The sequence below is a fragment of the Aquirufa originis genome, from assembly GCF_042714495.1.
Taxonomy (GTDB): Bacteria; Bacteroidota; Bacteroidia; order Cytophagales; family Spirosomataceae; genus Aquirufa; species Aquirufa originis.
This window is the reverse complement of the sequence record NZ_JBBKXY010000003.1, coordinates 1-57,671: the sequence shown is the minus strand read 5'-3', so window position 1 is coordinate 57,671 and position 57,671 is coordinate 1. Positions and strand designations below refer to the sequence as shown.

59 protein-coding genes and 5 tRNA genes (1 of these 64 running past the window's edge) are annotated in these 57,671 nt (G+C 42.6%); 41 read left to right on the top strand and 23 right to left on the bottom strand.

The annotated features are described in order from the left end of the window. Window positions 1-65: the 3' portion of a transcription-repair coupling factor gene (gene mfd, locus SKC35_RS08605; protein WP_377978994.1), read on the top strand. 3,280 nt of this gene lie to the left of the window's left edge; the window shows 65 of its 3,345 coding nt (coding positions 3,281-3,345); its start codon lies off the left edge, out of view; its stop codon occupies window positions 63-65. Window positions 66-106: 41 nt separating this feature from the next. Further along, window positions 107-1,306: a gliding motility lipoprotein GldJ gene (gene gldJ, locus SKC35_RS08600; RefSeq protein ID WP_377978993.1), complete on the top strand. Its 1,200-nt coding sequence runs from the start codon at window positions 107-109 to the stop codon at window positions 1,304-1,306. Between the two features lie 9 nt (window positions 1,307-1,315). On the opposite strand, the gene SKC35_RS08595 is transcribed toward gldJ, so the two are convergent. Further along, complete coding sequence (locus SKC35_RS08595) at window positions 1,316-1,984, bottom strand: ComF family protein (protein ID WP_377978992.1); 669 nt, start codon at window positions 1,982-1,984, stop codon at window positions 1,316-1,318. Window positions 1,985-2,131: 147 nt separating this feature from the next. Between SKC35_RS08595 and fusA the strand changes: the two genes are divergently transcribed. Continuing rightward, on the top strand, window positions 2,132-4,225 hold the full coding sequence (fusA, locus tag SKC35_RS08590) for an elongation factor G (RefSeq protein ID WP_377978991.1): 2,094 nt from the start codon (window positions 2,132-2,134) through the stop codon (window positions 4,223-4,225). Window positions 4,226-4,392: 167 nt separating this feature from the next. Then, window positions 4,393-5,103 (top strand): ABC transporter ATP-binding protein, encoded by a 711-nt coding sequence (locus SKC35_RS08585; RefSeq protein WP_377978990.1) that lies wholly within the window; start codon window positions 4,393-4,395, stop codon window positions 5,101-5,103. Here SKC35_RS08585 and SKC35_RS08580 read toward each other — a convergent pair. From SKC35_RS08580 to purB, 12 genes are all read right to left on the bottom strand, one after another. Next, window positions 5,100-6,476, bottom strand: a complete 1,377-nt coding sequence (locus SKC35_RS08580) for a Gfo/Idh/MocA family protein (RefSeq protein WP_377978989.1) — start codon at window positions 6,474-6,476, stop codon at window positions 5,100-5,102. The genes SKC35_RS08585 and SKC35_RS08580 overlap by 4 nt on opposite strands. Further along, complete coding sequence (locus SKC35_RS08575; RefSeq protein ID WP_223131017.1) at window positions 6,473-7,624, bottom strand: Gfo/Idh/MocA family protein; 1,152 nt, start codon at window positions 7,622-7,624, stop codon at window positions 6,473-6,475. Before SKC35_RS08575 ends, SKC35_RS08580 begins: the two co-directional genes overlap by 4 nt. 115 nt (window positions 7,625-7,739) lie before the next feature. After that, window positions 7,740-8,093 (bottom strand): 50S ribosomal protein L19, encoded by a 354-nt coding sequence (gene rplS / locus SKC35_RS08570; protein WP_130894795.1) that lies wholly within the window; start codon window positions 8,091-8,093, stop codon window positions 7,740-7,742. A gap of 112 nt (window positions 8,094-8,205) precedes the next feature. Next, window positions 8,206-8,985, bottom strand: a complete 780-nt coding sequence (trpA, locus tag SKC35_RS08565; protein WP_377978988.1) for a tryptophan synthase subunit alpha — start codon at window positions 8,983-8,985, stop codon at window positions 8,206-8,208. A 1-nt stretch (window position 8,986) separates the two neighbouring features. Continuing rightward, the gene (gene trpB, locus SKC35_RS08560) at window positions 8,987-10,174 is read right to left on the bottom strand and encodes a tryptophan synthase subunit beta (protein ID WP_130922719.1); all 1,188 of its coding nucleotides are present in this window, start codon (window positions 10,172-10,174) and stop codon (window positions 8,987-8,989) included. A gap of 2 nt (window positions 10,175-10,176) precedes the next feature. After that, window positions 10,177-10,770 (bottom strand): phosphoribosylanthranilate isomerase, encoded by a 594-nt coding sequence (locus SKC35_RS08555; protein WP_377978987.1) that lies wholly within the window; start codon window positions 10,768-10,770, stop codon window positions 10,177-10,179. 2 nt (window positions 10,771-10,772) lie between these two features. Further along, entirely contained in the window at window positions 10,773-11,555 is a 783-nt protein-coding gene (gene trpC, locus SKC35_RS08550) for an indole-3-glycerol phosphate synthase TrpC (RefSeq protein ID WP_377978986.1), read from the bottom strand. Window position 11,556: 1 nt separating this feature from the next. Further along, window positions 11,557-12,546, bottom strand: coding sequence for an anthranilate phosphoribosyltransferase (gene trpD, locus SKC35_RS08545; RefSeq protein ID WP_377978985.1), 990 nt, complete (start codon window positions 12,544-12,546; stop codon window positions 11,557-11,559). Window positions 12,547-12,548: 2 nt separating this feature from the next. Continuing rightward, a complete protein-coding gene (locus SKC35_RS08540) occupies window positions 12,549-13,112 on the bottom strand; it encodes an anthranilate synthase component II (protein ID WP_377978984.1) in 564 nt (187 codons plus the stop codon). 4 nt (window positions 13,113-13,116) lie between these two features. Next, the gene (locus SKC35_RS08535; RefSeq protein WP_377978983.1) at window positions 13,117-14,526 is read right to left on the bottom strand and encodes an anthranilate synthase component I family protein; all 1,410 of its coding nucleotides are present in this window, start codon (window positions 14,524-14,526) and stop codon (window positions 13,117-13,119) included. Between the two features lie 189 nt (window positions 14,527-14,715). Beyond that, window positions 14,716-15,099, bottom strand: a complete 384-nt coding sequence (locus SKC35_RS08530) for a VOC family protein (RefSeq protein WP_377978982.1) — start codon at window positions 15,097-15,099, stop codon at window positions 14,716-14,718. Window positions 15,100-15,319: 220 nt separating this feature from the next. After that, the gene (gene purB, locus SKC35_RS08525) at window positions 15,320-16,675 is read right to left on the bottom strand and encodes an adenylosuccinate lyase (RefSeq protein ID WP_377978981.1); all 1,356 of its coding nucleotides are present in this window, start codon (window positions 16,673-16,675) and stop codon (window positions 15,320-15,322) included. Between the two features lie 57 nt (window positions 16,676-16,732). Here purB and SKC35_RS08520 point away from each other — a divergent pair, with 57 nt between their 5' ends. Next, entirely contained in the window at window positions 16,733-17,764 is a 1,032-nt protein-coding gene (locus SKC35_RS08520) for a sensor histidine kinase (protein WP_377978980.1), read from the top strand. A 358-nt stretch (window positions 17,765-18,122) separates the two neighbouring features. On the opposite strand, the gene prfA is transcribed toward SKC35_RS08520, so the two are convergent. Continuing rightward, window positions 18,123-19,193 carry a peptide chain release factor 1 gene (gene prfA / locus SKC35_RS08515; RefSeq protein WP_130894784.1) on the bottom strand — a complete coding sequence of 357 codons (1,071 nt, stop codon included), beginning with the start codon at window positions 19,191-19,193 and terminating at the stop codon, window positions 18,123-18,125. 96 nt (window positions 19,194-19,289) lie between these two features. Here prfA and SKC35_RS08510 point away from each other — a divergent pair, with 96 nt between their 5' ends. After that, window positions 19,290-19,748: a hypothetical protein gene (locus tag SKC35_RS08510; protein ID WP_377978979.1), complete on the top strand. Its 459-nt coding sequence runs from the start codon at window positions 19,290-19,292 to the stop codon at window positions 19,746-19,748. Here the strand turns inward: SKC35_RS08510 and SKC35_RS08505 are convergent. Both SKC35_RS08505 and SKC35_RS08500 read right to left on the bottom strand, forming a co-directional pair. Beyond that, window positions 19,741-20,481: a DUF2520 domain-containing protein gene (locus SKC35_RS08505; protein ID WP_377978978.1), complete on the bottom strand. Its 741-nt coding sequence runs from the start codon at window positions 20,479-20,481 to the stop codon at window positions 19,741-19,743. The genes SKC35_RS08510 and SKC35_RS08505 overlap by 8 nt on opposite strands. Further along, window positions 20,478-20,993, bottom strand: coding sequence for an HNH endonuclease (locus tag SKC35_RS08500; protein WP_130894781.1), 516 nt, complete (start codon window positions 20,991-20,993; stop codon window positions 20,478-20,480). Before SKC35_RS08500 ends, SKC35_RS08505 begins: the two co-directional genes overlap by 4 nt. 135 nt (window positions 20,994-21,128) lie before the next feature. On the opposite strand from SKC35_RS08500, the gene SKC35_RS08495 reads away from it, so the two are divergent. Further along, complete coding sequence (locus tag SKC35_RS08495; RefSeq protein ID WP_377978977.1) at window positions 21,129-22,319, top strand: M20 metallopeptidase family protein; 1,191 nt, start codon at window positions 21,129-21,131, stop codon at window positions 22,317-22,319. 233 nt (window positions 22,320-22,552) lie between these two features. On the opposite strand, the gene SKC35_RS08490 is transcribed toward SKC35_RS08495, so the two are convergent. Beyond that, entirely contained in the window at window positions 22,553-23,347 is a 795-nt protein-coding gene (locus SKC35_RS08490) for a Rossmann-fold NAD(P)-binding domain-containing protein (protein WP_377978976.1), read from the bottom strand. 50 nt (window positions 23,348-23,397) lie between these two features. Between SKC35_RS08490 and SKC35_RS08485 the strand changes: the two genes are divergently transcribed. From SKC35_RS08485 to SKC35_RS08400, 18 genes are all read left to right on the top strand, one after another. Beyond that, complete coding sequence (locus SKC35_RS08485; RefSeq protein WP_377978975.1) at window positions 23,398-24,624, top strand: metallophosphoesterase; 1,227 nt, start codon at window positions 23,398-23,400, stop codon at window positions 24,622-24,624. Between the two features lie 501 nt (window positions 24,625-25,125). After that, window positions 25,126-25,199 (top strand) — tRNA-Cys (locus tag SKC35_RS08480). 215 nt (window positions 25,200-25,414) lie between these two features. Then, window positions 25,415-26,623: a cytochrome c3 family protein gene (locus tag SKC35_RS08475; protein WP_377978974.1), complete on the top strand. Its 1,209-nt coding sequence runs from the start codon at window positions 25,415-25,417 to the stop codon at window positions 26,621-26,623. 45 nt (window positions 26,624-26,668) lie between these two features. Beyond that, window positions 26,669-29,716, top strand: coding sequence for a TAT-variant-translocated molybdopterin oxidoreductase (locus SKC35_RS08470; RefSeq protein ID WP_377978973.1), 3,048 nt, complete (start codon window positions 26,669-26,671; stop codon window positions 29,714-29,716). Between the two features lie 30 nt (window positions 29,717-29,746). Next, window positions 29,747-31,147: an NrfD/PsrC family molybdoenzyme membrane anchor subunit gene (nrfD, locus tag SKC35_RS08465; protein ID WP_377978972.1), complete on the top strand. Its 1,401-nt coding sequence runs from the start codon at window positions 29,747-29,749 to the stop codon at window positions 31,145-31,147. Window positions 31,148-31,180: 33 nt separating this feature from the next. Continuing rightward, entirely contained in the window at window positions 31,181-31,699 is a 519-nt protein-coding gene (locus tag SKC35_RS08460) for a DUF3341 domain-containing protein (protein WP_269001431.1), read from the top strand. A 25-nt stretch (window positions 31,700-31,724) separates the two neighbouring features. After that, window positions 31,725-32,333 carry a c-type cytochrome gene (locus tag SKC35_RS08455; RefSeq protein WP_377978971.1) on the top strand — a complete coding sequence of 203 codons (609 nt, stop codon included), beginning with the start codon at window positions 31,725-31,727 and terminating at the stop codon, window positions 32,331-32,333. 34 nt (window positions 32,334-32,367) lie between these two features. Next, a complete protein-coding gene (locus SKC35_RS08450; RefSeq protein ID WP_377978970.1) occupies window positions 32,368-33,729 on the top strand; it encodes a quinol:cytochrome C oxidoreductase in 1,362 nt (453 codons plus the stop codon). Between the two features lie 28 nt (window positions 33,730-33,757). Beyond that, complete coding sequence (locus SKC35_RS08445) at window positions 33,758-34,852, top strand: cytochrome c oxidase subunit II (protein ID WP_377978969.1); 1,095 nt, start codon at window positions 33,758-33,760, stop codon at window positions 34,850-34,852. Window positions 34,853-34,883: 31 nt separating this feature from the next. Continuing rightward, on the top strand, window positions 34,884-36,776 hold the full coding sequence (locus tag SKC35_RS08440) for a cytochrome c oxidase subunit I (RefSeq protein WP_377978968.1): 1,893 nt from the start codon (window positions 34,884-34,886) through the stop codon (window positions 36,774-36,776). 68 nt (window positions 36,777-36,844) lie between these two features. Next, a complete protein-coding gene (locus SKC35_RS08435; RefSeq protein WP_377978967.1) occupies window positions 36,845-37,738 on the top strand; it encodes a COX15/CtaA family protein in 894 nt (297 codons plus the stop codon). Further along, entirely contained in the window at window positions 37,739-38,587 is an 849-nt protein-coding gene (cyoE, locus tag SKC35_RS08430; protein WP_377978966.1) for a heme o synthase, read from the top strand. It abuts the gene before it with no gap. Window positions 38,588-38,589: 2 nt separating this feature from the next. Next, the gene (locus SKC35_RS08425; RefSeq protein ID WP_377978965.1) at window positions 38,590-39,168 is read left to right on the top strand and encodes a cytochrome c oxidase subunit 3; all 579 of its coding nucleotides are present in this window, start codon (window positions 38,590-38,592) and stop codon (window positions 39,166-39,168) included. A gap of 10 nt (window positions 39,169-39,178) precedes the next feature. After that, on the top strand, window positions 39,179-39,946 hold the full coding sequence (locus SKC35_RS08420) for a cytochrome c oxidase subunit 3 (RefSeq protein ID WP_377978964.1): 768 nt from the start codon (window positions 39,179-39,181) through the stop codon (window positions 39,944-39,946). Between the two features lie 19 nt (window positions 39,947-39,965). After that, window positions 39,966-40,280, top strand: a complete 315-nt coding sequence (locus tag SKC35_RS08415) for a cytochrome C oxidase subunit IV family protein (protein WP_377978963.1) — start codon at window positions 39,966-39,968, stop codon at window positions 40,278-40,280. A gap of 21 nt (window positions 40,281-40,301) precedes the next feature. Then, window positions 40,302-41,018 (top strand): SCO family protein, encoded by a 717-nt coding sequence (locus tag SKC35_RS08410; RefSeq protein ID WP_377978962.1) that lies wholly within the window; start codon window positions 40,302-40,304, stop codon window positions 41,016-41,018. A 5-nt stretch (window positions 41,019-41,023) separates the two neighbouring features. Beyond that, window positions 41,024-41,548: a DUF420 domain-containing protein gene (locus SKC35_RS08405; protein ID WP_377978961.1), complete on the top strand. Its 525-nt coding sequence runs from the start codon at window positions 41,024-41,026 to the stop codon at window positions 41,546-41,548. Continuing rightward, window positions 41,541-41,831, top strand: a complete 291-nt coding sequence (locus SKC35_RS08400; RefSeq protein ID WP_377978960.1) for a hypothetical protein — start codon at window positions 41,541-41,543, stop codon at window positions 41,829-41,831. Before SKC35_RS08405 ends, SKC35_RS08400 begins: the two co-directional genes overlap by 8 nt. Here SKC35_RS08400 and murI read toward each other — a convergent pair whose 3' ends face one another. Then, window positions 41,832-42,638: a glutamate racemase gene (murI, locus tag SKC35_RS08395; protein ID WP_377978959.1), complete on the bottom strand. Its 807-nt coding sequence runs from the start codon at window positions 42,636-42,638 to the stop codon at window positions 41,832-41,834. Window positions 42,639-42,732: 94 nt separating this feature from the next. Between murI and SKC35_RS08390 the strand changes: the two genes are divergently transcribed. The 16 genes from SKC35_RS08390 to mutL all read left to right on the top strand — a co-directional run bounded on the left by SKC35_RS08390 (window position 42,733) and on the right by mutL (window position 53,014). Beyond that, entirely contained in the window at window positions 42,733-43,281 is a 549-nt protein-coding gene (locus SKC35_RS08390) for an RNA polymerase sigma factor (protein ID WP_377978958.1), read from the top strand. Continuing rightward, a complete protein-coding gene (locus SKC35_RS08385) occupies window positions 43,278-43,973 on the top strand; it encodes a hypothetical protein (RefSeq protein WP_377978957.1) in 696 nt (231 codons plus the stop codon). Before SKC35_RS08390 ends, SKC35_RS08385 begins: the two co-directional genes overlap by 4 nt. Before the next feature lies 1 nt (window position 43,974). Next, entirely contained in the window at window positions 43,975-45,150 is a 1,176-nt protein-coding gene (locus tag SKC35_RS08380) for an outer membrane beta-barrel protein (protein WP_377978956.1), read from the top strand. 102 nt (window positions 45,151-45,252) lie between these two features. Then, window positions 45,253-45,335 (top strand) — tRNA-Tyr (locus tag SKC35_RS08375). A 45-nt stretch (window positions 45,336-45,380) separates the two neighbouring features. Continuing rightward, window positions 45,381-45,453, top strand: a tRNA-Gly gene (locus SKC35_RS08370). Between the two features lie 94 nt (window positions 45,454-45,547). Beyond that, window positions 45,548-45,619: transfer RNA gene (locus SKC35_RS08365), tRNA-Thr, on the top strand. Window positions 45,620-45,691: 72 nt separating this feature from the next. After that, window positions 45,692-46,879: an elongation factor Tu gene (gene tuf, locus SKC35_RS08360; protein ID WP_377978955.1), complete on the top strand. Its 1,188-nt coding sequence runs from the start codon at window positions 45,692-45,694 to the stop codon at window positions 46,877-46,879. An 80-nt stretch (window positions 46,880-46,959) separates the two neighbouring features. Beyond that, complete coding sequence (locus SKC35_RS08355) at window positions 46,960-47,700, top strand: NIPSNAP family protein (RefSeq protein ID WP_377978954.1); 741 nt, start codon at window positions 46,960-46,962, stop codon at window positions 47,698-47,700. A 64-nt stretch (window positions 47,701-47,764) separates the two neighbouring features. Then, window positions 47,765-47,835: transfer RNA gene (locus tag SKC35_RS08350), tRNA-Trp, on the top strand. Between the two features lie 33 nt (window positions 47,836-47,868). Beyond that, a complete protein-coding gene (gene secE / locus SKC35_RS08345) occupies window positions 47,869-48,060 on the top strand; it encodes a preprotein translocase subunit SecE (RefSeq protein ID WP_130894756.1) in 192 nt (63 codons plus the stop codon). Between the two features lie 16 nt (window positions 48,061-48,076). Continuing rightward, window positions 48,077-48,673 (top strand): transcription termination/antitermination protein NusG, encoded by a 597-nt coding sequence (nusG, locus tag SKC35_RS08340; RefSeq protein ID WP_130894755.1) that lies wholly within the window; start codon window positions 48,077-48,079, stop codon window positions 48,671-48,673. Window positions 48,674-48,937: 264 nt separating this feature from the next. Further along, window positions 48,938-49,375, top strand: a complete 438-nt coding sequence (gene rplK, locus SKC35_RS08335) for a 50S ribosomal protein L11 (RefSeq protein ID WP_130894754.1) — start codon at window positions 48,938-48,940, stop codon at window positions 49,373-49,375. Window positions 49,376-49,412: 37 nt separating this feature from the next. Then, window positions 49,413-50,111 carry a 50S ribosomal protein L1 gene (gene rplA, locus SKC35_RS08330; RefSeq protein WP_130894753.1) on the top strand — a complete coding sequence of 233 codons (699 nt, stop codon included), beginning with the start codon at window positions 49,413-49,415 and terminating at the stop codon, window positions 50,109-50,111. A gap of 2 nt (window positions 50,112-50,113) precedes the next feature. Next, complete coding sequence (gene rplJ / locus SKC35_RS08325) at window positions 50,114-50,647, top strand: 50S ribosomal protein L10 (protein ID WP_130894752.1); 534 nt, start codon at window positions 50,114-50,116, stop codon at window positions 50,645-50,647. Between the two features lie 70 nt (window positions 50,648-50,717). Further along, entirely contained in the window at window positions 50,718-51,101 is a 384-nt protein-coding gene (gene rplL, locus SKC35_RS08320) for a 50S ribosomal protein L7/L12 (RefSeq protein ID WP_377978953.1), read from the top strand. Window positions 51,102-51,196: 95 nt separating this feature from the next. Next, on the top strand, window positions 51,197-53,014 hold the full coding sequence (gene mutL / locus SKC35_RS08315) for a DNA mismatch repair endonuclease MutL (protein WP_377978952.1): 1,818 nt from the start codon (window positions 51,197-51,199) through the stop codon (window positions 53,012-53,014). On the opposite strand, the gene proC is transcribed toward mutL, so the two are convergent. The 5 genes from proC to SKC35_RS08290 form a co-directional block, all read right to left on the bottom strand. Then, complete coding sequence (proC, locus tag SKC35_RS08310) at window positions 53,003-53,803, bottom strand: pyrroline-5-carboxylate reductase (protein ID WP_377978951.1); 801 nt, start codon at window positions 53,801-53,803, stop codon at window positions 53,003-53,005. The two genes, mutL and proC, sit on opposite strands and share 12 nt — an antisense overlap. Window position 53,804: 1 nt before the next feature. Next, the gene (locus SKC35_RS08305; protein WP_377978950.1) at window positions 53,805-54,911 is read right to left on the bottom strand and encodes a TlpA family protein disulfide reductase; all 1,107 of its coding nucleotides are present in this window, start codon (window positions 54,909-54,911) and stop codon (window positions 53,805-53,807) included. Next, the gene (gene gatB, locus SKC35_RS08300) at window positions 54,912-56,357 is read right to left on the bottom strand and encodes an Asp-tRNA(Asn)/Glu-tRNA(Gln) amidotransferase subunit GatB (protein WP_377978949.1); all 1,446 of its coding nucleotides are present in this window, start codon (window positions 56,355-56,357) and stop codon (window positions 54,912-54,914) included. 64 nt (window positions 56,358-56,421) lie between these two features. After that, window positions 56,422-56,817, bottom strand: a complete 396-nt coding sequence (locus tag SKC35_RS08295; protein WP_377978948.1) for a MerC domain-containing protein — start codon at window positions 56,815-56,817, stop codon at window positions 56,422-56,424. 8 nt (window positions 56,818-56,825) lie between these two features. Further along, a complete protein-coding gene (locus SKC35_RS08290) occupies window positions 56,826-57,377 on the bottom strand; it encodes a hypothetical protein (protein ID WP_377978947.1) in 552 nt (183 codons plus the stop codon). Window positions 57,378-57,671 lie beyond the last annotated feature (294 nt).

Sequence of the window (57,671 nt, the reverse complement as noted above, 5' to 3'; positions counted from 1 at the left end):
TCCAAATCGACAAGGTGAGTAGTATTCAAGAATTAAATACTATTTTAGTGGATATTTTAGGGTAATTAATACCTTTGTTAATTGATTCTATATTAAAGGAATATAAATGAGTACGAAATTAAGATTAATCCTAGGAGTGCTTAGCTGTGTGTTTTTACTCACTTCTTGCCCAAGTGGACTAAAGAACGGTAATCCAAACAGTCTTAAAGTGGGTAAGAAATCCACTGTAACGGGTTTGGCCTACAACAACAAAAAAGGCGGATTCCAAGTCAACAAATCCTATAAAGGACCTATCGTAGGGCCTAATTTGGTCTTCATTGAAGGAGGTCGCGTTACCCTAGGTGGTGGCGAGGAAGATGTGATGAAGCGCAACGACAACCGCCAGCGTACGGTCACGATTCAATCCTTTTACATGGATGAAACGGAGATCTCGAACTTGCATTATTTAGAGTATTTAGACGCTATCAAGCGTGATTCAACCCTTAATGCCTATACAGCAGCATTACCTGATACGACAGTTTGGTTAGACGAATTAGCTTTCAATGATCCGTATGTAACGCATTATTTCCGCCATCCGGGTTTCCGTATGTACCCAGTGGTTGGTGTAACCTGGAAACAAGCGAATGATTATTCTGCTTGGAGAACGGCAGTTGTCAATAAAAATGTGGCATTCCCGAAAGGAAAACCAAGAAATCGTAAGAATCCGATTGCTAACATGGAATCTGGTTTGATCTTACCGGAATACCGTCTGCCTACCGAAGCAGAATGGGAATATGCGGCGAAAGCGATGATCGGTACGCAGCAGGAGGATGAAAATCAAGAAAATCAACGTATTTACCCTTGGGATGGGCCATCGATGCGCCAGCCTTTTGGTAGAACGCGTGGCCAAATGTTAGCGAATTACAAGCGTGGACGGGGTGATTATTCAGGTCTAGCGGGTCGTTCAAATGACGGCGCTATGATTACTGCGGAGGTTTACTCGTATCCTGCGAATGATTTCGGTCTGTATAATATGGCTGGAAACGTGAACGAATGGACGATGGACACCTACCGTCCCTTGACTTTAGATGATGCGAATGATTTGAACCCTGCGCGTCGTAGTGAAGCACAAGATCCAGCGAAATTATATGACAAGGGTAATTCCTTAATTAATGATAATGCCAAAGTCTACAAAGGCGGCTCTTGGGCAGATGGACCTTATTGGTTGTCTCCAGGTACGCGTCGTTATTTAGATAAGGACGCCTCTTCGTCTACGATCGGTTTCCGTTGCGCGATGTTCGCTCCAGGAAAACCAACGAAGCGATAGGATAACAACTCACTTTAAAGCAGCCAGCGCCAGGAAAGACAATTTCCCCGTGCTGGCTGCTTTTATTTTAGCCCCTGCCGCTAAAAAGGTCGCGCCCGTCGTCAGCGTATCATCCACTAGCAAAATTCTCAGTCCGTCCAGTTCGCCCGGTCGCATCACTTCAAATACTTCCTCTAAGGTTTTATAGCGTTCCGCACGATTTAACCCGATCAACGAAGTAACCTGTTTCGTCCTCAGTAAATGTGTTTCAGAAATGGGAATACCCGATGCCCGCGCAATCCCCTTTGCCACACAAGCAGCTTGATTATAACCTCGTTCCTTTAGTCGAGATGGATGCAATGGCATCGGAATCAGTATATCGTAGTCGGTCACAGAAAATGATCGCCCTACACAAGATCCTAAATACTCGCCTAAGCCTTCCTGCCCTTTGTACTTAATCTGGTGTAATAAATGTTGCACCTTTCCTCCCTCCGAAAACACATAATAGGCGTGCACGCGATCATAGTCAATCAATCCGTCGAGCTTGTGCGAGATCCAATTAGGCTGTTCTAGGAATAATCCGGGGCTAGGTAGTTCGAATCGACAGCGGGTACAGATCCAATTTTCAGATCGAATAAGCACCTGATCGCAAGCAAAACAACATTTGGGATAAAGTAATTGTAAAAAGGCGTTAATCATTTTGAAAAAACTTTTGTATTTAACTAAGTTTCAGTAATTTTGCACCCCTAAACAAGTACTCGAACGAGAATGTTGTCCAAGTACTTGATAATTAGCAAACGATTCACAAACGGATTAAAAAAATCATTTCATAATTAACCTTTTAAAATGGCACGCGATTTAAAATTCACTAGAAACATCGGTATTGCTGCGCACATTGATGCGGGTAAAACCACCACTACGGAACGTATCCTGTATTATGCAGGGGTTTCCCACAAAATTGGTGAGGTACACGATGGTGCGGCAACAATGGACTGGATGGAGCAAGAGCAAGAGCGTGGTATCACGATCACTTCGGCTGCAACGACAGTAGGTTGGAAATACCGCGATCAAGATTACCACATCAACATTATCGATACTCCAGGTCACGTTGACTTTACAGTAGAGGTAAACCGTTCATTACGTGTATTAGATGGTCTAGTATTTTTATTCTCTGCAGTAGATGGTGTTGAGCCTCAATCAGAAACAAACTGGCGCTTAGCAGATAACTACAACGTAGCACGTATCGGTTTCGTAAACAAAATGGACCGTTCAGGCGCTGATTTCTTAAACGTGTGTAAGCAAGTGAAAGAAATGTTAGGTAGCTATGCAGTGCCATTGCAATTGCCTATCGGAGCTGAAGAAGGTTTCGAAGGGGTAGTTGACTTAGTTAACTTCCGTGGTATTAAATGGAACGAGGCAGATAAAGGAATGACATTCACTGAGGTACCTATCCCAGATGATATGTTAGAAGAGGCGACTGAATACCGTGAGAAATTATTAGAAGCAGTAGCTGAGTTTGACGAGACTTTGATGGAGAAATACTTCGAAGATCCTACATCAATCACAGAAGATGAAATCTTAGCCGCTTTACGTGCAGCGACGATCTCTATGAAAATTGTTCCAATGCTTTGTGGTTCATCTTTCAAAAACAAAGGTGTTCAAACGATGTTGGATTATGTAATGGCTATCTTACCATCTCCGATGGACAAAGAAGGCGTTAAAGGAACTCACCCAGATACGGGCGAAGAGATCATGCGCAAGCCAAGCGAGTCTGAGCCTTTCGCGGCTTTGGCCTTTAAAATTGCAACGGACCCTTACGTAGGTCGTTTATGTTTCATCCGTGCGTATTCAGGTGGATTAGATTCAGGTTCTTATGTATTGAACAACCGTTCAGGAAATAAGGAGCGTATCTCTCGTATCTTCCAAATGCACGCGAACAAGCAAAACGCCATCGAGCGTTTAGGTGCTGGTGATATCGGTGCGGTAGTAGGTTTCAAAGACATCAAGACAGGAGATACTCTTTCTGATGAGAAACACCCAATCATTTTAGAAGCAATGGACTTCCCAGAGCCAGTTATCGGATATGCTATCGAGCCTAAGAAAACGGCTGATGCAGATAACTTCTCTAAAGCGATCACGAAGTTGATCGAAGAAGATCCTACGTTACAAGTTGAATCAAACGAAGAGACTGGCCAAACGATCATCAAGGGTATGGGTGAGCTTCACTTAGAGATCATCATCGACCGTATGCGTCGTGAGTTCAAGGTAGAAGTAAACCAAGGTGCTCCTCAAGTAGCTTACAAAGAGTCTTTAACTAAGACAACAGAACACCGTGAGGTTTACAAGAAACAATCAGGTGGTCGTGGTAAGTTTGCTGATATCGTATTTGAAATCGGACCAAGAGAAGATGACAAACCAGGTTTAGAATTTGTTAACAATATCGTGGGTGGTGTAATTCCTCGTGAATTTATCCCTGCCGTTCAAAAAGGTTTCGAAGAAGCAATGAAAAATGGTGCTTTGGCTGGATACCCAATGGATTCAATGAAAGTGCGTTTATTCCACGGTTCATACCATGATGTCGATTCAGATTCATTATCATTTGAATTAGCAGCTCGTATGGGTTACAAAGAATCAGCAAAACAAGCGGGTGCTAAGTTAATGGAACCTATCATGGCTGTAGACGTAGTTACTCCAGACGAATATACTGGACCTATCACAGGTGACTTAAACCGTCGTCGTGGTATCATGAAAGGTATGGATTCTCGTCAAGGAGCTGTTATCTTGAAGGCTGATGTGCCTCTTTCTGAATTATTCGGTTACGTAACAGATTTACGTACGATGTCTTCAGGACGTGCAACAGCATCGTTAACGTTCTCTCACTACGAATTCGTTCCGCAAAACATCGCTGACGAAGTAGTTAAGAAAGCAAAAGGATTGTAAGATTCTTTGAAGATAGAGAAAAGCCCGAGCGATTTGTTCGGGCTTTTTTTATGCCAAAACCTCTCATCCTTCCCACGCTCAACTCATCCTCTCCCGTTATCTTTTGTCTAAAAAGAAGAATTGTTTCCTAGAATGGATGTATTTTTGAGTTCATTAATTTGATTGCTATGACTAAAATTATCGAGACCCAGTCCATTTCTAAACGATACGTGATGGGCGAAGAAGTGATTGACGCTTTAAAAGACGTTACCATCTCCGTTAACAAGGGAGAATATGTCGCTTTCATGGGTCCATCAGGCTCTGGTAAATCAACTTTAATGAACATCGTAGGCTGCTTAGATACGCCTACTACGGGCAAATATATCTTGAATGGACAAGATGTATCTGAGATGTCAGAAAATGAATTAGCGGCGGTAAGAAACAAGGAAATCGGTTTTGTTTTCCAAACGTTCAACCTCCTCCCCCGCCAATCAGCACTCGAAAACGTAGCCTTGCCTTTAATCTATGCAGGTTATACGAAGAAAGAACGCACAGAGATTGCCATGAAAACCTTGAAAGGGGTAGGCCTAGACAACCGCGCCTTGCATAAGCCGAACGAGCTTTCAGGAGGTCAAAGACAGCGTGTTGCCGTGGCTCGTGCTTTAGTCAATGATCCGTCCATCTTATTAGCCGATGAGCCTACCGGTAACTTAGATACCAAAACCTCGTATGAGATCATGGACCTATTCGATCAATTGCACAAAAAAGGCAATACCATCGTCATGGTTACCCACGAAGACGATATTGCCCAGTATGCCCACCGCATCATCCGTTTACGTGATGGCGTCGTAGAATCTGACACCATCAACAAAAACGTCAGAAAGGTCGAAAAAATCTAAAACTTAATCCGATCCGTTCCGTAAGGTGCCCGTTGTGCTCTACGCAACCACGTATTGGCTTCCGCATCATTCACAAAGTGTTCCTGCGTAGGATCCCATTGCAATTTGCGTGGAATTTTCATCGCTACGTGCGTGATCAAACAAACCGTACAAGCGCGGTGACCTATCTCAATCGGAGAAATCGGCTCCTTACGTGACTCGATACAATCTAACCAGTTCCCGTGTTGATCATCAGAATTGTACAGATGAATCTCATTTGGCCCAATTACGGACTCTAATATCTTCGGATTAGACGCATCTAAGGCTTTCGAACGCACTTTCGCCGTTGGATCACTAGGTGTTGCTGCATAATCGCCGCGCGAAACAAAAATCCAACCTTCAGATCCTTCGTAGCGAATACCGTTTTGATATCCTCCTGAAGTGTACATCGTGATGCCATTTGCATATTCTGCTTTCGACATAAAGTCCCCGTGTACATTCCATAATCCTGACTTCGGGAACTCCGCCACTGCTTCTACTGAGATAGGACCTGTTAATTCAGTATCCATTCCCCAGGCAGCGGAATCGTAGTGGTGCTGACCCCAACCCGTAATCATACCCGCTCCAAATTGCTCCATACGCAACCAACCCGGGCGATCATATCCCTTTTGAGGATGAACGGCGATCTCTGTGTAAGCCATTTCAGGCGTAGAGCCTAACCACATATCAAAATTGAAACCTTTCGGCACTGGCATCGCTGGCGCTGGAGGTCCAGATGGATCCCCTGGCAAACCGATTTTAACGGTATGTAATTTACCGATGCGACCATTGCGCACTAATTCGGCGGCAATTCTAAACTGAGACGTGGAGCGCTGTTGCGTTCCCACTTGCAGAATTCGACCTGTTTTCTTAATCACGTTAGCTAATTGACGACCTTCGTGAATCGTCAAAGAAGTGGGCTTTTGCAAGTAAATATCTTTCCCCGCTAGGGCCGCTTCCATGGCTGGTTGTGCATGCCAAAAATCCGGCGTACTAATCATTACCGCATCAATGTCCTTGTTCAATAGCATCTCGCGGTAGTCATCGTACATCTTCACATCGATGTAATTCGACTGACCCGTTTTCTTCGTGTAGAATTCCTCAACTAATTGCTTCGTCTCCTCGGTACGGTGGCGATCTAAATCGCAAACGGCCATGATACGCGCCTTGTCGTGTTTCCAAGTACCAGGCAAATCATGGGTGCGCGCGATGCGTCCGCAGCCGATTTGGGCGATGTTTATTTTATTACTAGGGGCGTCTTTTCCTCCTAACACGTTCGCTGGAACGATGGTAGGAAAACCGAATGTTCCTACGGCACCTAGGGCTAAATTATTGATGAATTTTCTCCGTTTCATGCTTTGATCGATATGTTAGTTGCATTTTTTTGAGCAATTAAGGCTAATTCCGTAGACAAGAAACAATGCGCTTGGGTCATCGCCGTTTCGGTCCTATTTAATACATCATTCACGAGTAATTCCCCATGTGGCAAGTTAACATCCTTGCAATCGATATATACCGTTTCTTTATTCGTCACCACATACAAATGGCTTCCTGTTCCATGTGGAGAGGCTATGTCTGTATTTTTCCGTACTTCCATATAACCATCAGTTCCTAGAATGGTCAACCTTCCATCTCCCCAGGTATTTAACCCGTCAGGCGTAAACCAGTCTACCCGAATATAGCCAGATCCTTTATTGCTTCTAAGCATCAAATCTCCAAAGTCTTGGAATTTAGGATATTGAGGGTGGTGGTGATTGGCGATTTGGGAAGCAACTACTTCTCCTTGCGTCGAACCCGTAAAATGTAAGAATTGATCTACCTGGTGGGAAGCAATATCCGTGATAATTCCTCCGTAATATTTCGTATCAAAAAACCAGTCAGGACGGGAATTGACACTCATTCTATGAGGTCCTGTTCCTAAGGTTTGCATCACTTTACCGATTTTTCCAGAGGCCACTAATTGGCTCGCAAGTTCGGTTGCTTTGTTTTCAAAACGCTCACTGAATGAAATCGAATAGATTCGCTTCGTTTCTTGTTGAACCTTACGAACCTCTGCTAATTGCTCCAAACTAATGATTCCTGGCTTATCTACCATGTAATCTTTCCCATGCTGCATCACACGTATTCCTAATGGGGCGCGTTCATTAGGCGTAATAGAGCTAAGCACTAATTTGATAGATGGGTCTTCCAATACCTCCGCCTCACTCTTCACCAGTTTGGCTTGGGGGTAACGTTTCGCAAAATCTTTGATTAAATCGGGCTCCTTCGCATAGTAAGAGACAAACTCCCCGCCGCCCCGAATGATGGAGTTCGCCATGGAATAGATATGTCCATGGTTAATTCCCACCACCCCAAATTTCAATCGGGGTGCAATGATGCGTTCCGGTGTAGCGGGTGCAAAAGTTTTAGTGGCATCTTTTAATGAACTTGGCAAAAAGGCCATACCGCCTAGCATACTTGCATTGTGCAAGAATTCGCGGCGATTCGAAGCATTAGTTTTCATTTCAATAGGTTTATTTACCTACAAAAGTAAAATTCTAGCTGAGATTACTGACATATGGCCATAAAAAAAGCTGCTCATTTCTGAGCAGCTCTCTTTTATATAAAAAATCTCAAACCTATTTTTTCTTTTCTTTAACACGAGCCGCTTTTCCTTGCTTACCACGCATGTAGTATAAACGTGCACGACGTACTTTACCACGACGTAATACTTCAATTTTGTCGATGTTTGGTGACAAGATTGGGAAAATACGCTCAACACCGATACCGTTAGAGATCTTACGAACTGTGAAAGACTCACCAGCACCAGAATTTTTACGTTGAATAACTAAACCTTGGAAAACCTGGATACGCTCCTTGTTACCTTCACGAATTTTCACGTGTACGTTAACGGTGTCTCCTGCAGCGAATTCAGGGTGTTCTCCTCTACGTGCTGCGTTTTCTTGCTCTACGAATTTAATTAAATCGCTCATCTGAACTAATTTTTATTTGATGATAATCAGCGCTTAGCGGCCCACTTGTGCATAAGATCGTCTGATTGGGGTTGCAAAGATAGGAAAAATATTTCTTTCCAAAAACATTTGCCTAGTTTTTACCTTTAATCGACTGCACAAAGGCAACGATCTCAGCACTAAGGTCTTTCGCCTGCGCGATCATCTTGACAAAAGCACTACCAATAATAGCCCCAGAGGCGTTCTTTGATGCTTTCACAAAGCTCTCGTGGTCCGAAATCCCAAAACCAATCAAACGTGGATTCTGTAAATTCATCGCAGCAATTCGGGAGAAATAAAGCTCTTGATCAGCAGAGATACCGGTTTTGGCCCCCGTCGTGCTCGCAGAAGAGACCATATAAATGAATCCCCTCGAGACTGAATCGATGTGGCGAATGCGCTCGTCGTTCGTTTGTGGGGTAATTAACAGAATATTGAACAAACCGTATTTTTCAAAAATTTCGCGGTAAGACGCCTCGTATTCCACCATTGGTAGATCTGGCAAAATCAATCCATCCACGCCTACTTCCGCACATTTCGCGCAGAAAGCCTCCACGCCATATTGCAAAACGGGATTGATATAACCCATCAAAAGAACGGGAACCGTAATGCTTTTACGCATATCCTTCAATTGCTCGAAAAGATGTGCCACACTCATTCCTTGCTCTAATGCAGCTTGATTCGAAAGCTGTATCGTTTCCCCATCGGCCACTGGGTCAGAATAAGGCATTCCCACCTCAATGATATCGACGCCTCCTGCTTGAAGCGCGTTCAATACCGTCATCGTATCCTCCAAACGAGGAAAACCAGCCGTCGTATACACATTCAAAATGGGTTCAGTCGCTGAAGCAAAAAGGGCTGAAATTCTGTTCATCTTAGTCATTCAATTTTAAACGGTTTTGGTAAGTCGCTAAATCTTTGTCCCCTCTTCCGGACACATTAACGACCACGATTTCATTCGGCTTAGCTTGCAATCTTTCGAATACGGCCAAAGCATGTGCCGTCTCTAAAGCGGGAATAATTCCCTCTAACTGGGAGCATTCCACGGCAGCCACTAGCGCCTCCTCATCCGTCACTCCGTAAAAAGTGGCGCGACCTGATTCGAACAAATGCGCATGCATAGGTCCAATTCCAGGGTAATCTAAGCCAGCAGAGATCGAATAAGGTTCGATTACCTGGCCATCTTCCGTTTGCATCGATAAACTCTTGCTTCCATGTAAGACGCCTGGCTTTCCTAAGAAAGTAGTCGCTGCAGAATGACCAGAATTTACGCCTAAACCTGCAGCCTCCGCCGCGATCAATGCCGTGCGAGGCTCATCTAAGAAATGGTAAAAGGCACCCGCCGCATTAGATCCACCACCTACACATGCAATGACGTAGTCTGGGTAATCACGGCCTTCTTTTTCTTGTAATTGAAAACGAATCTCCTCAGAAATAACCGCTTGAAAACGAGCGACCATGTCCGGGTAAGGATGTGGTCCTACGACCGAACCGATGATGTAATGGGTATCTACCGGATGATTAATCCAGTGACGCATCGCCTCGTTTGTGGCATCTTTCAAGGTTTTTGAACCGGAAGTGGCTGGAACTACCTGTGCTCCTAACATCCGCATACGCGCCACGTTAGGCGCTTGTCTTTCGATGTCGATGGCACCCATATAAACGATACATTCCATACCCATCAAGGCACAAACCGTTGCTGTAGCCACGCCGTGTTGTCCAGCGCCAGTTTCTGCTACGATTTTTGATTTGCCTAGGCGTTTAGCTACGAGGATTTGGCCTATCGTATTATTAATCTTATGTGCCCCCGTGTGACACAAATCTTCTCGCTTTAAGTAGATATTCGTGTTGTATTTCGCAGACAAACGCTCTGCCTTGAAAAGCGGCGTAGGACGACCCACGTAATCTTTCAATAAGGCGTGGAATTCTTCTTGAAAAGAGGGTTCCGCGATAATGTCTAAATAGCGGGAACGTAATTCCTCGACATTCGGGTATAACATTTCTGGAATAAAGGCCCCGCCAAAACTTCCGTAATACCCACGCTCATCTACATTAAATGACATAATTATAGCTGTTTTACTAGTTCTTTCACTTGCTCGATATCCTTAAATCCGGGACGTATTTCGAGTTTACTATTAAAGTCCAAAGCATATAAGCCCGGAAAATCCTTCACCTTTTCCACATCCCCTGCCCGCAACCCGCCGGCTAAAATATAGGGGATATCTAATTTATACTGCGTTAAAAGTGACCAATCAAAATGTTCTCCCGTTCCACCTACCTGAGCCCCTTTCTTCGTATCAAACAAATAGAAATCAGGCTTGTCTATCAGATCGAGATCTTTCACTGAGCCCACACTGATCGCCTTGATGACCTGTAATCCGGCAGCTTGTAAGGCTTCTATTTGTGTTTGGCCCTCTTCTCCGTGTAATTGCACGACCGAGAATCCGGCATTTTTAGACAAGGTGATAATGTTGTCCGTCGTTTCATTGACAAAAACACCTACCGCCTTCGTTTTTGCAGGTAAAGCCGGGATGACAAAATCAGGTCCTACGTAACGCGGCGATTTAGGTGCCCAAATAAAGCCCATAAAGTCTGGCCCTAAAGCCGCCACTTCTTGGATATTTTCTGGTTCCCGCATGCCACATACTTTCCACTTCATACCTAGTTGATAAAGTCGCTTAAGGCTTTTCCTGGGTTATCAGTCTTCATAAAGCTTTCGCCTATCAAGAAACCTCGGTAACCGTAGGTCTTTAATTCTGTTATGATCTCCGGACCCGAAATGCAACTCTCAGAAACCTTGACGAATTGGGACGGTATTTTGGATGCCAAAACCTTAGAGGCCTCCACATTTTGCTCCGAGAAATTCTTCAAATTCCGGTTATTCACTCCTACCACGGAAATATAATCTCCTAGCGAACGATCCAATTCTTCTTGATCGTGTACCTCGAGCAAAGTTTCCATACCTAATGAACGCGCTAGGGTTCCTAATGTTTTGATTTCCGCCGGAGTTAAAGCCGCCGCGATTAAGAGCACCACGTCAGCGCCCATGGACTTTGCTTCGATGATTTGGTATGCATCGATCATAAAGTCTTTGCGCAAAATAGGCGTATTCGGATTCGTGCGACGTGCTAAATCAAAATCAGCATAAGTTCCTCCAAAATAGGACTCATCCGTCAACACCGATAAACAGGCTGCACCCGCCTCCACATAACCTTTTGTCACCACATCCACACCCATACGGTCATTGATGATGCCTTTCGAGGGAGATTTACGCTTGAATTCAGCAATGACTCCCGTGGAAGCCGGCTGAACTAAAGACATCGACAAAGAATGACAAGCGCGCGCGAAAAACCCCTGTTTTTCGAGCTGAGCAGTCGTGGTGCGTGCTTTGCAAGCGGCGACTTCCTGTCTTTTGGTGGCTATAATTTGGTCTAATATGCTCATCTTAATCCATTATAAATTTCTTGAACGCCTGGAAAGCCCGACCACTTTCTAGGGATTCTTTCGCTAAAGCATATCCTTCCACTAGACTGCCCGCTTTACCTGCTACAAACAAACCAGCTCCTGCATTCGCTAAAACCGCTTGCGTTTGTGCGGGCGTGCCTTCGCGCTGCAAAATTCTGTACAACATGTTCGCAGATGCCTCCGCCGTAGAACCGCCAAACAATTCAGATTGCGCTACCACTTCGCAGCCGATATCGCCCGGATTGTAAATCGAAGCTCCATCGGGAGTGGTTAAACGGAAAGCAGAGGTTAGTGAGATTTCGTCGTAACCATCTTCCGCATAAACGATGCCATATTGCTTGCCAGAACCGGCAAAAAATCCTTCATACAAGGCGAACGCTTCTTGCGAATAGACGCCGGAGATTTGCTTATTGACTTTGGCAGGATTCAATAAAGGTCCTAACAAATTGAAGAAAGTCTTCATCCCTAATTCCTTGCGGATAGGGCCCACGAAGCGCATCGCTGGGTGGAAAAGAGGTGCGTGCAAGAAGCACATTCCCGCCGTTTCCATCTTGCGTTTCAAGATCTTCGGGTCATTATTAAATTTCAATCCCAAAAACTCCAACACCGTCGACGATCCCACCGAAGAGGAAACGCCGTGATTACCGTGTTTGGCGATTTTTTGGCCGGCACCTACAATGATAAAGGAGGAAGTCGTCGAAATGTTAAAGGTATCTTTCCCATCACCACCCGTTCCGCACACATCCATGGCATCAAATTCCGAAAGATCCACCGTGATGGCTAATTCCATCATCGCCGAAACAAACCCTTTCAGCTCATCGACTTGAATCGGATTGAACCAATAAGAGGATAAAAATGCGGCGATTTGACTTGGATTTATTTCTCCTTGCCCAATACGCAGCAATATCTCTCTTGCATCGTTTTCTGATAACGCCTCTCCCGCTGCCCGTCTATTTAATATATTCTTCATTTTTATTTCATCCAATTTTTAATCATTTGCAATCCGTGTTGCGTTAAAAACGCCTCCGGGTGGAATTGCACCCCGCGCACATCGTATTTCGAATGTGCCTCCGCTAATACAAAACCTTTGTCATCTTGCGCCGTAATCTTTAGCTCACTCGGCATCGTCGATGGAACTACCGTCCACGAGTGGTAGCGGCATACTTCGAAACGGGAGGGAATACCTAAGAACAAGCGTTCTGTCGGATCCGTCACCACACATTCCGTGGTCACGCCATGTAATACCTCACCCATATTGCTTAAATGAGAGCCAAAAGCCTCCGCAATCGCCTGATGACCCAGGCAGACGCCTAGAATTTTTTTGGTCGACTTATATTCCTTCAATAAATCCATCATAATCCCTGCTTCCGATGGAATCCCTGGACCCGGCGACAACAAGATTTGATCGTATTTACCCACTTCCTCTAGGGAAATTTTATCATTGCGAAACACGTCTACGTCCGCGCCTAATTCCTTCAACAGGTAGACCAAATTGTACACAAAGGAATCGTAATTATCTATCACTAAAACTTTCATATCCTTAGGCTAAATTTTCTGCTACCTCTAATGCTCTGCGCAAGGCGGCTAGTTTATTGTGAATTTCCTGCATCTCACTTTCCACCACGGACTTAGCGACTACGCCCATGCCCGCTTGGAAAAATAAGGTATCTCCTTTACTCAAAAACGTACGGATCGCAATGGCGTGATTGAAATTACCCTCGAAATCCATAAAACCGATCGCCCCACCATAGATAGCCCGATTAGTCGGCTCCAAGCGGTTAATAATCGTCATCGCATTGTGCTTCGGCGCACCACTTAAAGTACCTGCCGGGAATGTATCCGCCACCATTTGTAATGGATTCACTCCTTTTTGCAAGTGCCCTGTTACTTTAGAAACCAAGTGAATCACGTGCGAGAAGAATTGAACCTCCTTGAACGTCTCCACTTTCACATTGTCTGCCGAACGGCTTAAATCGTTTCTGGCTAAATCCACTAACATCACGTGCTCCGCCGACTCTTTCGGATCCGCGATCAAAGCCTGGGCTAATTCCGCATCGCGTGCATCATCGCCAGAACGCCTGAACGTGCCTGCAATCGGATGAATCTCCGCGACTGAACCCTCGATTTTGATCTGCTTCTCTGGAGAGGCTCCAAAAATCCGGTATTCTTCGTAATCAAAATAGAACAAATACGGCGACGGGTTCACCGAGCGAAGGGCACGGTAGACTTGAAAATCATCGCCTTGGAACTTTTGGGCAAAACGTCTGGAAGGTACGATTTGGAAAACGTCTCCGCGCAAACAGTGTTTGATGCAGGTATTGACGATTTCACGTGTTTGGTCTTCCGTTAAATTACTCACCTCTTCCCCTTGACGAGCGAATGACGCAGTCGCATAATGCGGCATGTCTAACAGGTAGGTAATCGTATCAAAGCTAGGCTCAGAACCATCGTAGCTATGCGCGTATAGGCTCATTTGGTTGTTAAAATGATTCACCGCCACCACATAACGGTATACATAATAACGGATAGAGGGAATTTCTGATTCGGGGTTTTTCGCCTGAATATCGATATCCTCGAAATAGGTCACCGCATCATAGGAGATATGGCCAAAAAGCCCATTCGCCATGGGCGAATCTCCCTTTTCCTTCTTAAAATCAAAACGATCCGCAAAGCTCTTCAACGCCGCTACCGCATCGTGGCGATTCGCTAAGTTGAAGTTCTCTTGCGTTCCGTCTGGAAATGTTTGAGTGACTTTCGAATCCGTTAACTCGAAGCGCGCCACGGGATCAAAGGCAATGTGCGAAAAGCCATGTTCCTTACCGTGGTAATCTGCCGATTCTAGGATGACAGAGTTTTTATAGTTTTTGCGAATCTTCAAAAAGATTCCGATTGGCGTCAGTGTATCTGCCAAAAGTGTTTTCCGCGAAGTTCGAATATTTATGCTAGACATGTTTCAAAGGGCAAAATTAATAAAAAAAGGCTTACTGTTGAACAGCAAGCCTTTAGTAAACATATCATGTACACACAGCGAAACTGTTCAGGGATTGTTATCCTTGCCACCAGTTTTTGTTGTATGTTGCTTTTGTCATTGTGTTGTTATTTGATACAAATGTAGAGTGAAATCTGTAAAATCAAAATTTTAACCGATCAAATCCCACAAATTTCCATATAAATCGGCGAATACGAGCACTTTACCATACTCTTCCTCACTTGGACCGCGTACAATCGTAATGCCCTGAGCGATCAAATTCGCATGATCCCTTTCAAAATCATCCGTATGCAAGAACAGAAATACGCGTCCTCCGGTCTGATTACCAACTCTCGATTTTTGTTCGTCCGTCGCCGCTTTCGCTAACAATAATTGACAAGAACCTTCGCCAGATGGTTGAACCAGCACCCAACGTTTGACGTCACTCAAAACGGTATCTTCCACTAAAGTGAAACCCAATTTCTGGGTATACCAAGCGATGGCTTCGTCGTAATCGGCTACCACGAGGGCGATGTGCATGAGGCGGTGGTTCATAACAGTGGGCAGTTTTCAGTGGGCAGTGGGTAGTAGTCCGGAGGGAATGAGTCCGGAGGGGTTTAGTCGGTAGTCCGGAGGGAATGAGTCCGGAGGGGTTTAGTCGGTAGTCCGGAGGGAATGAGTCCGGAGGGGAACATTCTCCACTTACCATTAACCATCTATACTCTCTACTCTATTATCTCTAATCTTATCAGTATCTTGTATCAGGGGTTGCGGCTTACTTTTCGTCGCGGCCTACAAAGTTAAACGGTGAGATTAATTTCAATTCTGCCTTAATCGCGTCCGAAACGGCTAATCCGTCAATGAATGCGTGAAAAACAGCTTGGTCAATCTTTCCGTGGTGGCGCGTCAAATCTTTCAATGCCTCATACGGTTTAGGGAATGCCTCACGTCGCAATACCGTTTGGATTGCCTCCGCGATGACCACCCAGTTATCTTCTAAATCCTGTTGGATTTTGCTATTGTTCAATTCTAACTTACCTAAACCGCGTTGCAAGGAATTCAAAGAGATCACGACGTGCGCCAAAGGCGTTCCCACATTACGTAATACCGTCGAATCCGTCAAGTCGCGTTGTAAACGCGAAATCGGAAGCTTCGCTGACAAGAATTCAAAGAAAGCATTCGCCATCGCTAAATTTCCCTCCGCGTTTTCAAAGTCAATCGGATTGACCTTGTGAGGCATCGCCGAAGATCCGATTTCTCCTGCTTTAATCTTTTGCTTGAAATACCCCATCGAAATGTATTGCCAAATATCTCTGGACAAGTCAATCAAGATTGTATCTAAACGCTTCAAGCCATCGAAATAGGCTGCTAAATTATCGTAATGCTCGATTTGGGTCGTGTATTGACTACGCTTAATTCCTAAATCAGCATGCAATTTCGCCGCAAATTGTGGCCAATTAATTTCTGGGAATGAAACCTGGTGCGCATTGAAATTACCGGTCGCTCCACCAAATTTACCCGTAAAAGGCACTTGCGCTAATAAGTCTAATTGACGGTTCAAACGCTCCACAAATACCTTGATTTCTTTTCCTAAACGTGTAGGAGAAGCCGGTTGTCCGTGGGTATGCGCTAACAAAGGAATCTCTTTCCACTCGGTTGCATAAGCGTCTAAAGTCGCCACCACTGCTTGGTAAGCAGGTAAAATCACCTCGCGATGAGCTTCAGCGATCGATAATGGAATCGCTGTATTGTTAATATCTTGTGACGTTAGGCCAAAGTGAATGAACTCCACAAAGGGGCTCATATCGCCAGGCAGGGCTAACATCCGGTCTTTGATAAAATACTCTACCGCCTTAACGTCATGGTTTGTCACCTTTTCGGTATCCTTGATCCAAGTAGCATCCGCCTCCGTAAAGTTCGTATACATCGCACGCAATGCCACATAATGATCCTTAGGAAAGCCTTTTAAAGGGGCCAAAGGAATCTCGCATAACGCAATAAAGTATTCAATTTCAACTCGCACCCGGTATTGGATCAATCCAAATTCAGAAAAATAAGGAGCTAGTGCGGCGGTTTGTTTGCGGTAACGACCATCAACCGGAGAAATGGCAGTCAATAAATTTAATTCCATGCGATCTTATCAAAGCACAAAGGTACAACAATTTAAAAATTATCCGTAATTTCAAGCATGCTAAGTCCCCGCTACCTTTCCATCCTTTTAGCCTTTGTCATCGCTGGGGTGGCAACCGCATTCATTTCCTTCCTTCCGCACTCTGATTCTGCCACACTTTTTGTCGCCTTTATCAGTGTGTTGATTTTTGGATCCATCTTGATTTTTTTTGCCTTAGACAACCTCGTTTTCAAGGAGGTTAATGAGTTATATGACCAAATTAAGCAGATCAAAAAGAAGAACTTCCCCTTAATTTCTCGTAAGCAGTTAGTCCAAAAAGAGAACCCCATCGAACTCTTAAAGAAAGAACTTACCGCCTACGTTTCCACCACGGAGGACGAAGTAAAGGAGTTGAAAAAAGCCGCGGTTTACCGCCAAGAATTTTTGGCAGACGTATCCCACGAACTTAAAACACCCATTTTCGCCGCACAAGGATTCGTTCACACCCTTTTAGACAATCCGGACGAAACACCAGAAATACGCCAAAAATTCCTCGAAAAAGCCGCCAAAAGTTTAGACGGCCTCGATGTTTTAGTACAAGATCTATTGACCGTTTCTAAAATTGAAACCGGTGCCATTAAAATTGAAAAGAAACGCATTAACCTTAGACCTCTTATCGAAGATATCTTTGATCAATTAGAAGGCAAAGCAAAAAAGCGCGGGGTCTCCTTACAATTAATTTGCACGGATATGGCCATCGACGTAAAAGCGGATGCTCAGCGTATTCAACAAGTATTGGTTAATCTAATAGACAATGGAGTCAAATACGGTAATCAAGACGGAAAAGTGACTGTTACCATTGAAGACCGCAAAAAAGCCTACCTGATCACCGTAAAAGACAACGGTCCAGGCATCCCTGAAAAACACTTACCTCGTATTTTCGAACGCTTCTATCGAATCGACAAAAGCCGCACTAAACTCAGCGGCGGAACCGGCCTTGGCCTTTCAATCGTAAAACACATCGTTCAAGCCCACGGCAGTAAAATAACAGTGCTTTCGAAGGTGGATAAAGGGACGAGTTTTAGCTTTAAGTTAGAACGAGCTATATAAAAGGCAAAGGCCTTTTATATAGCTCGTTCTAACAAAGCACAAAGAACAAAGCAAAAAGCACAAAGGTGGAATACAAAAAGGGACCCAATGCGTCCCTTTTTGTATGAATTCAGGAAGAAGGATAAAGAGTGGAGATAGGAGATTATAGAGTATAGATGTGGAATAAAAAATGGGGACAGACGTCCCCATTTTTTATGAGTATTGAAATACTCAAAATATTTTAGCTCTTCAGTAAGGTTTAAAAGTACTTTTTGCGAAAAATAGGACGCAGCCCATTTTGCATTTTTTACCAAGAGTTTAAATTTTTTATTGTGGCGATAAAATATGACGTAGGCCATTTTTAGCCACAATAAAAAAATTAAACCGCCCCTTCAGTCAACCTCTCCGCATTCTCCGCTATCCTCAATTGCTCGATAAAATCACCAATTTCACCGTCCATTACGACAGGAAGATTATATACGGTTAAGCCGATACGGTGATCTGTCACACGGCCTTGGGGATAGTTATACGTTCTAATTTTGTCCGAACGGTCTCCTGTACCTACCATCGACTTACGATTTCCGGCAATCTCGGCGTTACGTTTAGCTAATTCAATTTCATATAAACGAGAACGGAGAACCGTCATCGCTTTGTCAAAGTTCTTGATTTGTGAACGTTCATCCTGGCACTGTACCACCAAACCGGATGGAATGTGGGTCACACGAACGGCTGAATAGGTTGTATTTACAGACTGACCACCCGCTCCAGAAGAACAGAAGGTGTCCTTACGGATATCGTTCATATTGATCTGCACATCGACCTCATCAGCCTCAGGCATCACAGCCACTGTAGCTGCAGAAGTGTGGATACGACCCGCTGATTCCGTTGCTGGAACACGTTGAACGCGGTGAACCCCGGATTCAAATTTCATTTTGGCATATACATCTTCGCCCTGAACGGACGCGATAATCTCTTTGTAACCACCTGCGGTACCGTCGGTGAAGTCCATGATTTGGAACGTCCAACCCATTTTCTCCGCGTATCGCTGGTACATGCGGAAGATATCTCCTGCAAAAATCGATGCCTCATCACCACCTGCTCCGGCGCGAACCTCGAGGATACAGTCTTTGGAATCGTTCGGGTCACGAGGGATTAACATCTCCTTTAGAACCTCTTGCATTTCTTTTTCTGCTGGAACTAACTCTTCTAATTCCGCCTTCGCCATGTCGCGAAAATCTTCGTCTTTTTCCGTAGCGATCACTTGTTTAGCCTCCTCGATGGAGCCTAACAAGTTTTGGTAGGCCAAATACTGGTCTACGATCTTTTGCAAATCCTTGTATTCTTTACTCAAGGTCTTGAATTTCTTCAAGTCGGACACCACTTCTGGCATCGCAATTTGTTGTTCTACTTCTAAAAATCTTTCTCGGATGGCCTCTAGCTGCTCCAGCATAACATGTTGGGTTAAAAAAATCGTTGCAAAGATAGTAATTAAATTCATTGCCCTTTGCGCTAGTTTGGAATACCTTTGTGTTCATCCCCTAATTCTATGAAATACGCAATACTCCTTTTTGCCCTTTTCGCTCTGTCTGCCTGCGATTTTACCAAACGCTTAGATACCGCAGCGGTCGTTAAGGAGATGAAATCCAAACAAGTGAAGCGTGTTTTACCACAAGATATCGTCAATCAGGTGGATGCGTGGGGACAAGAAATTCAATCAAAAGGGGCTTCCAAACTAGATAGTGCGACGAAAGCACTTCAGATTTCAGTTCGCGTAGGCGCTCCTGTGTTACTAAAAGCGTCATTTAAAGATGCGAAGATGATCCAGATAATGGATGCCTTGGATTATTCATTAGGCCAAAAACAGGACATCCCACCTTCTATTCAAAAAAATACCGCTGGCGACAGCTTATACTATTTCTATCCTTCAGAAACGGGTAAAATTACCGTCCTGGGATTCGCAAAAAACATCGTGATTCAAAATATGGACCGCCCCTTGATTAAATAAGGTTGCGTTCCAGAATTTGGTTGATTTGAAAATTCACTTCACGTAAATGAGGATCCGAAATTTCCTTCGAAAGTGGCTTACCGGTGAAGAAAGCCTGTACATGTTGCTGGACTAGTCCGTGTAACAAACTAGGTTCTAATTCAATTGATTGCAATAATTCTTGAGCGTGGGACCACAGGTTTTGGGTTAATACACCAGCCAAAAGCATCGCCTTGTGTATCTTTTTACGTTCTTCCCCATTCACTAAGTACATTGCATCCGTGATGTCTTTTGCCAAGGCTACTAAGGTATTTTGCGTCTCTTCTACCATCACTTCTAGGCAGATAGGCATCTGATCTAGTTTAATACGACGACCTGATTCCAAATGTTGTACTGGAAAAAACACCCCCATTTGATTCGTGCTTTCGCGCGATGGATCGTATAACAAATTAGCCTCTGCCAGCGAAAATGTGCCACTAACCAAGATTAGGGTCGCGTATTTTGGCAATAATAATTCCTTCAATACTTCAGGGTAGGCTGCCTCTGGAACACAAAGAAAAAAGACGGTGGCTGCGGATTCCGAAAAATCTAAATCTTCGTGCACTTTCGCATTGTATAAATAGGAAACGAGGTCTTTTGCCTTGGAAGGCTCTCGACTGAAGACTTCTTGAACAGAATTTCCGGCATTTTCTAAGGCCTTTGCGATGTGCCAGGTAACGTTTCCTGCACCGATAAACGATATTTTAAAACTCATGTGGTGGTCTCCAGTTTAGCCCCAACGAACGGCGCCCATTGTTGATCCAAAATTCCAGAAAAATTTCGCAAAAACATAACAAAAGATGGCCTAAATGGCTGGCGTGCTAAAACCATTCCCGCTTCCTCCGGTGTCATATACCCCTTCTTTGAATTACAATACTTGCAGGCAGTAACTAAATTATCCCAGGAAGTGCGCCCCTGACGTGATTTGGGCAATACATGATCCATCGTCAAGAAGTCTTTCGAACCACAATATTGACAGGTATGATTGTCTCGCTTCAAAATGTTTTGGCGATTTAACATCACCCCTTTGAACGGAAAATAGACATAACGCTGCAAACGAATGACCGAAGGATAAGGAAACGTTTTAGAAACAGAGTGCAATTTTGCAGTGGTGGATTCAGCCACTAATTCTGCCTTGTTGAGATAGACCAAAAGAAAGGCCTTCGGCATCGAACAAATAGTCAACGCACTGTAATCTTGATTCAAAACCAACACTTTCTGAGCCATAGACAAACCGGTTTAATTTGCACATCAATTTAAAAAATAATCGACTGAAAATGAAGCGCATAGCATTGCTTTTTTGTTAAGAATTCCTGGAATTAGGTCCTATTTCGTAGATTTGCATAAATTAACCCAATGCCCATGTCCACATTATTGGAAAAAATCAAGCAGCTTTCCGCTGAAATCACCCCTGACACACTGGTCAATCGCCACCATATTCACGCGAATCCAGAACTTTCCTATCAGGAATTTCAAACGCAAGCCTACGTCTTAGAACAACTAGAGCGGATGGGTATTCAGGCCAAAAAAATTGCCAATACCGGCCTCATCGCCGAAATCAAAGGAAAAAATCCGGACAGTAGAGTCGTAGCGCTTCGTGCTGACATGGATGCCCTTCCCATTCAAGAGACTAACGACGTTCCCTATAAATCCAAAAACTCCGGCGTCATGCACGCCTGTGGACATGATGTTCATACAGCGTCCCTTTTAGGAACCGCTCACATTCTACAACAAATCCGCGGAGAATTCGAAGGAACCATCAAATTACTCTTTCAACCCGCCGAGGAAAAGGCCCCCGGTGGCGCGAGTATCATGATTAAAGAAGGCGCCCTACAAAACCCGACTCCGGCGAGCATTTTTGGCCAACACGTTGCCACCAATGTTCCCGTCGGAAAAATCGGTTTCCGCGAAGGAATGTACATGGCCAGCACAGACGAATTATATATTAAGGTGATTGGTAAAGGTGGCCACGGCGCCATGCCAGACGCCTGCATAGACCCCATTGTCATTGCTTCCCACATTATCGTGGCAATGCAACAAATCATTTCGAGAAACAAAAACCCGAAACTCCCATCGGTATTGACATTCGGCAAAATCGAAGGTCTAGGAGCCACAAATGTCATTCCTGACGAAGTGAACATCGCCGGCACTTTCCGTGCTATGGATGAAACCTGGCGTGCTGAAGGATTAGAAAAGATGAAAAAACTCGCCGAAGGAATCGCTGATGCGATGGGCGGACGTGCTGAATTCGAGGTCTTAAAAGGGTATCCATTCTTACAGAATAACCCAGAACTTACGCGTCGCTCAAAAGCTGCTGCTATCGAATATATGGGCGCCGAAAATGTCGTTGATCTTGATCTATGGATGGCAGGCGAAGATTTCGCTTTCTACACACACCATGTGGATGCGTGTTTTTACCGTTTAGGGGTACGCAATGATGAACGTGGAATTACGAGCGGGGTGCATACGCCGACGTTTGATATTGATGAAGCCTCGCTTACAATAGGACCTGGATTAATGGCGTGGCTCGCAGTGAAAGAATTGGAAGCTTAACATTTTGCTTAGACCTAATCGAAAAGGTTGTTACACAAATATTTTCTGATTAGGTCTAAGCAAAACCTTAAGCAACATCCACTTCTTTTCTCTTCTCTATACTCTCTTATTTCTACTCTCTAAATCGATTCAGCGAGAATAAGCTAGTTCTAAAAATCATTCACCATTTACCACTTACCATTCATCATTATCTCTTCTCTATACTCTCTTATCTCTACTCTAGAATTTCCAATTTATATTGGAAATTCCAGCGGATCCGGCCATCTGAATTCATAATTCAATTCGTCACAGATTTTATCGCCCGAAACTACTTTCCCGCCTAAGCAAGAAACCGAATAATCCCAGTAGCCTGCTGGCATTCCGCGACGTTCGATGTCGTTTTCGCCTACTTCTCCTTTCGTCGGATGAATAGGAGCCACTATGTTGTAAATACCTGAATCAATTTTCTCTGCGGCTAGGGCAATCAAAGCAACTACGTCATCTTTGTGTACATAGTTGATAGGGCAATTTGCTCCGTCATTCCGTTTGCCAGAGAAATACTTAGCCACATAACGATCTCCACCCATAAGGCCTGCTAGACGCAAGATGACAGATGGGATTTTCGAGGAGGAGACGATGGCTTCGGCTTTGGCCATCAAAGAATCCTCATTAATGCCTGAATTTTCATCGACTGTATCAGACACGTTTGAGTAGACCGAAGTCGATGAAAGGAAGATGAGCTTTTTAGCTGATCCTACGGGCAAATTATCAACCCAATCTTGCAAAATTGCGAGATAGGTTTCTTCTGCATTTTTCTTGCGGCGCGGAGGAATAGCCCAAATTTGGACTTCTGAATCATTCATCGATGACCAATTTTCTGCTGGCATATCAGGCTCTGCTCTAAAATCCAACACCTTGATTTTCGGATGAGCGGCTTGCTGATGAACACTGGAAGCTGAAACGCGCACATCGAAGTCCGCTAAAGCCAGTTTAAATGCCAATGGTGCGCCTACCCAACCGCCCCCGTAAATACTTATCGTCTTTTTCATGTAATTTTGCACCTTTGGAACAATTGAATCGCAAAGATAGTTTAAGTGCTATGAATAAAATGTTTTTTGTGCCTTTTATCAGTATTGTGTTAATCGCGTTGGACTATTACGTTTGGATGGCGGTCAAAACCGCTTTTCGAAATGCTCGCCAAAGCATGCAAAACACAGCAAAATATACCTTTTGGGGATTTACGATCTTCATTTTGCTAGGTATTATTTCATATAATGCGCTTCCCTTACATGCCTGGAAAAATGAAATCAGAATCACCTTTATGGCGATGGTGATGATTTCCGTTATCACTAAACTGTTTATTATTATCTTCTTGTTGATAGAAGATATCACCCGTTTCTTCCGTTGGGGGACCAAAAAAGTATTAAAGAAAGATCCTAGCGCCATCAGTCGTCACGAGTTCTTGTCTCAAGCAGCTTTGGCTGTGGGAGCAGTTCCGGCAGCGACCTTTGCTTTTGGCATTATTTCCGGGGCCCATGACTATACAGTGGAACACATTCCCTTAAAAATCAAAGGCTTACCCTCTGCCTTCAAGGGCCTTAAAATTGCTCAAATTTCCGACATACACACGGGTTCATTCTTCAATAAGACCGCCGTTAAAGGGGGTGTAGAGATGCTAATGCGTGAAAAAGCGGATGTGGTTTTCTTCACAGGGGACTTAGTCAATAATGAGTCCAAAGAGGTACAAAATTACTTCGATGTCTTTAATAAGGTCAAAGCTCCTTTAGGTGTTTTCAGTACCTTAGGAAATCACGATTACGGCGATTACGTGCGTTGGAGCAGCCCTGCAGCTAAAAAACAAAACCTTAAGGACTTGATGAAGGCCCACGAATTAATGGGCTGGGATCTCTTAATGGATGAGCACCGTTTCCTAGAGGAATCGGGCGAAAAGCTAGCTATTATAGGTGTCCAAAACATCGGATTAGGCCGCTTCCCTTGGTACGGCAACTTAGAGAAAGCGCACAAAGGAACAGAAGAAGCATCAGCCAAACTCCTTTTATCTCACGACCCAAACCACTGGAATGCGGAGGTCACTAAAAAATACCACGACATCGATGTGGCGTTTGCGGGCCATACACATGGTACACAGTTTGGCGTTAAAATCGCCGAAATGCGCTGGTCTCCAGCTCAGTATGTGTACAAGCAATGGGCAGGTTTGTACCAAGAAGGAGAACAACAAATCTATGTGAATCGCGGATACGGCTATTTAGGGTACCCGGGTAGAGTGGGTATGCCGCCGGAGATTTCAGTTTTTACGCTTTCCTAACTCTTTTAAGATTAGAGATTATAGAGTAGAGAGAAGAGAGTAGAGATGGTGAATGGTAAATGGTGAATGGTAAATGTTCCACTTCGGACTCATTTCCTCCGGACTGACGACTGTCAACTAGATTAGAGATAGTAGAGTAGAGAGTAAAGATGGTGAATGGTAAGTGGTAAATGGTGAATGTGTACTCCGGACTCATTCCCTCCGGACTGACGACTGTCAACTGAATAGAGTAGAGATAGTAGAGTAGAGAGTAAAGATGGTGAATGGTAAATGTTCCACTTCGGACTCATTCCCTCCGGACTGACGACTGCCAACTAGATTAGAGAGCATAGAGTAGAGAGCAGAGATAGTGTATGGTAAGTGGTAAATGGTGAATGTTCCACTTCGGACTCATTCCCTTCGGACTGACGACTGGCTACTGGATACTGACTACTAAATACTTTTTTCAATCAGAACTTTGCTCCTTTATTAAAAAAAGCTAAATTTGCATCCCAATTAATTGGTTTCGTGGCCGAGTGGCTAGGCAGAGGTCTGCAAAACCTTCTACAGCGGTTCGAATCCGCTCGAAACCTCCAAAAACCTTCCCATCCGGAAGGTTTTTTTTATGCCCTCCCGCATTATACAAAATTTTCTAAAAATAGTTCAATTTGTTTCCAATGGGCTTATTTTGAAAAATTCTAAATAATTAATTCAATTAAAAAAATACAAAAAATGAATGTGTAATTAATTGTTTCCTAAAAAATCGGATTGTAGTTTTGCGGACTGAATTAAAATGAGAAAATCTATATTTATGTATTGCAAAAAATTTACTCTCGTTAAGTTTCTATGTTCCTTCTTATTCCTAGTCGCTGCTACGACAGCGACGTTTGCACAAGATGCAGCAGAAGGTGAAACACTATTTAAAAACAACTGTGCGGCGTGTCACAACACTTCCGACGAAACGTTAGTAGGTCCTGGTTTAAAGGACATTACAGGCCGTCGCCCTATCGAATGGATCGTTAAATGGGTACACAATCCACAAGCTGTTATTGCTTCTGGAGACAAGTATGCAAACGACTTATACAACAAGTTTAACAAGGCAGCTATGACTCCTTATCCGAACTTTACTGAAGCTCAGATTAAAGGTATAGTAGCTTACATTGATGCCTCTAATGCAGCTCCAGCGGCTCCGGCAGCAGGTGCAGCTCCAGCAGCAGGTGCAGCAGCTCCAGCGGCTCAATCGTCTGGAGGAATGATGGAAGTGCTTTTGGTAGGATTATTAATCATTATGGTCATCGTATTAATTGCTTTACTTTCTATCGTTAATTCATTAAGCAGATTATCGAAGGCAGCTGAAGCAGATCCAAGCAAGTCTTTTTTCGAAAGAGTATCGGAGAATGCTAAGTCTTTAGCAGCCAATTCTGCGGTGAAGACAGGAATAATCGTTTTGGTCTTATTATTAGGCGGTAAAGCAACGATTGATGCAGCCTATGGTGTAGGTATCCACCAAGGATATGCACCAGAGCAACCGATCAAATTTTCGCACAAATTACACGCAGGTCAATACCAAATCAACTGTAACTATTGCCACACAGGTGTTTACGAGGGTAAAGGAGCTAACGTTCCGTCGGCAAACATTTGTATGAACTGCCACAACGCAATTAAGCGTGAGTCTCCAGAGATTCAAAAAATCTACAAAGCATTAGAGAAAGACGAGCCTATTCAATGGGTGCGTGTACACAACTTACCTGATTTGGCGTACTTCAACCACTCACAACACACAAACGTAGGTGGCTTAGAGTGTAAAAACTGCCACGGTGAAATCGAAAAAATGGAAGTAGTGGAGCAACGTTCATCTTTAACGATGGGTTGGTGTATCGATTGCCACCGTCAAACAGACGTGAATGCAAAAGGTAACGCTTACTACGACAAATTAGTTGAGGTTCACAACAAGGACAGCAAAACTCCTTTGAAAGTGCAAAACATCGGTGGCTTAGAGTGCTCTAAGTGTCACTATTAATAGAAATTAAATAGATTCAATTTTAGTCTGAATAAGAAAGATTATATGGAAAATTCGAACAAGAGGTATTGGAAAGGGATTGAGGAGTTAACCAATGAGCCATCGTTTGTCAAAAATATCCACAATGAGTTTGGCAATATGCCATCTGAAACGGATGCTAAAGGAGATTCTTTAGTAGATGGAGCAGGGACTCATCGTCGTGATTTTCTAAAGATGTTAGGTTTCGGCGTTGCAGCTGTTTCTTTAGCAGCTTGCGAGTCTCCGGTAAAGAATACCATTCCTTACTTGAACAAGCCTGAAGATGTAGAACCTACAATCGCTAACTGGTACGCGTCTACTTACACAGACGGAGGCGACTATGCTTCTATCTTAGTAAAGACTCGTGAAGGTCGTCCGATCAAAATCGAAGGAAACAAATCATCGTCTATCTCGAAAGGTGTTCTTTCTGGACGTGCGCATGCCTCTGTTTTGAGTCTATATGATAATGAAAAATTAAAAGGCCCTCAAGCTGCTGGTAAAGCGACTGATTGGACTTCTTTAGATAAAGATTTCACTGCGAAATTAGCAGAGGTGGCTGCCAAAGGTGGTCAAATCCGCATCATTTCTAATACCATCCTTTCTCCTACTACGAAGAAAGTGATTGCAGACTTCGCAGCGAAATACCCAACAACACAACACATTACCTATGACGCAAACCCAGCTTATGGTTTAACACAAGCACACGGTGGCGTTTTACCTAATATTGATTTCAGCCAAGCAAAAACTATTGTTTCGGTAGGTGCTGATTTCTTAGGTTCTTGGATTGCTCCTACTGAATTTGCTGCACAATGGGCGATTACTCGCCGTGTGAGCTCAGAAAAAGGTGGCAAAAAAGACATGTCTCGTCACTACCAATTCGAGACCATACTTTCTAACACAGGTGCTAACGCAGATTACCGTGCCGCTTACAAACCATCTCAAGAGGGTTTAGTAGCGGTTGCTTTGTATAATGCGGTGGCTAAATTAACTGGAGCAGCGACTATCGCAGGTGCATCGGTTAAAGTAGATCACTTAGAGAAAGCAGCGAAGGATTTAGTCGCTTCAAAAGGGGCTTCTATCATCGTGGCTGGTTCGAATGATCCAGAGGTTCAAAAAATTATTGCTGCTACAAACGCTTTAGTAGGCGCTTATGGCACAACGATCAATACTGGCTTAGCTGTTAACTACCGTCAAGGTAACGACATGGCGATGGCTAACTTCATTAAAGAAGCTGGCGCTGGCTCAATTGCAGCCGTTATCTTCTACAATGCAAACCCAGTCTACAACCACCCAATGGGTGCCGCTCTTGCAGCTGCTCTTCCGAAGGTTGGTCTCAGCTTAGCAACAAACGATCGCGCAGATGAGACGGCTTCCTTATGTCAATTCATCGCACCAGATTCACACTTCTTAGAATCTTGGAATGATGCAGAGCCTAAAGCTGGTTTCTACTCATTAACACAACCTACGATCTCTACGATCTTCAAAACACGTCAAGCACAATCAAGTTTCTTAACTTGGGCAGGTTTGTCAGCTGATTTTGCAGCTTACTTAGAGAGCAACTGGGAGAAAAACATCTTAAAAGGTGGTAAAGTAGCTTGGAACAATGCACTTCACGAAGGTGTGTTTGAACCAACAGCTGCTACCGTTTCTTCTGCTAGCCCATCTGTTGATGTGAATGCATCAGCTGCAGCAATTAGCAAAGCATATACGGCTTCTTCTACTGGTTTAGAGATTACCGTATACGAAAAAGTAGGTTTAGGTACAGGTTCTCAAGCAAACAACCCTTGGTTGCAAGAATTCCCTGAGCCAGTTTCTAAAGCATGTTGGGACAATTATGCGGCTATTTCGCAACCAACTGCGACTAAATTAAAATTAAAGCAAGGTGATGTAGTGGAAGTAAGCGCGAAAGGATACAAAGTATCTCTTCCGGTTTTAGTTCAACCAGGCCAAGCTCAAGATACCATCGCTATTGCGATCGGTTATGGTCGCACAAAAGCAGGTAAGTCTGCTGACGGTGTGGGTGTAAATGCTTATCCATTCATTTCTGAAATCAATGGAGCTTGTGTAGGAACATGTACACAAGGTGTTTCTATCACAGCAACTGGCGAAACAAAAGATATCGCTCAAACGCAAACACACCAAACGGTGATGGCACGTCAAGCAGTCGTTCAAGAAACGGTGTTAGCTGACTTTGCGAAAGATGCAAAAGCAGGAAGCTTCACTCCGCGAGTGAAAACGTCTGAAGGAGAAAAAGATGCGACTGATTTAACGCTTTGGAACGGTCACGAATACAATAACCACGCGTGGGGTATGGTGATCGACTTGAATACTTGTACAGGATGTTCTGCTTGTGTGGTTTCATGTAACGCAGAAAACAACGTTCCTGTTGTAGGTCGTCAAGAGGTTATTAACCGTCGTGAGATGCACTGGATGCGTATCGACCGTTACTACTCTTCTGATGCGGAGGTAGAAGATTTGAAAGGTTTAGAAATTGCATCTGATAATCCAGAGGTAGTTTTCCAACCAATGTTATGCCAACACTGTAACAACGCTCCTTGCGAGACTGTTTGTCCAGTATTAGCAACGACTCACTCGACAGAGGGTCTAAACCAAATGACGTATAACCGTTGTATTGGTACACGTTATTGCGCAAATAACTGCCCATACAAAGTGCGTCGTTTCAACTGGTTCCGTTATTTCCAAACTGATGACTTTGATTTCAACTTCAATAACGACTTAGGACGTATGGTGATTAACCCAGACGTAACAGTTCGTTCTCGTGGGGTAATGGAGAAATGCTCGATGTGCGTTCAACGTATTCAAGCTGGTAAGTTAGAAGCGAAGAAAGAAAAACGTCGTCCAGTAGATGGAGAAATTCAAGTAGCTTGTGCTCAATCTTGCCCTACGAACGCGATTACATTTGGAGATATGAACGATCCAGCATCTGAGATCTCTAAATTGTTATTAGTAGAGAAAGAAGGACGTGCTTACCACGTAATCGAAGAGATTAACGTGAAGCCTAATATTTCTTACTTGAAGAAAGTTCGTAACAAGGATGCTAAGAAAGAAGCATAATTTTTTAATCGTAAAACAGTAAATAAAAATATGTCGCACGTTGTATCACCCATAAGAGAGAAACTAGTTACTGGTGGAAAATCTTATTCCGATGTTACCCACGATATTTGCAAGCAAGTAGAGGGAGAACCTACCAAAGAATGGAAAATTGCATTCGGTATCTCTGTCCTTGTATTCATTTATGGTGCTTATTGCCTTTTCTACACTTGGTGGCAAGGTATTGGCGTTTGGGGATTAAATAAGACCGTAGGTTGGGCTTGGGATATCACTAACTTCGTTTGGTGGGTTGGTATCGGTCACGCGGGTACGTTGATTTCTGCCGTATTATTATTGTTCCGTCAAAAATGGAGAACATCCATTAACCGTTCAGCAGAAGCGATGACGATCTTTGCCGTACTTTGTGCTGCATCGTTCATCTTAGCGCACATGGGTCGTCCATGGTTAGCTCACTGGGCTTTACCACTTCCGAATGCTTTCGGTTCTTTATGGGTTAACTTTAACTCTCCGTTAGTATGGGACGTTTTTGCGATCTCTACGTATTTATCTGTTTCTTTATTGTTCTGGTATATGGGTCTTGTGCCGGATTTGGCAACGATTCGTGACCGTGCAACGACAGCAGGACGTAAATTCTGGTATGGTTTCTTCAGCTTAGGCTGGACAGGTTCTTCTAAGACTTGGGCACGTTATGAATACATGTCTTTAATCTTAGCAGGTATCTCTACTCCTCTTGTACTTTCTGTACATACGATTGTATCCATGGACTTTGCAACGTCTGTTATCCCAGGATGGCACACGACAATCTTCCCTCCATATTTCGTAGCGGGTGCAATCTTCTCAGGTTTCGCGATGGTACAAACGCTATTGTTAATCACTCGTGTGGTTTTCAAATTAGAGGACTATATCACGATTGAGCATATCGAAATGATGAACATCGTTATCACAGTAACAGGTTCAGTAGTAGGTATCGCTTATTTAACTGAATTCTTCATCGCTTGGTACTCAGGTGTGGAATATGAAAGCTATGCGTTCATTAACCGTGCGACAGGTCCATACTGGTGGGCTTACTGGATGATGATGACGTGTAACGTAATCTCTCCACAGTTGTTCTGGTCTAAAGCGATCCGTACGAACTTGATGGTTTCGTTCTTCTTATCAATCGTAGTAAACGTAGGTATGTGGTTCGAGCGTTTCGTTATTATCGTGACGTCTTTACACCGTGATTACTTACCATCATCTTGGGCGATGTTCTCTCCCACAATGTATGATATCGGTGATTACATCTTCTCATTCGGTTTATTCTTTACGTTATTCTTCTTGTTCGCTAAATACTTACCGGTGGTAAATATGGCGGAGGTTAAGTCCGTAATGAAAGGCGTTTCGACAGAATTTACGATCAAACGTATTAAGCCAACTAAAAAAACAGAGGAGTAATTTTCTATTAAGCAAATTCGAAATTAAAACAATATGAGTTCGACAACTAACTACATTTTGGGAGTATACGATGATGAGGATGAGGTTTTACACGCTGTAGGCGAAGTGAAAGCGAAAGGAATCAAAGTAGAAGATGTATATTCTCCATTTCCAATTCACGGATTAGACGTAGCCGTAGGACATGAGCGTACACGTTTACCTATCGCTGCCTTTATGTTCGGTACTTTAGGAATGATCTGTGCCTTTTCATTGATTAGCTACACGATGGTATTCGATTGGCCTATGATCATTGGTGGTAAGGATTTCTTTGCACTGCCTAACTGGATTCCAATTGCCTTTGAAGGAACGGTATTATTCACGGCTTTTGGCCTTGTATCTACTTTCTGTATCTCGAATGATTTATGGCCAGGTAACAAGACTCTTCCATTAGATATCCGTACGACAGATGATAAATTTGTGATGGCTATCAATGTAGATAAAAACAAAGTAAGTGCAGCTGATATCAAGAAAGCCTTGAAAGAGTCTGGAGCGATCGAAGTAAATGTTAAATAATTAAACGAATAATTCTCAAGAAGATATGTTCAATTCAATTCATAAATTCACTTTAGTAGTCGGCCTAACAGCAGGATTATTATCTTGTGGAGATGACCATAATGATACAGGTACAGAGTTTGCACCTAATATGTACAATTCAGTAGGTTACGAACCAATGACCCAACTGCAAGGTGATACGAATAAAATCAACCCTTACGGGATGAATATGCGTTTACCAGTAGCAGGTACAGTTTCTCGTAAAAAATATACAGGTACAGATAGCTTGAAAAAAGCCTTTTTAGCACAAGAATTAGTAGCAAAAACAGTACCTAACGACAGTTTATCCTACTCTGCGGCCTTATTAAAAAACCCATTAGCTGCAACTCCAGAGAATATCGAAGCAGGTAAATTACAATACGAGCGTTTCTGCCAACACTGTCATGGTGAAGGAGGAAAAGGGGACGGTTTAGTTGCTAAACAATACAAAGGTGTGCCAGTGTATTCAAGTGATGCATTAAAAGAGGTGAACGATGGACATATCTACCACGTAATTACGCATGGTAAAGGACGTATGTGGCCTCACGCTTCACAGATCTCCTCTGAGAACCGTTGGAAAATCGTACTTTATGTACATGAGTTACAAAAACAATAAGATCAAATTCATTTAAATTAAAATAGAGAACAAGATGGCGGGACATTCACATTTTTCCCCAGCAAACGTAGAAGAGCATTTTGACTTCACATCAGAAGGTAAAAAGCGAATCATTTATGCTTTCATTGCAGGCGTTGTTGCTTTAGTTATTGGTATTTATCTTTTATCTAAAGGAGAAGCAGGTGGTCACGAAGTAGCAGCAGCAGGACATGAGGCTGTAAAAGCGGGACACGAAGCGGCTGCAGAACACCTTTCGGGTGGTGCAGTTTCACACCAGCCAGAAGCAGAAGAGCACTACAATTGGATGAATCGCGTTTGGGCGAACGTTTGGTTGAATGCTGTATTCTTTACAGGTATTGCTGTAGTAGGTATGTTCTTCGTTTCTTTACAATACTTAACTAAGTCAGGTTGGTCATCTGTGATGAAGCGTGTACCTGAGGCTTTCCCTAAGTTCTTATATATCTCCTTACCTATCTTGATTTTAACGTTCTTCTTCAAAGGAGATGTTATTTTCCACTGGATGCACCATGGTGTAACAGAAGTAGGAAGTGCTAATTATGACAAAATCATTGCAGGCAAGTCTGGCTATTTGAACAAGAACTTCTTCTTGATTCGCCTAGTGGTGTTCGGCGGATTATGGATCCTTCTTTGGAACATGTTACGCAAGAAATCTTTAGAAGAGGATTTGAATGGTGGAACTGAATACTTCACCCAATTAGTTAAAATCGGTACTGCTTTCATCGTGATCTTCGGAGCGTCTAGCTCGATCTTTGCTTGGGACTGGGTCATGTCAATCGATACACACTGGTTCTCAACGATGTTCGGATGGTATATGTTTGCTTCATGGCACGTAACTACCTACGCGGTAATCGTTTTAACCATATTGTATTTAAAGGACAAAGGTTTAATGGGTTATGTGAACGAGAATCACTTACACGATTTAGGTAAGTTTATGTTCGCCTTCTCTATCTTCTGGACATACGTTTGGTTTGAACAATTCTTGTTGATCTACTATGCTAACTTACCAGAAGAGACCATCTATTTCTTAGAGCGTTGGGAAGGATATGATAAACTTTACAAAAGTTCAGAAATTTTAATGGTAATCTTAAACTTCTTGTTACCCTTCTTAGTTCTAATGACACGTGATGCAAAGAGAACACGTATCTTCTTGAAGATCGCTGCTTTCTTAATTATCGCTGGTCACTATATTGACTTCTACCAAATGATCATGCCAGGTGTTGTAGGTAAACACGGTGGTTATGGTTTAGTAGAATTTGGAATGGTTACTGTTTTTGCTTCAGCGTTTATCTATGTCATCTCTGGAGAATTAACGAAAGCAAGTTTAGTGGCGAAAAACCACCCATTCTTGCCAGAAGCATTACACCACGATATTTAATTTTTGAACTTGTCTTAAAATAAAGAATATGTTTTACCTAATAGGTCTTTTATCAGTTATCTTCTTTGCTCTTGCGATTAACGTCATCAGCAAAAGTATCAAGTTGAACAAGTCTTTAACTGCAAACGAGAATACAGGAGAAGCTTTAGATTCTAGCAACAACGCAAATGCCTACGGAATGATTATTTTCTGGGCGTTGGGTACCATTGCGGGAGTTTGGTCATTTATGGTTGCAAAACCAGATTTCTTACCTATTGCTGCATCTGAACACGGTTTAAGAACAGATAGCATGTTCTGGGTATCTATGGCTGTAGTTACGTTTGCTTTCTTTGCAACAAACACGTTGTTGTTATTCTTCGCATTCAAATACCGCTACAATAAAGACAGAAAAGCCACTTTCTATCCAGTAAACCACAAATTAGAATTAATTTGGACGGTTATTCCTGCGATCGTAATGGCAATCTTAGTATTCACGGGTTGGAGAACTTGGAGAGATATTACTTCTCAAGCTCCAAGCGATGCGGTAGTAATCGAAATCACAGGTCACCAATTCGGATGGTATGTGCGTTATGCTGGTGTAGATGATAACCAATTAGGTAACTACAATTACAAATTGATCGATGAAACGAACAATATTGGTATCGATTTTACAGATAAACACTCGTTCGATGACTTTACAGCTACAGAACTACACCTTCCTAAAGGAAAGCCTGTTCTTTTAAAGATTCACGCTCAAGACGTTTTACACTCCGTATACTTGCCTTTCCACCGTGTGAAGATGGATGCGGTTCCGGGTATGCCTACGAAGTTCTGGTTTACACCTAACATGTCAACTGACGAAATGCGTGCTAAATTAGGTAAGAAGGATTTCAACTATAAGTTAAACTGTACAGAAATTTGTGGCCGTGGTCACTTTGGTATGGCGATTACTGTTTTTGTAGACGAACCAGAGGATTATGCCAAATGGTGTGCAGAACAAAAGCCTTTCTTAGCTACGAACCCTACGTACTTAGCGAAAGTACCAGACAACTTAAAAGCAAAGGCTAGCAAGTATATTCCTGCTGAGCCAGTAGCGGTCGATAGTGCTGCGGCACCTGCGGCAGAAGCGGTAAGTGTAAACTAATTTAATTAAGAACAGAAGAAAATAAATTCATATGTCAACTGCAACATCACACGCTGAAGAAGTTCACACCCATGCACACGATCATGAGCATGAGCACCATGAGCTAAATTTTTGGACGAAGTATGTGTTCTCAACAGATCACAAAACGATCGCTAAGCAATACTTGATCTCAGGTATTATTTGGGCGTTCATTGGTGGATCACTATCTATCATCTTCCGTTTGCAATTAGGTTTCCCTGAAATGCAATTGGATTGGTTACGTCCTATCTTAGGAGAATGGATCGATGAAGGTGGTAAACTAGATAAAGAGTTTTATTTAGCACTCGTTACCATGCATGGTACCATCATGGTATTCTTTGTATTGACGGCAGGTCTATCAGGTACTTTCTCGAACTTCTTAATTCCATTACAAATTGGAGCAAGAGATATGGCCTCAGGATTCATTAACATGTTATCCTACTGGTTCTTCTTTTTATCATCAATGATCATGTTCGCGTCTCTATTCTTAGAAACGGGTCCTGCATCAGGGGGTTGGGTAATTTACCCTCCATTATCTGCTTTGCCACAAGCAATGCCAGGTTCTGGTTTAGGTATGACCATGTGGTTAACAGCGATGACCTTCTTTATTGTATCTTCATTAATGGGTGGTATTAACTACATCTGTACGGTCATTAACTTACGTACACGTGGTATGACGTTTACGAAGATGCCATTAACTATTTGGTCATTCTTCTTCACTGCGATCCTAGGTTTATTATCATTCCCTGTATTATTATCAGCGGCTTTATTATTGATCTTTGACCGTTCATTCGGAACATCGTTCTACTTATCGGAAATTTATATCCAAGGTCAAGCATTACCTAACATGGGTGGATCGCCTATCTTGTATCAACACTTATTCTGGTTCTTAGGACACCCTGAAGTTTATATCGTATTATTACCTGCTTTAGGTATGACATCTGAAATCATTGCAACTAATTCACGTAAGCCTATCTTCGGATACCGCGCGATGATTGGTTCTATGATGGGTATCACCGTGCTTGCGTTCATCGTATGGGCTCACCATATGTTCGTAACAGGGATGAATCCGTTCTTAGGTTCGGTATTTATGTTCTTAACCTTAATCATTGCGGTACCATCTGCTGTGAAGGCATTTAACTACATTACGACACTTTGGAAAGGTAACTTGATCTTTACTCCAGCGATGTTGTTCTCTATCGGTCTTGTATCCCTATTCATCTCGGGTGGTGTAACAGGTATCATTTTAGGTAACTCTGCATTAGATATTAACTTACACGATACGTATTTCGTAGTAGCTCACTTCCACCTTGTAATGGGTGCTGCATCGTTCTTCGGTTTGATGGCAGGAGTTTACCACTGGTTCCCTAAGATGTTCGGTCGTATGATGAACAAGACCTTAGGCTATATCCACTTCTGGTTTACATTCGTGGGTGTGTACATGGTATTCTTCCCAATGCACTACATCGGTATCGCAGGTTTCCCTCGTCGTTACTACTCGTTTACGGCGGTAGGAAATGATGGAGCGGCAGCATTTACAAACATGAACGCATTCATCTCGATTGCAGCAATCATCACGTTCTCTGCTCAAGCGATCTTTGCTTGGAACTTCTTCTACTCGATCTTTAAAGGAAAGAAAGCGCCACAAAATCCTTGGAACTCAACTACATTAGAGTGGACTACTCCAGTGAATCCGGGTCACGGAAACTGGGAAGGAGAAATTCCAGCTGTTTACCGTTGGCCATATGATTATTCTAAGCCAGGTTCTGACGTAGATTTCATTCCTCAAAACGTACCATTCTCTGCAACAAAAAGCTCTAACCTTCCAGAAGAAGATGCTGAAATTGCAAAAGAAAAAGATATTGATGGTTTATTAGGCGCGCAAAACGAAAGTTATAACCGTTAATTAACCTCAACAATCAAAGATGCATCCGAATGAATCTCATTTAGATGCATCTTTTTTTTACCCCAAAAATGGCCTTTAGAAAATTCGCAACCCTTTCACTCCTGAGCATTTATTTGCTTATCCTTGCTGGCGGAATCGTTCGTAGCACGGGATCAGGAATGGGATGTCCGGATTGGCCGAAGTGTTTTGGACGCTTCATCCCTCCTACTAAACTGGAGGAACTACCGCTTCACTACGAAACTATCTACCAAGAAAAGTTACATGGCGAAGTGGAATTCAATGCAACTAAAACCTGGATTGAATATATCAATCGCTTATTAGGTGCAATGACAGGAGTTATCGTGTTAATCACGACCATATTAGCCTATAGAGAAGGGAAAAAGGTATTCTTGCCTACTTTGGCAAGCTTAGCATTAATCTTAGCAAATGCAGTATTAGGTAAATATGTAGTAGACTCTTTCTTATTACCAGGCGTGGTAACGGCACATATGTTGTTGTCCATCGGGGTCATCTATTTTTTAGTGAAAGCCTTAAACAATCAATCTTCATCGGAGGTTATACCTGAGAAGAATCGCCAGTGGATTGGAATCAGTTTGTTAATCGTATTAGTCCAAATCATCTTAGGCACGCAAGTGAGGGAGAACATGGATCACGTGATAAAAGCGGTAGGAGAAGGGGCTAAAGACCAATGGGTCGCAAACCTTGACTTCGGCTACATCATTCACAGAACATTCTCTTGGGTGATTTTGATTTGCCATCTGATTCTTTGGAAGAAATTAGCAGAAAGTTCATTACAAACGTACCGAAAGGGGGTATTAGCACTCATCGGCATTTCTCTAGGAACCGGAATTTTAATGGCCTACTTCGCGTTACCCTTAGGTAGCCAAGCGGTCCACTTATTAATCTCATTGGTATTAATGGGCTGGCATATCAGCTCCTGGATACAAACAAAAAACGCCTAAATGTCGTCTATAAAACCCTATATCGCCCTTTTAAAATCGAGACTATCTATGACGGTAGCCTTTTCGGGGACGTTTGGGTATTTATTAGCGCCTATTGACCATAAGCCGCTCGGGATCATTTTGATATCGTTGGCCGGATTTGTATTAACGGGAGCAGCGAATATCGTGAATCAATTGAAGGAGATCGAACTCGATAAATTGATGAAGCGAACAGCAAAGCGCCCGCTACCTACAGAGACTCTCACACCCGCTCAAGCCCGTAATTTTGGTTATGTGCTAGCGGTCATTGCTTTAGGGCTTTTAAGTTATTTTACCTGGAAAGCAGCCTTAATCGGCTTAATATCCTATATCCTTTATGGTTATGTGTATACGCCTTTAAAACGCGTGGGTCCTATTTCCGTATTTGTGGGTGCATTCCCGGGTGCTTTCCCTCCTATGATCGGTTGGGTAGCTGCGACGGGACATTTCGGCTGGGAACCAGGAATCTTATTTGCCATTCAATTTTTCTGGCAGTTTCCGCACTTCTGGGCGATTGCCTGGGTGGCAGATGCAGATTACCGTAAAGCAGGATTTAAGATGCTACCAAATGATGGCAAGAAAGACATTAAAACGGCTTTCACCATTATGATTTATACGCTCTTTTTAGTGCCTTTGGGATTTGTGCCGTATTTACTGCACATCACAGGAATTCAATCTGCGATCATCACGGTGGTAGCGGGGATTCTATTTTTATGCCAAACCTTTTACCTCATGATGCGCCCCACAGATAAGGCCGCTAAGTGGATGATGTTTGGCTCGTTTTTCTATTTAATCATCATACAAATTGCCTTACTTTTTGATAAAGTTTAAACATGAACGCACAAAACAATACCATCGAACCAGCTGAAACACGCTCGATTAATCCTAAAGTATTTACGATGTGGTTATTTATCGTTTCCATCATCATGCTGTTTGCGGCCTTTACCTCTGCCTACTTAGTGCGAAAAGCCGAAGGGAACTGGGTAGAATTTGAAATGCCTAGTTTATTCACTTATAGCACAGGCGTGTTAATCTTGAGTAGCCTTTCGATGCATTACTCTCTTTTAGCTGCAAAAAAAGACCAATTTAATGCACTTCGAATAAGTATTTCTATTACTTTTGTGCTCGGATTACTATTTTTAGTAATGCAATTTTACGGTTGGATCCAATTAGTGGAGATGAACGTTTATTTTGTTGGTAATCCCTCTGGTTCTTTTGTCTACGTTTTATCAGGTTTACATGGCTTACACCTTGTTTCCGGCCTAATCGTTCTAATTTTCGCCTTAGTGGCTGCCTTTAGATTGAAGATAAATGCAAAGCAATTGACTCAAATTAAGATTTGCGCCACATATTGGCATTTTTTAGATGCTTTGTGGCTTTATTTATTTGTATTTTTATTGATTAACAATTAAGCTTATACCTATGTCAGTAGCACACGCTGCCCCAGCGGTTCCAGAAAATTTAACATGGCAAGGTGGTTCTGAACCACTTAAAGCTAGTTATGGAAAATTGATGATGTGGTTTTTCCTTTTATCGGATACCTTCACATTCTCAGCCCTTTTGATCACCTACGGAATGATTCGTTTTAGCCAACCTGCTTGGGAAGGCACTCCTAACGATTTTTATTTTGCGACGACTCACTGGCCTATTCCAGAAAAGGTTTTTGAAGCAGTTCCATTTTTACACGGCATGTCATTGCCTTTAGTATTCGTAGGTATCATGACTTTCATCTTGATCGCTTCATCGGTAACGATGGTATTAGCGGTAGAAGCTGGTCACCGTGGTGACCGCAAGGATGTAGAGAAGTGGATGCTTTGGACGATTGTAGGTGGTTTCACTTTCTTAGGTTCTCAAGCTTGGGAGTGGACGCACTTTATCCACGGTCCAGAAGATTTATCTATTGCCGCAAAACAAATTATAGATGGGGTAAGCACACCGATCGAAGGAGCGAACTTAGTTCGTAACCCATACGGCCCTCCTGCTTTCGCTGACTTATTCTTTTTCATCACTGGATTCCATGGCACTCACGTATTCTCAGGTGTAATCTTGAATGTATTGATTTTCTTCAACGCAGCTACGGGTGTGTATGAGCGCAGAGGTCATTATGAAATGGTGGAGAAAGTAGGTCTATACTGGCACTTTGTTGATCTAGTTTGGGTATTCGTATTTACCTTCTTCTATTTAGTTTAATCTTATAACCGAATTATATATGGCTTCGCACGTAGCACACGGAACCTCAGAAAAAGAAATTCCAGCTCCTAATACAGGCGCGATTTGGAAAACATTTTGGATTTTATTGATTTTAACGGCAATTGAATTCGTTATTGCCTTCACGATGGCAGCTAGCACTTTACGTGTTGCGATCTTCTGTGGCATGACAATTGTAAAAGCGTTCTATATCGTAGGTGAATTTATGCACTTAAAGCATGAAGTTAAATCTTTGATTTGGGCGGTATTGATCCCCACTATTTTCGTAGTATGGCTTTTAGTAGCTTTGATCTACGAAGGTGGTCACTTACATTAATCAAATTTTCCTTCTTGGATAATGAATAAAAAGACAGGCATATTATTTCTCGTATTAATATTGCCTGTCTTTGTTTATTTAGGGCTGAAGACTTTTGGCACAAATCATTTTAGTCTACCACGCTATATTCCGGCAATCGATTCGACTACAGGTGAAATCAAAATGGCCAAGCGATTACATCCGCGCTGGAATGAGGCGGAGATGGATACGGTCTTTCAAACTATTCCGTCATTTTCTCTAACTGACGAAACGGGTAAGACATTCGACTCAAATAGCTTAAAGGGCAAAATCTACGTTACCAGTTTCTTCTTTACCCGTTGCGGTACGATCTGCCCTAAAATCACAACACAATTAAGCCGAGTACAGGATACTTTTCATCAAGATCCGGAAGTTAAATTGCTATCCATTTCGGTAGATCCTACATTCGATCAGCCTGAAAAGCTAGCAGCCTACGCGAAGCGATTTGATGCGAATAAAGGTCAGTGGCACTTTTTGACGGGAGAAAAGAAGGCGATTTATCCTTTGGCATTAAAAGGATTTCACGTTCCTTTAGCGGATGCCTCAGAGTATGACGCGGCGATTAAACACCCAGACGAAACATTTATCCACTCTGAGCGGTTAATATTAGTAGACAAAGAAGGAGTCATCCGTGGATTTTATGACGGAACAGACAAAAAAGAAGTCGATCGATTACTCGTCGAAATCAAAGTATTAAAAAGCATATACACCAACGAATAAAAACGATGGAAGCAAATAAGAAAAATGACCAATTCATTAATGTACTTTCAGTAGCGATCCCGGTGGCGGTGGCTGTTTTGATCGGAATTCAAACTAAAATTTCGTTAGGTCAATGGACAAAAGTATTGCCTCACGTCATCGGCTTATTGAATTCAACGACTGCTTTGAGTTTAGTGATTGGTTTAATCGGTGTAAAAAGCGGAAACATTGGATTGCACCGTAAAGCAATGGGTGCTGCTTTTGCACAAGGTGCTGTTTTCTTAGTCTTGTACATTTTGTACCATATTTCGAATGCATCGACTCCTTTCGGGGGAGAAGGTTGGATTCGTCCCGTGTATTATTTCTTGTTAATCTCACACATCGTTCTTTCGATTGGTGTCGTGCGCCTTGTATTAAAAGCGGTTTATTACGGATTAACGAATAACATTGTGGCACATAAAGCCGTTGTCAAATGGGCCTACCCTATTTGGTTGTACGTGTCTGTTTCAGGCGTTATCGTGTATTTATTGATCTCCCCTTATTATGTATAAGAAATTATTCATCTTGGTGGCTTTGTTACTATTGACGCAAATCGATGCGGTTGCGCAGTGTGCAATGTGCAGAACGACGATCGAAAGTAGTATCTCGAATGGCCGTTCGAATATTGCGACGGGATTGAATACAGGGATTTTATATTTATTAGCGGCGCCCTATTTAATCGTGGCAGCGATTGCTTTTTTATGGTTTCGCCAAAGCAAGCAAGAACAACAAGCCCGCCTAGCTAAATTACAGCTACGTCAAAAAGTCTCTCAACTTTTCAGCGGTAATTCTTAATTAATCCCAGATAGGGTATTGTGTAAGTTTGATGGCCTCCCCGAAGAAGATTTGGGTAGACTTTTCGAATGAATCTGTATAGTCTGAAACATAGAATTGACGGCTAGATTCCTGTCCCGTGTGCAACATATCCTCCTCCGTTAAAATCCGTTTGATTTCTTCTGCTACAATAATCGATGTATCAATGACGGAAATACTCCCTTGGTAGTACGCATCGATCTGCGCTTTGATCAACGGATAGTGAGTACATCCCAAAATCAATCCTTCAATTCCTTGTAATGTCGGTTGCGCCAAGTATTCTTTGATGATATGTTCTGAAATGGAATTCGAGAAGAAACCTTCCTCGATCATGGGCGCTAATAAAGGGGTTGCCAAAGAACGAACGTGGATATTCTTTCCCAGCGCTTCCGCCTTGTTTGCATAGATCCCCGAGTTCACGGTTTGCTTTGTTCCGATTAAACCGAGGGTTTTGTTTTCCCAGTTTTGGTCCAAATACGCAATCACCGGGTCAATCACATTTACTACTTTGGCCTTCGTCCCCACATAGGCTTTCACTAAATCATAAGCCGCCGCCGAAGCCGAATTACACGCAATCAAAATCAGCTTGCAATTCTTCTCTAACAGTAGGTTGCAAATCTTCACCGAATACGCCTGAATCGCCGTCGCCGATTTATCGCCATAGGGCAAGTGCGCCGTATCCCCAAAATAGATGATATTCTCCTGCGGCATCAACTCCGTGATGGCATGCGCCAGAGTCAATCCTCCAATTCCACTATCAAAAATCCCGATGGGCGCTGCGTTTGGCATACTACTAATTTCAACAAAGAACGGAATTTTGAAATTCTTTTCAAACTGACGCAACCATTTAGCGCTTTATGCCATCTTTGCATTCGAATTAGATATGAATAAACGTTTACCTTCCTTCTCTTCTGAAACTGAGCTCATCGCCGCCTGCCGACAAAACAATCGCCAAGCGCAACAGTTCTTGTTTCAAAAAATGGCAGGAAAGATGTTAAGCGTAATCAAACGCTATGTAACAAACACATCAGAAGCAGAAGACACTTTGATGGAAGGTTTTGTGAAAGTATTCTCGAAACTAGACCAATACCAAGGCGGAGGGAGTTTCGAAGGGTGGATTCGCAAAATTATGGTGAACGAAGCCTTAATGTCCATTCGCAAGAATAAAGATCGTTTCCCAGTTGACATTGACGCAGCTTTTGACCTGGCTCATCCGGATGAGACATTCATGCAATTAGGAGTTCAAGAAATCGAAAATCTAATTGCCACTTTGCCCACGGGCTACCGGACTATTTTTAATTTATATGCCATAGAGGGCTATTCTCACGCAGAAATCGCCCAGCTTTTAGCTATTTCAGAAGGAACTTCTAAATCGCAGCTATCGCGAGCTAGAGCTTTATTACAAAATCAACTAATCACCTTACAGCTATGAAGGATTGGAATTCTGTAGAGGAAAAATGGAGAGAACAACTCCAAAACAAATCCGAAGACATCACGGAGGGATTGTGGTCGCGAATAGAAGAAAGACTAGAGGAAAAACCTGCGCGTCGTTTCCCTATTTATTGGGCGGCAGCGGCCATATTATTGCTTGCGCTGGGTCTGAGCTGGAATTGGAATACTGCAACGGAAGAGGGAGCCGCAGAGGTGACGCGTGTCATCGAAAAATCAGAAGCACCTGTGGAAAAAGCTGCAACCTCTGTCTCTGAAGCATTGATGGTCCCGACCAAGGCTACCGAATCCACTTTTGCGAAAGTTAGTTTACAACCCGCATCAGATGTCGCAGCTCCAGTAGCGGTAGTGATTGAGGAGTCTCCCAGACAAGAAACTTTTGCCTCAGTTCCTGCAATGGACAAGAAGGAGGAATCACCAGAGATCGTCACTGTCCGCCTTGACATCGACCCTATTGTAGAAGAGGACGTGAAGCCAGCTTTTACACAGCAAAAACGCAGAAAATCCCTTTTCGGGAAAATAGTAGGCGAAATCAGACAAGCCTTGGATGGGGAGCCGGTGAACTGGCAAAAATTAAAAGAAGGCAATGCCGCATTTGAAAACAGCATACACTCCGTAGCAAATACCTACGTTAAAACAGAAGAGAATTTAAAACGCACCTTACAATTACAATAATATGAAAAAGATCATCGCCATTATCTGCCTAGTGTTGAGCACCATGAGTCTATATGCCAAAGAAGCACAAGATTCGCTCCTCTTAAAAATTAACAAACGCGACCAAACCTTAGTGGGAACAAAAGCGGCTAATCGTACCCTTCGACAGGAATTAGAAATGGCCTTTGATAAAAAAGGTCTCGTGTTGACGGATAGCCTTTGGCAAAATATTAGACAAGCCATTAAAACAGATTCAGATGGAGATAGTAGTGTTTCTGTTCGAATTGGGAATAGTTCAGTGAAGATTGGAATTCTAAAGTCTGGCGTTAAATATAACTCTGAAATTAGTATGAAGGCCAAACCAAGTGGTGTTAGCATAGCATCCTCTGGTAAAGAAGAAGTACGTGTCGGATTAGACGGCGTACACGTAAAAGAGGGTAACGAAGAAACTCACGTGACTTGGGATGGGGTATACCATCGCGAGGGGAACGAGGTGACTAAAGTGATTTGGGGAAAGGATTCTACTAAAATAAAGCGCCCTAATTTATATAGCAGAAGAGGTTTAAACTTCTACTTAGGTTTAAATGCCTTGACGGGTGTGGAGCCTGAACTAGCTGTTCCCTATCCAGGAGCACCAGCCTACATTCCCAACTTTACGCTAGATCCCAGGGGGTCACGCTATGCAAGCATCGAAATCTCCCGTTTCGTAACCTTATCTGAGGGCAAAAAATCTGCCTTCCGTTTAGGCTATGGTCTTGAAATCGATTGGTATAACTTCCGCTTTGACCATAACCGAATCGCGACAAAAGGGCCAAATAACGTGCAATTCACGACCATTACATCCTCTACCGGAAAAGAAGTGGCTATGAGCAAGAACAAGATGAGTGTTTCTTACCTGACTCTACCTATTATGCCGCATTTCGTTTTTGATAAAAAATCGGCGGTACAAATGATCGCCATCGGAGGATATGTATCCTATCGATTAGATACGTGGACGAAAGCTATCGAAGAAGAGAGTGGAAACTTGCGCAAAGAGACGAGCAATTTGTATATAAATCCTTTCCGATATGGCGTAAGAGCAGAATTTGCCCTTCGTCACTTCCCTGATTTATTCTTTAGTTATGATTTGAGTCCATTGTTTGAGCCGGGTAAAGGTCCAGAAATGCGTGGATTAGCGTTTGGAATCCGATTATTGTAAAAATTTATTCGAAATTTTTCACGGATGTGTTTGCGGAAATGAAAAAATGAGCTACTTTTGCGAACTATTTCAGTGGAACGTTACACTGAAAGCACAAATGAAGGGGATATACCAGAGCGGCCAAATGGGGCAGACTGTAAATCTGCTGGTGAATGCCTACGGTGGTTCGAATCCATCTGTCCCCACATTTTTTTATTACCTTGAATCCTTTTTACAGGAGGATTCAACAAGCGGGAGTAGCTCATTTGGTAGAGCGATAGCCTTCCAAGCTATAGGTGGCGGGTTCGAGCCCCGTCTCCCGCTCAGAAATACAAAATGTTGCTAAGGGAGAAATCCCTCTTAGCGATATTTTTGTTTTCGTTAATCGAAAGAGGTTAACAAGAGGCCGCAAGGTTATGCCTTTGTAGCTCAGTGGTAGAGCACTTCCTTGGTAAGGAAGAGGTCGGCAGTTCAATCCTGCTCAAAGGCTCTACAATTAAGCAAGGCCGTAGTAAAGCGTACATTTGAAACTTTTTATAACTAAATTAAGAACTAAATAATCATGGCAAAAGAGAATTTTGACCGAAGTAAACCCCACGTTAACATTGGTACGATTGGCCACGTTGACCACGGTAAAACAACCTTGACAGCTGCTATCACTAAAGTTCTTTCTGAAAAAGGTCTTGCTGAGAAAAAAGATTTCTCTTCCATTGACTCTGCTCCAGAAGAAAAAGAACGTGGTATCACGATCAACACTGCGCACGTAGAATATTCTACTGCTAACCGTCACTACGCACACGTTGACTGTCCAGGTCACGCGGATTACGTGAAGAACATGGTTACTGGTGCTGCACAAATGGATGGTGCTATCTTAGTAGTTGCTGCTACAGATGGTCCAATGCCACAAACGCGTGAGCACATCCTTTTGGCTCGCCAAGTAGGTGTACCTCAATTGGTCGTTTTCATGAACAAAGTGGACATGGTAGACGATCCAGAATTATTAGAATTAGTTGAAATGGAGATTCGTGAGCTTCTTTCATTCTACGAATTCGATGGTGATAACATTCCAGTAATCCAAGGATCTGCTTTAGGTGGATTGAACGGAGATGCTAAATGGGTAGCTACTATCGATGCGTTAATGGATGCAGTTGATTCTTGGATTCCACTTCCTAAGCGTGATGTTGATAAGGCATTCTTGATGCCAGTTGAAGACGTATTCTCGATCACAGGTCGTGGTACTGTAGCAACAGGTAAAATTGAGACTGGTGTTATTAACTCAGGTGAGGCAGTTGATATCTTAGGTATGGGAGCTGAAAACTTGAAATCAGTAGTAACTGGTGTTGAGATGTTCCGTAAGATCTTAGATCGTGGAGAAGCTGGTGATAACGTAGGTTTATTGTTACGTGGTATTGAGAAAACTGATATCCGTCGTGGTATGGTAATCTGTAAGCCAGGTTCAGTGAAGCCTCACACTAAATTCAAAGCAGAGGTTTATATCTTGTCAAAAGAAGAAGGTGGACGTCACACTCCATTCTTTAACAAATACCGTCCACAATTCTACTTCCGTACGACAGACGTAACAGGTGAAATTACTTTACCTGCAGGAGTTGAAATGTGTATGCCTGGTGATAACTTAACAATTGATGTTACGTTATTGAACGCAGTAGCTATGGACAAAGGTTTACGTTTCGCGATTCGTGAAGGTGGCCGTACTGTAGGTGCAGGTCAGGTAACTGAAATCTTAGACTAATTTTTATTAGCCTATACGGAAAAGAGCGGTCAGTGACCGCTCTTTTTTTTTGTACCTTGCCCACCTAGACAAATAAACCTATGAAAAAAGTACTTTTATTGCTTCTCTTGTGCAGCTTTGCGGTGTCTGCGCAAGAATATTATGAGATCAGAACGTATCAGATGAAGTTCAAGGGAAATACGGCTCTATTAGAGTCCTATCTTTCTAAAGCCTTCATTCCAGCCCTTAACGCTTATGGCGTTTCTAAGGTAGGCGTATTCAAAGATTACGGAAAACCGGAACCAGGTATCGTGGTAGTAGCGATCCCTTTTTCGTCTCTAGCTTCCTATGCGGGATACAAAGACGCTTTGGAGAAAAACGCCGTATATCAAGAGGCTGCTAAGCCCTATTTTGAGAACGTAGGATTAGACAAACCGATGTTTGAAAAGATCTCAACGTATCTTGCCAAAGGCTTTGCAGGGCACCCTTCCTTGAAACTGCCTATCACTAATCCAGGTCGTATCTACGAATGGAGAACCTATGAGGCTTATAATGAAGATGCTTTGAAACGTAAAATTACAATGTTTAATGACGAAGAATTGAAGATCTTTGATACGGTAGGCTTACACAATGTATTCTTTGGCGAAGTGCTTGCTGGCGAAAACACCCCTTGCTTAAGCTATATGGTTTCCTTCGAAAATATGGCGGAACGCGATGCGAATTGGGCTAAATTTCAAGCAAATCCAGACTGGAAACGCATCTCATCTGACGCGAAATATGCGAACAGCCACTCGAGAACGGTGCGAAAATTTTTAGAACCCACGAGCTATTCTCAGTGGTAATCAAACAATAATGTGAAGGGGATTTGTAAATTGTCAAAATTTGGCTAAATTTGCAATCCTTTCTACGGGCATAGTATAATGGTAGTATGCAGGTCTCCAAAACCTTTGGTCAGGGTTCGAATCCTTGTGCCCGTGCTAAGTAAATTAAATACCGGTATCGGTTAACTTATGAGCAAATCAACATCATTGATCAAAGAATCATGGACAGAAGTAACAGAAAACGTTACATGGCCCGCATTCTCTGACTTACAGTCGAGTTCTGTGTTAGTTTTGGTGGCTTCTTTAATCTTCGCCCTTTTAGTAGGTGCGGTTGATTTAGTCTTCAAATCTGGTTTGGATTTATTTTATACTTCATTTTAATAAATAGGTTACAACCATGGCAGAGACTAAATGGTATGTGTTGAGAGCAATCTCAGGACAAGAAAAGAAGGTAAAGACCTATATGGAGAACGAATTAGCGCGTCAAGGCGTGTTAGATTCTGTTCCTCAGATTTTAATCCCTACCGAAAAGATTTACGAAATCCGTAAAGGGAAAAAAGTGATTCGTGAGAAGAACTTGTTCCCAGGATACATCTTAGTTGAAGCTGATTTAGCTGGGGAGGTTAGTCACATCTTAACTTCGACTCCGGGTGTTATTGGTTTCTTGCAAGCAAATAACGAAGAAGTAGAAGTAACGAAGGTAGAAGGCGGAAAAGTGAAGAAAACGAAAGTAATCGTTAAGAAACCTGTTCCGATTAATCAAAGTGAAGTGAATCGCATCTTAGGTAAAGTAGATGAGTCTGCTGCGGTAGAAGAATTTGCTTCAGTTACCTTCATTAAAGGTGAAACGGTTCGCGTAATCGACGGTCCATTCGCCACTTTCGAAGGAACGGTAGAAGAGATTCACGAAAACACGAAGAAATTATCTGTTATGGTTAAGATCTTTGGACGTAACACACCACTTGAATTGAACTACGCTCAAGTAGAAAAATAATATTTCTCCATTTAGAGAAGCTTGAAAAGTCCTGAACGAAAATTCAGGACTTTTTTTTGTTAACTATTTGTATTTTAGAATAAAAGCCCTAATTTTGCAGTCCGTTTAAAAAGCGGCAATCTCTGTTTTGAAAATTTCAAGAGGGGATTGGGCCGGAACGTCATTGTTACGCGGAAAGGTCACCCGGAGGGGAATCAGATAAGGAAGCTTCCACCCTTATTGGCAGATAAACCTCTAAATTCACTAAATAAACGATGTTTTAACATGGCAAAAGAAATAGCTGGCTACGTAAAGCTTCAATGCAAAGGTGGCCAAGCCAATCCTTCACCACCCATCGGTCCTGCATTAGGTTCGAAAGGATTAAATATCATGGAGTTCTGTAAGCAATTCAATGCGAGAACTCAAGATAAGAACGGCGTAGTATTGCCGGTCCTAATTACTTATTACGCAGACAAATCGTTTGATTTCGTTGTAAAAACTCCTCCTGCACCCATCTTGTTATTGGAAGCAGCGAAGGTTAAATCTGGTTCAGCTCAACCTAACTTGAAAAAGGTAGGTTCTGTAACTTGGGATCAAGTACGCGTTATCGCGGAAACTAAGATGCCAGATTTAAACTGTTTTACAGTTGAAGCAGCAATGAGTATGATTGCTGGAACGGCTCGATCAATGGGAATTACTGTTTCTGGTGATAAACCGTTCTGATTTAACCATCAGAAATAAACATTTTAATTAAAAGGTAATGGCAAAACTTACGAAGAAAATAAAGGAAGCCCTTTCAAAATACGATGCAACGCAAGCGTATTCGCTTGAAAAAGCAGCGGAGATTTTGAAAGAAATTTCTTATACAAAATTCGATGCCTCAGTGGATATTGATGTCCGCTTAGGAGTAGATCCCCGCAAAGCGGACCAAATGGTTCGTGGCGTGGTTGCCCTACCTCACGGAACCGGGAAAGACGTACGTGTACTTGTACTGTGTACGCCCGATAAAGCAGAGGAGGCAAAAGCAGCCGGTGCTGATCACGTAGGATTAGATGATTACATTGCAAAAATCGAGAGCGGCTGGACCGATATCGACGTAATCATTACTATGCCCACTGTGATGGCAAAATTAGGCCGTTTGGGACGTGTTTTAGGACCTCGCGGTCTGATGCCTAATCCAAAGTCAGGTACTGTAACTTTGGAAGTAGGAAAAGCAGTAAACGAAGTAAAAGCTGGTAAAATTGACTTTAAAGTTGATAAAACTGGTATCATCCATACCTCTATTGGTAAGGTGTCCTTCGGAGCTGATAAAATTGTAGATAACGCTTTAGAAGTAATCAACACGTTGATTAAATTAAAGCCGTCTTCTGCAAAGGGAACTTATGTTAAATCGATCAACTTGTCATCGACAATGTCTCCGGGCATTATCATCGATAAGGGAACTGTAGCTGGATTGTAATCATGACAAGAGAAGAAAAAAATCAGATTATTGATGAGTTGAGCGAAAAGTTCGCTGTGACTCCGTACTTCTACATTGCAAGTACAGCCGGTTTAACTGTAGCCGAAGCTAATCAATTCCGTAGCCTTTGTTTTCAGAGAGGTGTTGAGTACAAAGTATTCAAAAACACATTAATCTCTAAAGCATTAGCTAAAACGGGAACGGATTATTCCTCTTTAGATGCAGAAGTTTTGACAGGGATGTCAGGTATCATTTTCGCAACTGAAAATGCTAAAGTACCTGCAAAATTGATCAAAGACTTCCGTAAAGAAGCTGGAAAAGACAAAATTGCATTCAAGGCTGCGTCTATCGAAGGTGGTATCTATATTGGCGAAGGTCAATTGACAGCACTAGAGAACATCAAGTCGAAAAACGAGATGATTGGCGAAGTTATTGGCTTATTACAATCGCCTGCTAAAAATGTTGTTTCAGCATTATTAAGCGGTGAGAAGAAATTAGCTGGTATCGTGAAGACTTTGTCTGAGCGCCCTGAGTAATTATTACCAAGTTTTACCGGAGTGAAAACTCCAATAAATTATTAATTCTTAACAATTAAATTTTCAAAAAATGGCAGATTTAAAAGCGTTCGCTGAACAATTAGTGAACTTAACTGTAAAAGAAGTAAACGAATTAGCTACTATCCTTAAGGATGAGTACGGTATCGAGCCAGCTGCTGCTGGTGCTGTTATGGTTGCAGGTCCTGCAGCTGGTGGCGAAGCTGGTGAGGCTGCTGCTGAGAAGACATCTTTTGATGTAGTCTTGAAAGCTGCTGGTCCTAACAAATTAGCGATCGTTAAATTAGTTAAAGACTTAACTGGTTTAGGTTTGAAAGAAGCGAAAGATGTAGTTGATGCTGCTCCGAAAGCTGTTAAAGAAGGTGTATCTAAAGACGAAGCTGAAGGTTTGAAAAAATCTTTAGAAGAAGCTGGTGCTGAAGTTGAATTGAAGTAATTCAACCCAACCTATCTTACGAAAAAAGGGAATGGCAACATTCCCTTTTTTTTGTTTAATCCCGTATCTTTGCCCACTCATTTTCCTATTCATTTATGCACAATCTGATCAAAATGCTTCCGGATGCCATCGCAAATCAAATTGCGGCAGGTGAGGTAGTACAGCGACCAGCCTCTGTGGTAAAGGAATTGATGGAAAACTCGATTGATGCCGGCGCAAGCTCGGTTCAATTAATCGTGAAAGAAGCAGGCAAAGTGAATATCCAAGTCATCGATGATGGCAAAGGCATGTCCCCACAGGATGCACTGATGTGTTTTGAGCGCCATGCAACCTCTAAAATCAGTAAGGCTGAAGACTTATTTGCCATCCACACGATGGGGTTCCGGGGAGAGGCTTTGGCCTCTATCGCTTCTGTAGCCCAAGTTGAATTAAAAACAAAGCGAGAAGAGGATGAATTAGGTAGTTTATTGCGCATGGAAGCATCAGTGCTAAAGGCGAATGAACAGGTGGCTGCCCCTAAAGGGACTTCCATCTTGGTTAAAAACCTCTTCTATAACATCCCGGCCCGACGCAATTTCTTGAAATCAAATCCGGTGGAAATGCGCCATATTTTGGACGAATTCCAACGTATCGCATTAGCCAATCCAGAAATCAAATTCTCCTTAATCCAAAACGAACAAGAAACCTATGCTCTTCCCGTTGAAAAACTGGGAAAGAGAATCGTGGACTTGTTTGGTAAAACTTACCGAGAACAATTAGCGGCTTGTGAGGAAAATACGAACTACGTCAGCATCAAAGGCTATGTGGGCCGCCCAGAATACGCTAAGAAAACACGCGGAGAACAATTCTTCTTTGTGAATAATCGATTCATCAAGAGTTCGTACTTGCACCACGCGGTGATGAGTGCTTACGAGCGTTTAGTTCCCGAAGGCTCTTTCCCTTTTTATGTGTTGTTTCTAACACTAGATCCTGCGCACATTGATATCAATGTGCATCCGACGAAAACGGAAATCAAGTTTGATGATGAGCGATCCATCTATGCCATTTTACAAGCGGCTATCCGTAAAACGTTAAGCTTAAACCATTTAATTCCATCGCTAGATTTCGACGCGAATGTCAATTTTAGAAATCCGAGCGGAGCTACTAGCTCCATTTCTTCGTTTTCAGGAACGAATTCCCCTCGCCCTGTCCAAGATGCTTGGAAGAAGCTTTACGAAGGCTTAAATGACAATATAGAGGCCTTTGAGCGGGGTGATGTGGCTGAACCTTCGGTGAATTTATTCCCTGAGGCGCCAACAACCATTCAAAGCAAGGCAAATACGTGGACGGCTGAGAGTTCTTCGCACACGAATTTCCAAGTAATGCAGATACTGAATAAATTCTTGGTGGTGACGCTTTCTGGTGGCATGTTGTTAATCGATCAGAAAAAAGCCTACCAACGTATTTTGTTTGATCAATTCTCCGAGAATTTAGTGAAAAAGAATGGTGTATCTCAGCAATTATTATTCCCGCAGATTTTACGTATTAATCCAGCGGATGCTGTATTGGTGGAAGAAATTTTAGGGGATATTACCGATTTAGGTTTTGGGCTAACGAAAGATTCAGAAGAAAATTACTGGATTCAAGGTGTTCCCGCAGGAATAGGCGAGGAGGATGGCCAGAATTTATTGGAAGGAATTTTAGAACAGGTGAAGCATGAGGCTTCTGATTTAGGCCAAAACCACTCCGAAAAAATCGCGCGCATTCTAGCCAACCGAGCGGCTATTCGATATCAGTCGAAAAAACTGTTAGCAGAAGAAATGTCAGCCTTAGTGGAGCAATTGTTTGCTAGCACAAACCCCTCTTATTCTCCGAATGGCGAGATTATTAGTCGTCAATTAAATGAGACAGAAATCGGTCAATTAATTGGCTAATTCTTTGGCACGATCCTTTGCCGCAATAATTCCTTTTTGCAATCCTTCAGCAACTAAATTTTCCTGGAAAGTCTTCAACGCAGCTTCTGTCGTTCCCCCTTTCGAGGCCACCGCTTGAATTAATTCATCTAACGTTTTATCGCTTGTCTGCATTAAATGATAAGACCCTAACATCGTTTGTTTTACTAATAAGGAGGCCATTGCTGGCTCAAATCCCATCTGAACTCCCGCGTCAATCATCGCCTTAATCAAATAGAAGAAATACGCTGGACCACTACCGCTCAAACCGGTTACCGCATCCAATAGGCTTTCTTCTTCTAAAAAGACCGCACGACCCGTGGAATTAATCAAGTTCTCTACCTTTCGGATATCTGACATACCCACGGCAGAAGCTGCAGCAAAAGCTGTCATACCCATGCCTAAAAGTGCAGGCGTATTAGGCATAGCCCGAACCACTAAATCATGCGATAAACTAGCTTGGATATTCGCAATTGGAATACCGGCCATAATGGACAAAATAATCTGGTTAGGCTGAATAAATCGAGCTAATTCTGTGGAGACAGACGGATAATCTTGAGGCTTTACTGAAAGAATGATTAAATCAGCTGCTGCCACTTTCTCCGAAATAGTATCGACTACGATCCCCGCTTTTTGCTCTTGCAGAATATCGCCTCGCTCTTTGTTCTTTTCAATCAAGATCAGCTCCTCTTTGGAAACCAAATTATATTGAATGAAGGAATTGGCGAACGCCATTCCCATATTTCCACAACCAATGATCGCTATTTTCATCTTATTTTGTTTCAAATAATTTGGCCAAATACTGGTCCAAAGCAGCCCCTCTCAATCCTTTGGCAATAATTCGACCCGTTGGGTCTAACAAGAAAGTCTGAGGAATGGAGTTCACCTGATAGGCCTGTGCCCCTGCAGAACTCCAATATTGCAAATCAGATACGTGCTTCCACACTAATTTGTCTGTTTCAATTGCCTTCAACCAAGCCTCTCTATTTTGATCTAAACTAACGCCGTAAATCTCAAAACCTTTATCCTTATAGTTCGCATATGTCTTTACGACATTCGGATTCTCCCTACGACATGGTCCACACCAGCTCGCCCAAAAATCAATCAACACATATTTTCCACGCAGCGAACTTAAAGCCAAACTAGGACCCTCAGGAGTCGCTAAATTAATCTCAGGTGCCATGGAACCTTCATTCACACCTCCGAGGCGTTTTAAATTAGCTACAAACTGTTTTACCTGTGGATGATTCGGGCGCGCTTGATTCAGTCGATTCGCAATTTCTTCTAGTGAGGCCATCTCTTTCTCCGCAGGCAAAAAATTAGTTGCCCAAAGTGCCACTAAATGACTCCCCATCTGCGGAATTAAGGCTTTTATTTTGCCAGTGCTAGCTGCCTGTGCCTGTGTAAACTCAGCCTGAATTCGCTTTTCTTGTTTAGGGTCTACCTGAATCTCCTGGTTCCATTTACGTACTTTCGCTTCCATTTCCTTCGAAATAGCCATCAATTCAAGCATAAATTTCACGTTAGGATAATCCCCCTTCATCGCAAAGGCACTTTTTCCGTCCTCATCATTCATACCATCCGCGACGATATCAACCGTTTCGCCTCCTTCTAGGATGACGAGCACTTTTTGGGGTTTAGGCGTATCAAAGAAGTTCACTAGATAAAAAGCCCCTTGGTCTTTTACTTTCCCTTTAAAGGTAACTTTACGTTGAGCAGATGGACTTGCAGAGTCGACTTTGATCAATTTCCCTAACTCATTAATGTATTCTAAATAGATTTTTTTACCCGGAATGACCGTCTTCGCCTCAACTCGTAACTCGAAATTCTGAGCTTGAATCGCAGTCGCCAATAACAATAGGAATCCGATTAATCTCATTTAGGCTTTAGCTAATTCTTCTGATATCAATTGATTAACGCGCTTCGGATCGGCGGTTCCCTTCGATTTCTTCATCACTTCTCCGATGAATAAGGCGATCAATCCTTTCTTCCCTTTTTGGTATTCCTTCACTTTATCTGGGTAGGCCGCGATTGCTTCCTGCACCCAAGTAATTAACTCATCACCTGATTGTGCATTCAACCAACCCTGCTCCTCCACCAGCTGCGCTAGTGATTTTGCTGGATTTTCGATGGCCAAAGGAAATAACTGATGTGCCGCCAAATTATGCGTCAACGTACCACTCTCTACTAAATCTACCATTTCGGCCAAGGTCTTCGGGCTTAACTCAAAATCTGTAATAGATTGATTTTTTTCGTTCAAATGAGACTTAACAGGCCCCATTAACCAGTTCGATATGGATTTATATGCTTTCGAATAAGATGCTGTCTCTTCAAAATAGATCGCCATTTCACGCGTATCTGCCAGAAAGTGTGCATCATAGGCAGGTAAGCCAAATTCCATCACTAACTTTTGCTCTTGTTCCCATGGCAATAAAGGCATAGACGCTTTTATTTCTTGCAACCATATTTCTGATATCTCCAAAGGTGCCAAATCAGGCTCAGGGAAATACCGGTAATCATTCATCGTCTCTTTCACCCGCATAGAATGCGTCGTTCCCGTATGAGCATCAAAGGTCCTCGTTTCTTGAATTAACGCGCCACCTTCGTTTAATACCTTCGTTTGACGAACAATCTCGTGCTCAATGGCGCGCTGAATGTTACGCAAGGAATTCATATTCTTGATCTCCACTTTAGTCCCTAAGGTAGTTGTACCTACAGGCCTAATCGAGACATTGACGTCTGCCCGTAAAGAGCCCTCTTCCATATTTCCATCACAAATTCCTAGATAACGCACTAATTTACGTACTTCAGAAACCAAGGCAAATGCTTCTTCTGAAGAGTGAATCGATGGCTCTGTCACCATTTCGATTAATGGAGTGCCTGCTCGATTATAGTCCAAAAAACTAAAGGGGTTATCTCCCTCATGTACCGATTTACCAGCATCCTCTTCTAGGTGAATGTGGTGAAACTCCATCCTCTTATCCCCATCCTTCAAATGAACCAAAACCGAACCACCTATACAAATGGGCGTTTTGTCCTGGGTAATTTGATACCCCTTAGGAAGATCTGGATAAAAATAATTCTTACGATCAAAATACTGTTGCGGGGCAATTTTTGAACCTATCGCTAAACCCATTTTGATCGCAAATTCCACCACCTTTTTGTTCAAATAAGGTAATGTCCCTGGATGACCTAACGAAATAGGAGAAATTAAGGTGTTTGCTTCTTGACCAAAAAGCACAGGGTCACTCGCGAAAATCTTCGACTTCGTCTGCAACTGTGCATGAATTTCAAGGCCAATAACGGGTTGATAGGAAATGCTCACTGAATAATATTTATAACCGGGATAGGATATAAAGATACAAAAATCCCTCGTTTAAAGATATCAACTACTTGATTTTGCACGTACAAGCCGTTTTATGCTTGTAATTAAACCAATAGGCCAGCGTAATAAAGACCCCTAAAGAGAGGCCAAAAATCCATTCTATCGACCTCATTCCAACCAGCGTATCCACTAATTTAATAAAAACACCAAGTCCTAAAAAATACAAAGGCATTGGCTTACGGTGCTTCAGGTAATCTTTCCATAACAAAAGTAAAGCCATCCCAAAGCTGACAACCACTAAAAACCATTCCATCGTCACACTAAAGGCAAATGAGCTAGCTAAATAGGGCGCAGCAAAAAGAACTACAGGCAAAGTGAGGCAATGAATGGCGCATAAAAGGGACAAAAACACTCCAAGCTTTTCAGCTGGCAATAAATGCTTGTATTTTTGTTTAGACATATAACTAACTATTTAACAATAAGAGGGAAACTTAAATCTAAATCTGTACTTCCCACTTCTTCCTCACCGGTCTTCACAATTTTACCATTCAAAGGAGGCTGATGCTTAAGCATCACTTGTAACAAACCAGATCCAGGGAAATATTGAGTCTTTGCTTTTGCGTTCAAACCTATAGGTAAGGCGTTCTTGTCAACGTCCGTAATTTGTATGGCTAAAAGAGATACAGGATTAGGTCTGTACACGAATAAATGCACATCCGATTCTTCTTGGATATCTTCAGTAATATCCTCATAAGTGCCTTTAGACTCATCACCAATATGAATGGATACCTTATACTCCGTATTTCTGTCTAATTTTAACGTATCAAAAGCCTCTGGCTTCGTACGTGTATCGCCATCAATATCTCTAAATTTAAAAGAACGAGAAACATTAGCTGGATCCGTAAAAACAAGCTCAACAGTCGTAATTAGCTCATTATCATCTGTAGGCAACACTTCAGGCTCCTTTTTACAGGCCAAAACTCCAACTAACACCAGTAAAATAAAAAATAGCTGTTTCATATTTAATGCAATAGTGTTGCAAATATAAAGCATAAAGGGTAAAGTGCAAAGAATAAAACAGATAATAGAGAAGAGAGAAGAGATGGTGAATGGTCGGCAGTCGGCAGTGGACAGTGGACAGTCGTTACTCAAAGAGCAGAGTGCGGGGGGCGATATTTCATGAGTGGATAAAAAACGAGGCGGCAGCCTCTTTTTTATGCCGTATCTTTACTCTATACTCTCTAATCCATACTCTTATTCTGACTAAATCGCGCAGCGATGACTAAGTCACGTAGTGACGACTCGTTGACTTTA

Bases quoted from the DNA above. Each gene is read 5' to 3' on its own strand.
- trpB (WP_130922719.1), bottom strand. From the start codon at position 10,174: ATGTCATTTAATGTAGATGAGCGTGGGTATTACGGAAGTTTTGGCGGG.
- rplS (WP_130894795.1), bottom strand. From the start codon at position 8,093: ATGAGCGATTTAATTAAATTCGTAGAGCAAGAAAACGCAGCACGTAGA.
- rplA (WP_130894753.1), top strand. From the start codon at position 49,413: ATGGCAAAACTTACGAAGAAAATAAAGGAAGCCCTTTCAAAATACGAT.
- SKC35_RS08405 (WP_377978961.1), top strand. From the start codon at position 41,024: ATGGAAGCAAATAAGAAAAATGACCAATTCATTAATGTACTTTCAGTA.
- secE (WP_130894756.1), top strand. From the start codon at position 47,869: ATGAGCAAATCAACATCATTGATCAAAGAATCATGGACAGAAGTAACA.
- purB (WP_377978981.1), bottom strand. From the start codon at position 16,675: ATGGAATTAAATTTATTGACTGCCATTTCTCCGGTTGATGGTCGTTAC.
- SKC35_RS08420 (WP_377978964.1), top strand. From the start codon at position 39,179: ATGTCAGTAGCACACGCTGCCCCAGCGGTTCCAGAAAATTTAACATGG.
- trpA (WP_377978988.1), bottom strand. From the start codon at position 8,985: ATGAACAGAATTTCAGCCCTTTTTGCTTCAGCGACTGAACCCATTTTG.
- proC (WP_377978951.1), bottom strand. From the start codon at position 53,803: ATGAAAATAGCGATCATTGGTTGTGGAAATATGGGAATGGCGTTCGCC.
- rplL (WP_377978953.1), top strand. From the start codon at position 50,718: ATGGCAGATTTAAAAGCGTTCGCTGAACAATTAGTGAACTTAACTGTA.
- SKC35_RS08520 (WP_377978980.1), top strand. From the start codon at position 16,733: ATGCTAAGTCCCCGCTACCTTTCCATCCTTTTAGCCTTTGTCATCGCT.
- SKC35_RS08470 (WP_377978973.1), top strand. From the start codon at position 26,669: ATGGAAAATTCGAACAAGAGGTATTGGAAAGGGATTGAGGAGTTAACC.
- SKC35_RS08535 (WP_377978983.1), bottom strand. From the start codon at position 14,526: ATGTCTAGCATAAATATTCGAACTTCGCGGAAAACACTTTTGGCAGAT.
- SKC35_RS08485 (WP_377978975.1), top strand. From the start codon at position 23,398: ATGAATAAAATGTTTTTTGTGCCTTTTATCAGTATTGTGTTAATCGCG.
- SKC35_RS08555 (WP_377978987.1), bottom strand. From the start codon at position 10,770: ATGAAGTGGAAAGTATGTGGCATGCGGGAACCAGAAAATATCCAAGAA.
- SKC35_RS08505 (WP_377978978.1), bottom strand. From the start codon at position 20,481: ATGAGTTTTAAAATATCGTTTATCGGTGCAGGAAACGTTACCTGGCAC.
- SKC35_RS08425 (WP_377978965.1), top strand. From the start codon at position 38,590: ATGAACGCACAAAACAATACCATCGAACCAGCTGAAACACGCTCGATT.
- cyoE (WP_377978966.1), top strand. From the start codon at position 37,739: ATGTCGTCTATAAAACCCTATATCGCCCTTTTAAAATCGAGACTATCT.
- SKC35_RS08415 (WP_377978963.1), top strand. From the start codon at position 39,966: ATGGCTTCGCACGTAGCACACGGAACCTCAGAAAAAGAAATTCCAGCT.
- rplK (WP_130894754.1), top strand. From the start codon at position 48,938: ATGGCAAAAGAAATAGCTGGCTACGTAAAGCTTCAATGCAAAGGTGGC.
- rplJ (WP_130894752.1), top strand. From the start codon at position 50,114: ATGACAAGAGAAGAAAAAAATCAGATTATTGATGAGTTGAGCGAAAAG.
- SKC35_RS08455 (WP_377978971.1), top strand. From the start codon at position 31,725: ATGTTCAATTCAATTCATAAATTCACTTTAGTAGTCGGCCTAACAGCA.
- tuf (WP_377978955.1), top strand. From the start codon at position 45,692: ATGGCAAAAGAGAATTTTGACCGAAGTAAACCCCACGTTAACATTGGT.
- nrfD (WP_377978972.1), top strand. From the start codon at position 29,747: ATGTCGCACGTTGTATCACCCATAAGAGAGAAACTAGTTACTGGTGGA.
- SKC35_RS08295 (WP_377978948.1), bottom strand. From the start codon at position 56,817: ATGTCTAAACAAAAATACAAGCATTTATTGCCAGCTGAAAAGCTTGGA.
- SKC35_RS08490 (WP_377978976.1), bottom strand. From the start codon at position 23,347: ATGAAAAAGACGATAAGTATTTACGGGGGCGGTTGGGTAGGCGCACCA.
- SKC35_RS08305 (WP_377978950.1), bottom strand. From the start codon at position 54,911: ATGAGATTAATCGGATTCCTATTGTTATTGGCGACTGCGATTCAAGCT.
- SKC35_RS08440 (WP_377978968.1), top strand. From the start codon at position 34,884: ATGTCAACTGCAACATCACACGCTGAAGAAGTTCACACCCATGCACAC.
- SKC35_RS08460 (WP_269001431.1), top strand. From the start codon at position 31,181: ATGAGTTCGACAACTAACTACATTTTGGGAGTATACGATGATGAGGAT.
- SKC35_RS08380 (WP_377978956.1), top strand. From the start codon at position 43,975: ATGAAAAAGATCATCGCCATTATCTGCCTAGTGTTGAGCACCATGAGT.
- SKC35_RS08355 (WP_377978954.1), top strand. From the start codon at position 46,960: ATGAAAAAAGTACTTTTATTGCTTCTCTTGTGCAGCTTTGCGGTGTCT.
- SKC35_RS08575 (WP_223131017.1), bottom strand. From the start codon at position 7,624: ATGAAAACTAATGCTTCGAATCGCCGCGAATTCTTGCACAATGCAAGT.
- SKC35_RS08530 (WP_377978982.1), bottom strand. From the start codon at position 15,099: ATGAACCACCGCCTCATGCACATCGCCCTCGTGGTAGCCGATTACGAC.
- SKC35_RS08510 (WP_377978979.1), top strand. From the start codon at position 19,290: ATGAAATACGCAATACTCCTTTTTGCCCTTTTCGCTCTGTCTGCCTGC.
- SKC35_RS08450 (WP_377978970.1), top strand. From the start codon at position 32,368: ATGGCGGGACATTCACATTTTTCCCCAGCAAACGTAGAAGAGCATTTT.
- SKC35_RS08595 (WP_377978992.1), bottom strand. From the start codon at position 1,984: ATGATTAACGCCTTTTTACAATTACTTTATCCCAAATGTTGTTTTGCT.
- murI (WP_377978959.1), bottom strand. From the start codon at position 42,638: ATGCCAAACGCAGCGCCCATCGGGATTTTTGATAGTGGAATTGGAGGA.
- trpD (WP_377978985.1), bottom strand. From the start codon at position 12,546: ATGAAGAATATATTAAATAGACGGGCAGCGGGAGAGGCGTTATCAGAA.
- mutL (WP_377978952.1), top strand. From the start codon at position 51,197: ATGCACAATCTGATCAAAATGCTTCCGGATGCCATCGCAAATCAAATT.
- SKC35_RS08475 (WP_377978974.1), top strand. From the start codon at position 25,415: ATGTATTGCAAAAAATTTACTCTCGTTAAGTTTCTATGTTCCTTCTTA.
- SKC35_RS08385 (WP_377978957.1), top strand. From the start codon at position 43,278: ATGAAGGATTGGAATTCTGTAGAGGAAAAATGGAGAGAACAACTCCAA.
- prfA (WP_130894784.1), bottom strand. From the start codon at position 19,193: ATGCTGGAGCAGCTAGAGGCCATCCGAGAAAGATTTTTAGAAGTAGAA.
- SKC35_RS08400 (WP_377978960.1), top strand. From the start codon at position 41,541: ATGTATAAGAAATTATTCATCTTGGTGGCTTTGTTACTATTGACGCAA.
- SKC35_RS08500 (WP_130894781.1), bottom strand. From the start codon at position 20,993: ATGGCTCAGAAAGTGTTGGTTTTGAATCAAGATTACAGTGCGTTGACT.
- nusG (WP_130894755.1), top strand. From the start codon at position 48,077: ATGGCAGAGACTAAATGGTATGTGTTGAGAGCAATCTCAGGACAAGAA.
- SKC35_RS08435 (WP_377978967.1), top strand. From the start codon at position 36,845: ATGGCCTTTAGAAAATTCGCAACCCTTTCACTCCTGAGCATTTATTTG.
- SKC35_RS08445 (WP_377978969.1), top strand. From the start codon at position 33,758: ATGTTTTACCTAATAGGTCTTTTATCAGTTATCTTCTTTGCTCTTGCG.
- fusA (WP_377978991.1), top strand. From the start codon at position 2,132: ATGGCACGCGATTTAAAATTCACTAGAAACATCGGTATTGCTGCGCAC.
- SKC35_RS08540 (WP_377978984.1), bottom strand. From the start codon at position 13,112: ATGAAAGTTTTAGTGATAGATAATTACGATTCCTTTGTGTACAATTTG.
- gldJ (WP_377978993.1), top strand. From the start codon at position 107: ATGAGTACGAAATTAAGATTAATCCTAGGAGTGCTTAGCTGTGTGTTT.
- SKC35_RS08390 (WP_377978958.1), top strand. From the start codon at position 42,733: ATGAATAAACGTTTACCTTCCTTCTCTTCTGAAACTGAGCTCATCGCC.
- SKC35_RS08580 (WP_377978989.1), bottom strand. From the start codon at position 6,476: ATGAAACGGAGAAAATTCATCAATAATTTAGCCCTAGGTGCCGTAGGA.
- SKC35_RS08585 (WP_377978990.1), top strand. From the start codon at position 4,393: ATGACTAAAATTATCGAGACCCAGTCCATTTCTAAACGATACGTGATG.
- trpC (WP_377978986.1), bottom strand. From the start codon at position 11,555: ATGAGCATATTAGACCAAATTATAGCCACCAAAAGACAGGAAGTCGCC.
- SKC35_RS08410 (WP_377978962.1), top strand. From the start codon at position 40,302: ATGAATAAAAAGACAGGCATATTATTTCTCGTATTAATATTGCCTGTC.
- SKC35_RS08495 (WP_377978977.1), top strand. From the start codon at position 21,129: ATGTCCACATTATTGGAAAAAATCAAGCAGCTTTCCGCTGAAATCACC.
- SKC35_RS08290 (WP_377978947.1), bottom strand. From the start codon at position 57,377: ATGAAACAGCTATTTTTTATTTTACTGGTGTTAGTTGGAGTTTTGGCC.